This is a genomic window from Mycobacterium paraffinicum (assembly GCF_001907675.1).
GTDB classification, from domain to species: Bacteria; Actinomycetota; Actinomycetes; order Mycobacteriales; family Mycobacteriaceae; genus Mycobacterium; species Mycobacterium paraffinicum_A.
In genome coordinates this window covers 1-57,107 of sequence record NZ_MPNT01000013.1, presented here as the reverse complement: position 1 = coordinate 57,107, position 57,107 = coordinate 1, and the positions used below count along the sequence as shown (strand labels likewise).

The window sequence follows — 57,107 nt, the reverse complement described above, 5'->3', positions numbered from 1 at the left end:
TCGACGCGGTCAACGGCGTCCCGGTGGCCGACGTCGACCAGTTCACCGGGCTGTTGAAGAACACCAAACCCGGCCAGACGGTGACCATCGATTACCGGCGCAAGAACGAGCCGGCCGGTGTGGCCCAAATTACGCTGGGCGCGAACAAGGATCGCGACTACGGGTTCCTCGGCGTCGCCGTGCTCACCGCGCCCTGGGCGCCGTTCGTCGTCGACTTCAACCTGGCCAACGTCGGGGGGCCGTCGGCGGGCCTGATGTTCAGCCTGGCGGTGGTCGACAAGCTGACCACGGGTGACCTCGCCGGGTCGAAGTTCGTCGCGGGGACCGGCACCATATCCGCCGATGGGAAGGTCGGCCAGATCGGCGGCATCACCCACAAGATGGTCGCCGCCCAGGCGGCGGGCGCCACGGTCTTCTTGGTGCCGGCCAAGAACTGCTACGAGGCGAACTCGGACAATCCGTCCGGCCTGCGGCTGGTGAAGGTGGAGACCCTCAGCCAGGCGGTCGACGCCCTGCATGCGATCAGTTCGGGGGGTCAGGCGCCGAGCTGCTGAAGCGCAGCGGGCCGGATCGCGGGTCGCGCGATGCGTAGAGTTGTCACCGTCGATCAATCGAGCAGGGAGCGTAGCCAGTGGGGATGCGGCCCACCGCACGGATGCCGAAGCTGACCCGGCGTAGCCGGATTCTGATCCTGATCGCCCTGGGCGTGATCGCTTTGCTGCTGGCCGGTCCGCGGCTGATCGACGCGTACGTGGATTGGTTGTGGTTCGGCGAGCTCGGCTACCGCTCGGTGTTCAGCACCGTCCTCGTCACCCGATTCGTGGTCTTCCTGGTGGCCGGTCTGCTGGTCGGGGGCATCGTGTTCGCCGGCCTCGCGGTGGCCTACCGCACCCGCCCGGTGTTCGTGCCGAGCAACGACAACGATCCGGTCGCGCGGTACCGCGCCGTCGTCGTGTCCCGGTTGCGGTTGGTGGGCATCGGCGTCCCGGTCGCGATCGGCCTGCTGGCCGGCATCATCGCGCAGAGCTACTGGGTGCGCATCCAGCTGTTCATGCACGGCGGAGACTTCGGCATCCGGGACCCGCAGTTCGGCAAGGACCTCGGCTTCTACGCGTTCGACCTGCCGTTCTACCGGCTGCTGCTGAGCTACCTGTTCGTGGCCGTCTTCCTGGCCTTCGTGGCGAACCTGCTGGCGCACTACATCTTTGGCGGGATCCGGCTGTCCGGGCGCACCGGCGCGCTGAGCCGATCGGCGCGCATCCAGCTGGTCACCGTGGTCGGGTTGCTGGTGCTGCTCAAGGCGGCCGCGTACTGGCTGGACCGCTACGAGTTGCTGTCGCACACCCGCGGCGGCAAGCCCTTCACCGGCGCCGGGTACACCGACATCAACGCGGTGCTGCCGGCCAAGCTGATCCTGATGGCGATCGCGCTGATCTGCGCCGCCGCCGTGTTCTCCGCGATCGTCCTGAAAGACTTGCGGATTCCCGCCATCGGCCTGGTGTTGCTGCTGCTGTCGTCGCTGATCGTGGGCGCCGGATGGCCGTTGATCGTCGAGCAGATCAGCGTCAAACCCAATGCCGCGCAGAAGGAAAGCGAATACATCAGCCGCAGCATCGCGGCGACCCGGCAGGCGTACGGACTGACGTCGGACGTCGTCACCTATCGCACCTACGCCGGCGACACCCAGGCCACCGCCCAGCAGGTCGCCGACGACCGCGCGACCACCTCCAACATCCGACTGCTCGACCCGACCATCGTGAGCCCGGCGTTCACCCAGTTCCAGCAGGGCAAGAACTTCTATTACTTCCCCGACCAGCTGTCCATCGACCGCTACCTGGACCGCAACGGTTCGCTGCGCGACTATGTCGTCGCGGCCCGCGAGCTCAACCCGGACCGGCTCATCGAGAACCAGCGCGACTGGATCAACCGGCACAGCGTCTACACCCACGGCAACGGGTTCATCGCCTCCCCGGCGAACACGGTGCGCGGCGTCGCCAACGACCCCAACCAGAACGGCGGCTATCCCGAGTTCTTGGTGAACGTCGTCGGCGCCAACGGCAACGTGGTGTCCGACGGCCCCGCGCCGCTCGACCAGCCGCGCATCTACTACGGGCCCGTCATCGCCAACACGTCAGCCGACTACGCGATCGTCGGGCGCAACGGCGCCGACCGCGAGTACGACTACGAGACCAGCAGTGACACCAAGAACTACACCTACACCGGCCTCGGGGGAGTGCCGGTCGGGGACTGGCTGTCCCGCAGCGTGTTCGCCGCGAAGTTCGCGGAGCGAAACTTCTTGTTCTCCAACGTGATCGGCGCCAACAGCCGGATCCTGTTCAACCGCGACCCGGCCCGACGGGTGGAGGCGGTGGCGCCCTGGCTGACCACCGACAGCTCGGTGTATCCGGCGATCGTCAACAAGCGTCTGGTGTGGATCATCGACGGCTACACCACATTGGACAACTACCCGTACTCCGAGCTCACCTCCCTGGAATCGGCCACCGCCGACTCGAACGAGGTGGCGTTCAACAAGCTGGCCCCGGACAAGCAGGTCTCCTACATCCGCAACTCGGTGAAGGCCACGGTGGACGCCTACGACGGCACGGTGACGCTCTACCAGCAGGACGAGCAGGACCCGGTGCTCAAAGCGTGGATGCAGGTGTTCCCCGGCACCGTGAAGCCGAAGAGCGACATCACCCCCGAGCTGGCCGAGCACCTGCGCTATCCCGAGGACCTGTTCAAGGTGCAGCGGATGCTGCTGGCCAAGTATCACGTCAACGACCCGGTGACGTTCTTCTCCACGTCGGACTTCTGGGACGTGCCGCTGGACCCGAATCCGACCGCCAGCAGCTATCAGCCGCCCTACTACATCGTCGCGAAAAACATTGCCAAGAATGATAATTCGTCGTCGTATCAGCTGACGAGCGCGATGAACCGGTTCAAGCGCGACTACCTGGCCGCCTACATCAGCGCCAGCTCGGACCCGGCGACCTACGGCCGGATCACCGTGCTGACCATCCCGGGTCAGGTGAACGGGCCCAAGCTGGCCAACAACGCCATCACCACCGACCCGGCGGTGTCCCAGGACCTCGGCGTGATCGGGCGCGACAACCAGAACCGGATCCGGTGGGGGAACCTGCTCACGCTGCCGGTGGGTCAGGGCGGCCTGCTGTATGTCGAGCCCGTCTACGCCTCCCCCGGGGCCAGCGACGCCGCGTCGTCGTACCCGCGGCTGATCCGGGTGGCGATGATGTACAACGACAAGATCGGGTACGGCCCCACGGTGCGCGACGCCTTGACCGGGCTGTTCGGTCCCGGCGCGGGCGCGGCGGCGACGGGCATTCAGCCGACCGACGCCGGCAATCCGCAAGCGGCCCCACCGGCCACCCCGCCCCCGGCGGCCGGACCGCCGGGAGTGCCTCCGCCGACGGCGGTTCCGCCGGTGCCGGACGGCTCGGTGACGCTGTCCCCGGCGAAATCGGCTGCCCTGCAAGAGATTCAGGCGGCGCTCGGCGCGGCCAAGGACGCCCAGAAGAAGGGTGATTTCGCCGGCTACGGCGCCGCGCTGCAGCGGTTGGACGACGCGATCACCAAGTACAACAACACCAAGTAGCTCGGTTGCGGGCCGGCAAAGCGCGTCTGGCGGGGCTGCGCGCCGGTGAACGAGAGTTCTTGTCTGTCGGCGTCCGGCATAAATCGGTAACGTTCGCACGTTAAACGAGGCGGCATCGTGATGTCGGTGTCGGGCGAGAGCGAACGCGTAGGGATCAATGGTGGGCCAGTTTGAGGTGAATCGCTTGACCAGCGGTGGGCAGGCGGGCGCGACGGGCGGCTCGTTCCACCAAGGCGGCCGCGGGGTCATCGAGAGCGCATTTGAACTGCTAGATCACGTGAGCGCGTTGGAACCTGTGCGGTTGCTTGACTTGGCGAATGTCAGCGGGATCCCGCGCGAGACCGTCCGTCGACTGCTGCAGCAGTTGATCGTAGCCGGGGCGGTCAGTCGCGACGGTAACCGCTATCGGCTAGGTGCGAGCCTGTTGGGGTTGGGTTCGCGGGTGAGCCCCGAGCGCCGATTGCGGGTTGCCGCCCGTCGACCGATCGCAGAACTCGCAACCGCCACCGGGGCTGCGGTTCAGTTGTCTGCTGTGATCGGCGCCCAGGCAGTATTCCTAGACGTGGTGGACGCTCGGACTCCGGTGGGTTTCATCGCCGAACCCGGAGCTCCGGTACCGCCGGGCACGGCGGCAGCGCGTGCCTATGCCGAATTGGGCCGTGCCGCACCGATAGTGGATGCCGGCGAGGTACTAGCCCATCTCAGCTGTGTTGCCATTGCGATTCCCCTCGGCGACAACGCGGCCGCGGCGGTGTCGACTCTCATCGCGCAGCGGCGCCCTCCGCTCGGACTGCTGGCTGCCACCAGGGCCACCAGCACCCGGATCGTCAGCCTTCTTCGCACACCGTGATCGGCGAGTAAAACCCACTCAGTGGGCGCAGGCTCGCCTGCGGCCCCGCCGCTTCCTAACGTCACGAGTGTGACGGGAGCAACTGCGGACACGAATGGCGCGGAAGTATTGCTGAGGCAATTGGAATCTCATGGCGTGGACTGCATTTTCGCCTCTCCTATCGCCGTGATGGCACCGGTATGGGAGGCGCTCGCTCGGCGCGGCAATGACATGAAGCCGCGGTACTTCCGCTGTCGCCATGAGCTGTTGGCGGTGAGCCTGGCATCGGGCTATTACAAGGCCACCGGCCGAAGCCAGGTTGTCTTCTTACCGACATCGCTGGGAGTTCAAAACTCATCGATGGCGCTGAGCACCGCACTGCAGGAGCGCACGCCGATGACGGTACTGTCGCCCGACACGCTCAGCTATGGCGATGATCCCGACGGCGATCCTGGTGCCGAATGGCCGGCACTGCTCACCGACCTTGCCGGCCCGGCGCGCAACGGTGAAGCGGTCGTCAAGTGGGCTAAGCGAGCACGGACGCCTTCCGATCTGCTTCACGAGCTCCGGCGCGCCTGCTTTATCGCCGAATCCGTCCCGCAGGGTCCCACGTTGCTGGAAATACCGTTCCAGCTGTTGATTGGCGAGGGCCACCCTGGAATCCCCGTGTGGGTTCCCCCTGCACCCGTTGTCGCGACACGCGGACAGATCGACCAGGTGGCCCGGGTCCTGGCTAGCGCCGCGAACCCAATCATCATCACCGAGCACGGCGGGCGAACTGACGATGAACGCAAGGTTCTGACAAGCATTGCCGAGACCCTCTCGGCGCCCGTCTTCGAATTCTGGAATCCCGCCTATCACAATTTCCCGCGGTCGCACCGGCTGTACGGGGCCGGGCCAGTGGAAGCGGTGCTCGGCGATGCGGACGCGATCCTGCTCGCCGGCTGCAACGGACCGTGGCATCCCCCACATATGGCGCTACGCCCAGGATGCGCCGTCATCCACCTAGAGCAAGACCCCCTGCGTCCGCGCGCTGCCTACTGGGGCTACCCCACCACGCACACAATTCCGGGGAATCTGTCGATCAACCTGGTTGCGCTCGCTGCCAATCTACAAGCCAGGTCGGCTCCACGGCCCGAGGCCGAAGAGCGGTGGGCTCGCTATACACATGGCGTGCGCGCAAGGGGGATCGAGGAAGCCTGTCAACGAGCCTCGCAGGCAACCGATTTCATGCCCGCAGCCGACTTGTTCGGAGCGTTGCACGACATCCTGCCCGATGACGCGATCTGCGTCGATGAGATCATCGCCCAAGTTCCGCAGATGATTCAATTCCTATACGAGCGCAAACCCTTCACGCAGTATCGCGGTTGGGCAGGCGCACTGGGAACCGGCCTGGGCACCGCACTCGGCGTCAAAGTCGCGCGCCCGGATCGGCCGGTCGTCTGCATTCTCGGCGATGGTGCTTGGCACTACAACCCGATACCCGCCGCCCTCGGGTTCGCGCAGGAATACGCCGCCCCGCTCCTCATCGTGGTGTGCAACAACCGGCAGTACGCATCCCAAACCAGGAACCTCGTCAAGTATTTCCCCGATAGCACGGCCGTCCGCGAGCAGAATTTCATCGGCGACGTCATCGCGCCCATGCCCGACTACGTGAAGCAGGCCGAGGCCTACGGCGGCACGGGTGAACGCGTGCAGAAATCCGATGAGCTGAGCGCGGCACTGCAGCGCGCGCTCGACGCGGTCGCGTCGGGGCAGACGTTCTTGCTCGATGCCGTCGTCAGCCCGTGAGAGACAATGAGTACAAGCGATTTGGTAACCGCAGCCGCCCGTGATCTGGCGAGCCGCATGGATGCGGCGCAAGTCCAGGTGCCCGACGGTGCGCAGTTGATCTGGAACGCGGCGGTGCGACACCGTCCGGCACTGCTCGTACGGCCCCGGTCAGCGCGCGACGTGCAAGCAGCCATCCGTGTTGCGCGTGACCGCGGGGTGCGGCTCTCAGTGCTCGGCGGCGGGCACGACTGGGCGGGTCGGGCCGTTTGTGACGGCGGTTTGGTGATCGACATGTCCGGAATGCAAAGTGTCACAGTCGATCCCATGACAAGGATCGCCACGGTGGGGGGCGGTGTGATTGCGACCGGCTTGATCGACGCGGTAGCGCCGTACGGGCTGGTTGCCGCCACCGGCAACTGCGGGGGCGTTGGTATGGCCGGCCTGACACTTGGCGGGGGCTACGGGCCGCTCAACGGGCGGTTCGGTCTTGCGGTGGACAATCTGCTCGGCGCCGAGGTTGTCCTGGCGGATGGTCGAATCGTCACAGCCAGCGCGGCTCAAGAGCCAGAGCTGTTCTGGGCACTGCGCGGTGGTGGCGGCAACTTCGGCGCGGTCACTTCCATGCGGGTTCGGCTGCATCCGCTCGATCGGTTAATCGGCGGGATGATCATGTTTCCGTTGTCGCAGGCCGCGACGGTGTGGCGCGGGCTGCAGGGGGTTTTAGCGACGGCGCCTGACGTGATGACCGTGCAAAGCGGGCTGATGTCCGGCCCGGACGGCAATCCGGCGGTTTATCTCCAGCCGGCCTGGAGCGGCGATCTTCGTAGCGGTCTAGCGGCCGTCGACCTACTCGCAACGCTCGGAACGCCACTGACCACACAAGTCGCGCCCGTGGCCTACCATGACGTACTGCGTCTGTTCGACGTGGGGTGTGTCCGAGGACTTTGTTGGGCGGTTCGGACCCGTACCGTAGCGGGGTATACGCCCGAAGTCATCGATGCGCTGGTCGAGGCCGCGCGGGCACTGACCTCGCCGCGCAGCCTCATCTCCATCCACCACTGTCACGGCGCATCAACTCGCGTCGCCCCGGAAGAGACCGCGTTCGCGAACCGCCGCCCACATTTCGTCATCGAGATTGTTGCGTGCTGGGAGACCGGGGACGGCGCCCATCATCGCGCCTGGGCCGACGCGGTGTCGGACGCGCTTGCCCCCCATGCGATTTCCGGCGGATACGCCAACCTGCTCGGGCCGGGCGACAAAGCGCAGATCGAAAAAGCCCACGGCGACAACGCCGCACGACTCATCGCCGCCAAAAAGCGCTACGACCCCGACGCGGTGTTCACCGCCATCCCACTTCCCAGCGTTAGTTAGAAGGACAGATCGAATGTCGTACATCGTCGATAGCCACCACGTCACCTTGTCGGTGAACGGGGCACAGGAGGACGTTGACGTCCACGTCAAGGTGCTCGGGCTGCGGTTGATCAAACGGACGGTGCTGTTCGACGGGGCGATCTCGGTCTATCACCTCTATTACAGCAACGCCGACGGCGACCCGAGCGCGGTGCCGCAGGAGCTAGGCAAGCGATTTCAGCTGCCGGAGCAGTTCGAGGCACGCCGCGAGGAGATCCTCGGCCGACTCGAGTCGATCGCAACCCACGAATGAGGAATTCAAGTGAACGCACCCACAATGCATGACGCCACCAAAGTTCTGGCTGACCCGTCGGCATACGCCGACGACGAGCGGCTGCACGCAGGGCTACGGCAGCTGCGGGCAAACAATCCGGTTGCGTGGGTGGACCATCCGCCGTATCGGCCGTTCTGGGCGATCACCAAGCACGCTGACATCATGGCGATCGAGCGCGATAGTGACCTATTCATCGCCGGGCCCCGCCCACTACTCACCCCCGCCGATGCCGACGATCTGCGCAAGGCACAGCAAGATGCGGGGACCCACCCTGAGGAAGTGGCCAATGGATACTCGCGGTTTGAGCGAGCGGGAACGACAATCGATGTCTGAGCGGGCAGTTGTGATTATCGGTGCTGGCCCCGCAGGGATTTCGGCTGCGCTTAGCTTGAAGGACAAGGGGATTCGGCCCTTGCTCGTCGACCAGTCCGATGCGGTGGCCGCTTCGTGGCGCGGCCGATATGACCGGCTCAGGCTCAATACCGGCCGGCAATTCTCCCACCTGCCGGGTCGGCCGTACCCGAAAGGAACTCCGGTCTTTCCGACTCGTGACCAAGTCGTGGCACACTGTGACCGGCATGCTCGCGAGGATGGCATCGAGCTACGGCTCAAGACCACGGTTGAACGGATCGACCGACGTTCGGCGCGATGGCGGTTGACAACATCTAAGGGAGACCTCGACGCTCGACACGTCGTGGTTGCCACGGGCTACCACCACACGCCCGTGATTCCAAACTGGCCGGGCCGCTTTGCCGGTGAGTTATTGCACTCATCGAGTTATCGAGACCCGATGTCTTACGCACACAAGCGTGTGCTGGTTGTCGGGTCGGGATCGTCGGGCTTGGAAATCGCCCACGACCTGACCACAGGCGAAGCGGCCAGCGTGTGGCTCTCGGTACGAACCCCGCCAAACATTCTGCCGCGCAGGGGGCCCGCCGGACTGCCCAACGACGTGCTGTCAATTCCGTTGTTCCATCTGCCCTCGCGGATTGCGGATCGGATCGCTGCGGCCGCGCGCCGTCGCGCGTTCGGCGATCTCAGAGAATTCGGTCTGCCCGTTCCAGAGGAGGGTCCCTTCGCGAGAGCCCACCGGCTGCATGTCGCACCGACAGTCATTGACCCCGAGGTGATTGACGCGGTACGCGACGGATCAATCGAAGTGGTTGGGGCGGTCAGCGTGCTCGAGGGTACGCAGGTGGCGCTCGCAGACGGGGCACGTATTCAGCCCGATGTGATGATCTGCGCGACCGGGTATGGGCCGGGTCTGGATCCGTTGGTCGGACACTTGGGTGTGCTCACACCTGAGGGCTTACCGGTCGTGCTGGCACCTGCACCTGCCGCCGATGGCTTGTACTTCCATGGCATGCTGACTCGCCCCGCGTTGATTGGCTACCTGGCCAAGCAGTCGCGAACGCTGGCCAAGCGCATATCGCAAGACTGCCAACCTAGCTCTCAGGCGTAGGCCGTGCGGAATCTGTCCCGATAGGCCTTCGGGCTGATGCCCAGGTGGTTGACGAACACGCGCCGCAAAGTTTCGATGCTGCCGAAGCCGGCCATGCCGGCGGTCTCGCTAACCGACCGGCCGGATTCCAGTGCGCCGCGTGCGAAATCGATTCGCACCAGTTCGACGTAGCGCGCGGGGGTCATCCCGAGCTCGGATTGGAAGAGCCGGGTCAGCTGGCGGGTGCTCAGTGATGCCCGGGCCGCAAGGGATTTCACGCTGTGGTTGGCAGCCGGGTTGGCCGCGACCGCGTCGATGACCGCGCGCAGCGGCGACTGCGGTGGGGGATCGGCCTCCACCAGCACCGAGAATTGTGATTGGCCCCCGGCGCGTTTGAGGTAGACCACCAGCCACCGGGCGACGTTGCGGACCAGTTCGGTCCCGTAATCCATTTCGACCAGCGCCAGTGCCAGATCGATGCCCGACGAGATCCCGGCCGAGGTGAAGACGTCGCCGTCGCGGACGAAGATCGCGTCGGGATCGACGGTGACATCGCGAAAGGCCCGGGCCAACACCCGCGTCTCGTTCCAGTGGGTGGTGGCGCGCCGGCCGCTGAGCAGGCCGGCCTGGGCGAGGATGAACGACCCCGTGCAGATGGACGCCGTTCGCCGGGACCGCGCCGACACCGACCTGACGGCCTCGACGAGCGCGGGATCGACCGGCCGCCGGGGCAGGTGGTCGCTGCCGGCGACCAGTATGGTGTCGGCCGACTCGATCGAAGCGATGGCGTCGGTGACGCCCAACCGCGTGCCGATCGACGTCGTCACATCCCGCCCGTCCAGCGACGCGACCTTGAGCCGGTAGTCGGCGCCGAACCGGTTGGCTTCGACGAACACCTCACCGGCCCCCGCCACGTCCAGCATCGTCACGTCGTCGAAGACGACGATCACCACCACCCGCGAATGCGCTCCGGTCTCGGCCACGTAAGACATTGTGTCGCTTTCTGTGGACAGGACGGCCCGAACGCCCACGGTCGCCTTGGCCGTGCGGCCGCAGACTGACGGCATGAATACTCAATCAATGGAAAGCATCGCCGGCATCCGCATCCCTGACTCGGCGTTGGTGCGCGAGGCCACCGATTTCATTCGCGACGCCGAGGACGACCTGCTGTTCAACCACTCGCGGCGGGTGTTCCTGTTCGGCGCGCTGCAGGGTCTGCGCCGGGGGCTGCAACCCGACCTGGAGCTGCTTTACGTCGCCGCCATGTTCCACGACCTCGGGCTCACCGAGCGGTACCGCACCTCGGCGCTGCGCTTCGAGGTCGACGGCGCCGACGCGGCCCGCGAGTTTCTGACCGCCCGCGGCGTCGACCAATCCGACGCCGAGAAGGTGTGGCTCGGCATCGCTTTGCACACCACCCCGGGGGTGCCCGAGTTCCTCGCCCCGGAGGTCGCTCTGCTGCAAGCCGGTGTCGAGGTGGACGTGGTCGGCATCGGCCGCGACGACCTGGCCCCCGACGCGCTCGCCGCGGTGACCGCTGCTCACCCGCGCCCGCAGTTCAAGCAGCGCATCCTGGCGGCGTTCAACGACGGCATGAAGCACCGCCCGCTCACCACCGCCGGCACGATGAACGCCGACGTGCTGGCGCACTTCGATCCCGCCTTCGAGCGGGTCGACTTCGTCGAGAAGATCCTTAACAACAGCTGGCCGGAATGAAGGGAGCGGACAGATGGAGATTCACGAGGCGCTCTACACCACCCGGATGATGCGCCGGCTGCGGCCGGACCCGGTCCCGTTGGACGTGCAGGCCCGCATCCTCGATGCGGCCGTCCGGGCGCCCAACGGTGGCAACACCCAACGCTGGCACTTTGTCGCAGTCGACGATCCACAACTCATCCACGAGTTCGGCGAACTGTTCCGGGAGGCCCGCGGCCTCGAATACGAGAAGTTCAGGACGGGGCAGGGACCGATGGTCGTGCCGGGGCCCGGCGCGGACCTCACCGCTCACGCCGAGACGATGCGTCGGATCAAAGGCTCCGGCAATTACCTGGCCGACCACTTCGACGAGGTTCCCCTGTTGCTCTTCGTGTTCTCGATCGACGACCTCGGCGGCGCCAACATCTACCCCGCGATCTGGAGCGCGTTGCTCGCCGCACGCGCCGAGGGCGTCGGCGGCGTGATGACGATGGTGCTCAACAATTTTCGGGACAAGGTGAACGAGATGTTGGGCGTGCCCGTTGAGGAAGGCTGGAAGATGTCGGCCATGCTGACCCTCGGCTACCCCCTGGGTAAGTGGGGCGTTGCAGCCAATCGCCGCCCGGTGCACGAGGTTTCGTCGCGCAACGGCTGGGGCAAGCCGTTCGGTGTCGAGGTGCCGCAGCCGCTGTGGCCGACGCCCGAACCGGCCGACCTCGCCGCGGCGGGATGACGGGCCCGGGAAGGTGAGTCGAATGACCAAGACGAATGGCATCGGGGTCACCGTGGTCCAGCCGGGGGAGGGCGAGTACGTGGCCCTCCCCGGATTCGGGGCGGTGTTCAAGCTGACCAGCAAGACCAACGGGGGTGAGGTGTCGATCGTCGAGCACCCGTTCGCGGTCGGCGTGCTGACGGCCGCGCACATGCACACCCGCGAGGACGAGCACTCGATCGTGTTGGCCGGTGAGATCGGCTTCCGCTCCGACGATAGCGAAGTGGTTCTGGGTCCCGGGGGCTACATCACCAAGCCCCGCGGGCAGATGCACGCGATGTGGAACGCCGGCAGCGAGCCCGGCCGCATCATCGAGGTCATCACGCCCGGCGGCTTCGAGAATTACTTCCGCGAGCTCGGGGAGCTGCTCGTCGACCACGCCGACGACCCGGTCGGCAAGGCCCTGCATGAGCTGCCCGAGTTCGGCGAGCTGGCCGACAAGTACGGGCTGACGTACGGGTCGCCGGACTGGATGGACGACATCGCCCGGCGCTATGGGCTCAACCCGCCCTCGCACTGAGCGGGCGCTCGCCGAGATTGCCGTGACGGCTGTGGTCGTCGCACGACCCACGACCATGGCGGCAATCTCGCCGCCGAAAGGCCGATGACCGCGCGATTTGGTCGCCGTGACGCCGGTTCGGTAACCTGGCATTCACCAACGCGGGGTGGAGCAGCTCGGTAGCTCGCTGGGCTCATAACCCAGAGGTCGCAGGTTCGAATCCTGTCCCCGCTACCAGGTGATGTCGCAAGACATCGGAATAGCCGCGGACCTACTTTAGGTCTGCGGTTTTTTCCGTTTGGGGCCTTTGGGGCGCCGGTGGGCTGGTAGTCCCTGGTGGGGTCGAGGGTGAAGTCGCGCAGGACTTCTCCGGTGGTGGCGTTGATGTCGGTGACGTGGTGGTCCTGGGCAAGGATGAGGACGCGGGTTCGGTAGTGGTGGCGGCCGATGCCGATGTGGTGCAGGGGGCCGATTGCGTGCAAGGTGATGGATCCGGCTTGGTCGACGCGGTCAGCGCGTACGCGGTTGTGGTGTCGATGCGTGTTGTTGGGTCGGCTGGTGTAGATGACTGCTGGGGTAGCTCGGTGAGGTAGCGAGCGGTGGGGTCGGCGGTGGTTGTATTCGTCGGTGAACGCGTCGAGTTGGGTCTGCAGCTCGGCGATGGTGGTTGGGCGTGGTTGGCCGGTGAGCCATTTCTTGAGGGTTTGGTGGAAGCGTTCTACTTTTTCGCAGGTGGCCTATTGAGGTGGCAGGCGTCGTTGGGCTTGTGCAGTGCGGGTTGGCCACTGTGTGTCATCGCCGGAGTTTTTGCGCTGAGTCCCAGGTCAACTGGGTGGGGTCGTTAACCGTGTTGTTGAATGTGGTGAAGCGCCCTGATTGCTGGGGCACGTTCGGGTCCTGGGGGTTGATGAGCTGCTGAGTGAAGGTCGCCGTGGCGGTGTTGAAGATCAGAGTGTGAAGGACACTGATGCCTGACCAATCCTGCGATGGCAGCGAGATAAATTTCACTGTGTAGGTCGGGTCGGTGAAGGCCCCTTGCATCACGTAGGTCCCGTAATGGTGTTCGCCTTCAGACAAGATGGCATACATTCCGTTGTCGTAATACAGCAGCACCGCGTCGGGAAACGGTTTCTTCTCGTAGAGCTTTGTGTACTCGAGCCGTTGGTATTTGGTGGGCTTACCGAACCGGACCGTCACCGTCCCCACGGTGTCAGCTTTCCCCGACGTGGACCGGGTGGCGATCACCGCGGTGATTACCGCGGCGCACGATCTCGTCCAACGGCGACCCGTCGGCACACGCACAGTCCGCATCGGGTTCGGCGACGTCGTGAACTACTTTGAGCACGAGTACCTTCCCGCCAGCGTTCGCACCGCTGGACTTGATCAAAACCTGCTTACCGATCACCCGCGAAGGTACTCCCTCCCCGGCCATCCACAGGTTCCGATCATTGGTCAGTGTCACATCCTCTGGGGGGCGAGGAAGTGGTGCTGTGGTGCTGCGGGGTTAGCCGCATAATCCATATACCGATCAACCGGCCGTAGGCTTCGTATTCGCGCCGGGCCCGAGTGCTGCGACCGACGGACCGACAATAATTCCCTGTCGAAAATCGGCGCCGTCGCCAGCCGCCCGCAGCATCGAATGCCAGAGGCCCTGCCGCGTAGCGATGAACGTTTCCAGCTCGTCTTCGTTGAGGTGTGATCACGTGCCGGCTTGGTCGTTGGTCATGTGGTGCCATGTGCCGGACGCCACGGTCGCCGAGGATCCGTCAGCGCATGATGCCGGGAAGGTCGAACTGGCCCTCTATCGCGGCAGCACGGACTCGATGGCGCTGATGACCTCGGGGGCGTCGGGCGCGGTGCGGGGCCGGAATCGGCGCACCACCTCACCGTCGGGCGCGATCAGGAACTTCTCGAAGTTCCACTGGATGTCGCCGGCCTCGCCGGCCGAATCGGCGGCCTTGGTCAGCTCGGCGTAGAGCGGATGGCGGTCGTCGCCGTTGACATCGGTCTTGGCCAGCAGCGGGAACGTCACGCCGTACGTCGTCGAACAGAACTCCTGGATCTCCTCGGCCGTGCCCGGCTCCTGGCCCATGAACTGGTTGCAGGGGACGCCGACGACGGTCAAGCCGCGCCCGCGGTAGTCCTCGGCCAGCTTCTCCAACGCCGTGTGTTGCGGAGTCAGCCCGCACTTCGAGGCGACGTTGACGACCAGCGTCGCGCCGTCGGCCATGTCGGCCAGCGTGGTCGGGCGTCCGTCGAGGGTGGTCAGGGGGATGTCTTTGAGGGTCACGCCGACGACGCTAACGGAAGGCGGCGAAACCAGCCAGACTCGAGGCGCAACTAGTGCAACAGCTGTCGTCGCCTTGCCTCGGAGACCGATTCGCCGCGCCTCGTGGCGCCCAGCTTGATGTAGATGCCCTTGAGGTACCACTTGACGGTGTTGATGGTCACCCCCAGGTTCCGCGCGATCTGCTTGTTCGACATTCCGCGGTCCAGGAGCCGCAGCACCTCGATCTCCCGAGGGGTGAGCGGTTCTTCCGGCGTGGGCGCGCGCTCGGAGTCGCGGGTGACGACCGGGATGGCCGCGTGTTTCGCGTCGGCGTAGGCAGTGGCCAGCAACCGCGAGAGGTAGTCGGACGGAACCTGGGCCAGCCCGGGCGGCCAGCGGCGGGTCCGGCTGGCGTCGCGAAGATTGGCGATCGCTTTGAGGATCTCCGGCCCGGCGTCGACGATGGTGCGCAGCAGCCCGGCTCGCGCGCCGTCGAGCAGCGCGGGCACGAGGATTTCGGCCGAGGCGTCAGTGTCGCCGGTGAGGGTAACCACCCTGGCGAGTTCGATGTTGCTGACGACTGCGCCGTAAAGCCATCCGGCGGCGGTGCTTTCGTCACACATCAGGGACAGCAAGTCGTGAGCTGTGTCGAATTTGTTTTCAGCGCATGCGATTTGGGCCAGCATGCCCAGTTGGTAATGCCGGGTGGCCATGGCGATGCCGTCCATACCGCTCATTACATCGTGGCCGCGGCATCCGATAATCTGTTGTGCCCGGCCGGTGTCGCCCAGTGCGAGGTGCAGGCGAACGCGCTCGTTGTCGAGCGCGGCCGACAACCTCGGCAACGAAAGCTGTTGCGCCGCAGCATGTCCTTCGTCCAGCAGGCAGATCGCCTCGTCAATGTCGCCACGAAGAACCTTGATGCGGGCCAGCGTGCTGTAGGTCGCGATCATGAAGTCGACCACACCGCTCTCGGCGCCGAGCTCGTGACATTGTTCCAGCAGCCCTTCGGCCGTATCGATCTCACCGCGTTCGTAGTGCAGCCTGCCAAGCAGGGCGCCCGCCAGTCGGGCCGCATGTGAATACGGGCCGGCTTCGTTCTGGGCCAGGACGAGCGCTTCGGTGTAACGGTTCTCCGCGGTGGGAAGGTCGAGTTGGGCGAATGCGGCCAGGCCCGCGAAGCATCGCCCGTACACCCCGGCGAAGGGGCCGCCCGCGGTTTCGTGGAACGCGTTGGCCCATCGCTGACGCGACTGTGCGCTTTCGTAGGCGAAGGTATGGATGTCGACGAAGGTGCGGATGTTGGCGGAGACCGCCACGAGAAATGGCCGGTACGGCGGGTTGTCGACGATATAGGGCGCGACGAGACCGCAGGCGCGGTCGATGCGATCGCCGTAGACGTCGGTACAGGCCTGCACCACATCGGCCTCGCCGAGCACGCCTGCGCCGAAACCGTCGGTGGTCGAGGGCGACGCGGCGCGAACGTGGTCGAGAGCCACGCGCACGTCCGGGGCCTGGTGCAGCAGGCAATGGGCCCAGGCGATGGCGATCTGCAAGTTCGGCCTGCCGACCAGCAACGTCTTCGGCAGCTTGTTGACCAGCCCGAGCAGCGTTGCCATCCGGCTGTGCTCCACCAGGGGCATCGCGTGGCGTTCCACCAGATCCACCGCCCCCTCGGCATCGCCGGCGGCGATTGCGTGCGTCACCGCCTCGCCGAGCAGCCCGTGGTCGGCAAACCAGCTCGACGCGGTGCGGTGCAAGTCGACCACCCGCTCCGGATGGTCACATTCCAGCCGGCGACGCAGGTGATCGGCGAACAGGTGGTGGTACCGGAACCACTCGCGGTCGTCGTCGAGGGGCCGCAGGAACATGTTGCGGCGCTCGAGTTCTTCGAGGATCGACTGGCCGCGCGGCCGACCGCTGAGGGCGGAAGCGAGCTCTCCACAGAGGCGATCGCAAATGGAGGTGGTCAGCAGGACGTCGAGCAAGTCCGGCGGTAGGGCGTTGAGGACGTTCTCGGCCAGATAGTCGCCGATGGCGCGGTGACGACCGGAGAAGGCGCGAACCAGCTCCGACGGATCTTCGCAGCTGCGCAACGACAGCGTGGCCAGTTGCAAGGCGGCGACCCAGCCGTCGGTGCTCGACCAAAGTCGCCGCACGTCGTCGTCGCTGAGCCCCAAGGCATTCCGGCCGAAGAACGCCGCGGACTCGTCGGCGTCGAAGCGCAGCTGCGCGGTGTCGACTTCGGTGACCTGGTTGCGCACCTTCAGCTTCGCGACAGCCGGCGTCTGAGTTCGGCTCGTGATGATCAAGTGCAAATTGTCCGGGCCGGCGTCGAAGAGGAACTCCAATGCCGCTGCGGTATCAACACTCTCGATGAGATGCCAGTCGTCCAACACGATCGCCAGTGGTCCGTGGCGTTCGGCGATCCGGTTGACCAGTTCGGTCAGCACATAACGCCGGGCATGGTCGGTGTGCTGTTCGAGGAGATCGCTGAGATTGGCGGCCAACGATGGTTCGACCCGTCGAACCGCCTCGATGAGGTGCGCCAGGAAGGGCACCACGTCGTTGTCGTCGCGGTCCAGGCTGAGCCACGCCACCGGCACCGCCTCGGCGAGGAGGACCCGCTGCCACTGCAGGGCCAGGGTCGTCTTCCCGAAGCCGGCCGGGGCGTGGATCAGCGCCACTCGCTTGGCGCGGCCGGATCGCAACAATTCGATGAGCCGCGCGCGGGGGACGAACCCGTCGTCATAGGTCGGAGCTTGCACCCTGGTCGCCACGACCTGCGTCGGTTGCGCTCCCGCCTGCATCCCCATCGCCTCGCCTCAAGCCCGGGCTCTCCGTAGCGCTCAGTGTAATGAGCCGCGCTGCTCTGGCGTTTGCTCAAACCCCACCACCCATTCGGGTAGCGAAATCAGAAGTCCGGGTGGACGCGACGTCGAGCTGTGGGTTTAGCGGTTACCTTTGAATCGCTTGGCTTTTTACCTGCTGGGGGAGGCGACTTGTCGGTAATTCAGCCGGTCGGCGCCTATAAAGCCCGAACACCTTAGCCGTGGCGAGCCCCTCCGCCGATGCCACTCGGCGACAGATTATGAAGGCCGCCTCGCATCAGTTTGCGCGCCGGCCTTATCACGAGGTTGGTCTCGACGACATTCTCGCCGAGGCCCGTCTGACCAAAGGCGCGTTGTATTTCCACTTCACGTCGAAGCAGGCGTTGGCGATCGCCATCATCGACGAGCAGACCGCCGACATGACGATCGCCGTGCAGGACCTGATGTCCCGGGGCCTTTCCGGCTTGGAGACCGTCATCGACTTCTCGTTTCTGGTAGCCGTGCAGGACATCAAGTCGGCCCTGTTCAGGGCCGCGTTGAACCTTGTCGAGACCGTGGGGCAATCGGAAGGACGGCATCAGAACCTGTTCGGCCAATGGATCAAGACCTTGGCGGCAATCGCCGAGCAAGCCATCGGTGAGGGCGACATCGATGACCGCTGCGGCCCCGAGGACCTGGCACGGATGATGTTGTCCGCGCATATGGGACTGAGGAAAACGAGCAGTCTGGATGAACCCGAACGATTCCTGCACGACCTGCAGAAGTGTTGGACCCTGCTGTTGAGTGGAATTCTGCGGCCTGGTCGTAACGAGTACTTCGATCAATTTCTCCGGCGGCGGACGGTGCTTGCGGCAAAAGACGCCTACTTTTCCTAACGACGGCGCAGCGGTCAGAGGCCGGATCGAGGGGCGGCGGCTGACCGCGGACGGCCTGCGAGCAGCCGTGCAATGGGATTGACGTGCGGTTCCCACGAGCGGCCGGTGGCCGGCGCATCCGGCCGCCGATTCTGCGAACGGCGGTTCGCATAACGACCGCCCCCAAGGTACATTCCAATGGACTTCGTTATTGAATACGTGTGCAGGGCCAGGAACGGGACGCGGAGGGTGGGGCACTGGTGACAACGTCTTCGCCGGTGCAGATCAACTCCCAGCGGCTCCCGCCGTACCGGTGGATCGCGGTCGGCGTGCTGGTGATCCTGGCCATCGTTTTCACCCTGGTGTATGTGCAGTTCCGCGGCGGCTTCACCGCCAAGACGAAGCTGACGATGCTGGCGTCGCGCGCGGGGCTGGTGATGGATCCCGGCTCGAAAGTCACCTACAACGGGGTGGAGATCGGCCGCGTCGGCGCCATCTCCGAAACGGTGCGTGACGGCAAGCCGGCCGCCAAGTTCACGCTCGAGGTGTATCCGCGCTATCTGTCGCTCATCCCGGCCAACGTGAACGCCGACATCAAGGCGACCACGGTGTTCGGCGGCAAGTACGTGTCGTTGACCGCCCCGGAAAACCCGTCGCCGCAACGGATCAACCCGCACACCGTGATCGACGCGCGGTCGGTGACCACCGAGATCAACACGCTGTTCCAGACGATCGTTTCGATCAACGAGAAGGTCGATCCGGTCAAACTCAACCTGACGCTGAGCGCCGCCGCCCAGGCGCTGACCGGTCTCGGCGACAAATTCGGCCAGTCGGTGGTCAACGCCAACGCCGTCCTCGATGACGTCAATCCGCAGATGCCGCAGGCGCGCCGCGACATTCAGCTACTGGCCGGGCTGGGCGACACCTACGCCGACGCCGCACCCGACCTGTTCGATTTCCTGAACAACGCGGTGATCACGTCCCGCACCATCAACCGGCAGCAGAAGGACTTGGACCAGGCGTTGCTCTCGGCGGCCGGGTTCGGCAACACCGGCGCCGACATCTTCAACAAGGGCGGCCCGTACCTGGCGCGCGGCGCCCGGGACCTGGTGCCGTCGGCCCAGCTGCTGGACACCTACAGCCCGGCGATCTATTGCACGCTGCGCAACTACCACGACGTGGCGCCCATCACCGGTGCCTCCGAGGGCGGTTTCAACGGCTACTCGCTGAACATGAACACCGAGGCGCTGTCCGGGCTCGGGCTGCTCGCCAACCCCGTGTCGGCGGTGGCCACGATCGCCAGCCTGGTCGGCGGCCTCGCCGGGGTGGTCGGCGGCGCGCCGAATCCGTACACCTACCCGGAGAATCTGCCGCGGGTGAACGCGCGCGGCGGGCCGGGCGGCGCCCCGGGGTGCTGGCAGCCCATCACCCGTCACCTCTGGCCGGCGCCGGAATTGGTGATGGACACCGGCAACAGCATCGCGCCGTACAACCATCTCGACACCGGCTCGCCGTATGCGATCGAGTACGTGTGGGGCCGCCAGGTGGGGGACAACACGATCAATCCCTAGGACTGCGGCGCGAAGAATGCAGAATAACTTCGTGCTGGCGGGCAGGGACTGTTGACGTGGCCGGGTTTGGCTTTCACACCCTGGCGCTGCTGACCGCCATCGGGCTGGCCGGCCCGCTGCTGGCCGCGCTGCCGCGCCTGCGGATCCCGGTGATCATCGGTGAGCTGATCGCCGGCTTGGTCGTCGGGCGAACCGGCCTGGGCCTCGTCGACGTCGCCAACCCGACGTTCCAGTTGCTGGCCAACATCGGCTTCGCGCTGGTCATGTTCGTCGTCGGCACGCACGTCCCGGTGCGGGCCGGCGCGCTGCGCTCGTCGCTATCGCGGGCGCTGGGGCGGGCGGCGCTGGCCGGCGCCCTCGCGACGGCGCTCGGTGTCGGCCTGGCGGCGGCCTTCGGGACCGGGCACGCGGCGATGTACGCGGTCCTGATGGCCTCGTCGTCGGCGGCCCTGGCGCTGCCGGTGATCGACTCGCTGAAACTGCAAGGGCCGCAGGTGATCGCCGTGACCGCACAGATAGCGGTCGCGGACACCGCGTGTATCATGTTGCTGCCGTTGGTGATTGACCTGCGCCACGCGCCAACGGCCGCGCTGGGCGCGCTGGCGGTCGCGGCTTGCGCGGTGGCGCTGTTCGTCGTGCTGCGCCGATCCGACGGCTGGCGCCGCCGCCTGCACGTCTACTCCGAGAAGCGCCGGTTCGCACTCGAGTTGCGGACCAACCTCATCGTGCTGTTCGCGCTGGCGGCGCTCGCCGTGAGCGCCCGCGTGTCCGTCATGCTGGCGGGCTTCGCGGTGGGCCTGGTGGTCGGCATGGTCGGCGAACCGCGACGGTTGGCGCGTCAGCTGTTCGGCATCACCGAGGGGTTTTTCAGCCCCCTGTTCTTCGTCTGGCTCGGCGCTTCGCTGCAGGTGCGCGAGCTGGGTTCGCACCCGAAACTCATCCTGCTCGGCGCGGGGCTCGGCCTCGGCGCCGTCCTGGCGCACTGCGCCGGCCGGCTGCTCGGCCAGCCGCTGACCCTGGCGGTGCTCTCGGCCGCGCAACTCGGCGTGCCGGTGGCCGCGGCGACCATCGGCACCGAGGAACACCTCCTGGTCGCGGGCGAGGCGTCGGCGCTGATGTTCGGCGCCCTGCTGACAATCGCCGCCACCTCGATCGCGGGCGCGCTCGCGTCGCGCGGCCAGGTGACCAACGGCCCTACGGCCGCGGGACCTCCGCATCCTCGAAAGCACGACTGAAGCACCTGTCGCCCGATTGCGTTCGGCCCTGACGAAGCGTGCCGGGGAAGTGGTCGGATGTATTCCAAGCTCGATCGAGGAGGCCGTGATGAGGTTCGCAACACGACGGCACCACCTGCGGGCCGTGCCGACGGTGACGGTCTACCGCGTCACCGATCGGCTCCACGCCGGGCGCACGGTCCGGGTGCCGGGCCACGAGATCGCACCCATTGTCGCGGCCTGGCTGGCGGAGTTGGGCGCCCGCAGCCCCCTGGTCGACGAGCTGGCACTGGCGGCGCGCGTCGGCGACTGGTCGGCGGCCCACGCCATCGGCGATCAGCTATCGATCGACGTGGCCATCGCGGCGGCCGCCTAGCTGCGCGATTGGCCCAAAGTCCTTTGCGCTAGAGCCGTCGTGCCCTCGTCTGACGGGCGGCGACCCGCAATCGTAGATAAGAAGACGCGATACCGAAGGGGAACGACCCATGAACACCCGCTTTCCGGATGCCGGCACGGTCCGAACGGTCCTGAGCCTGGCATCTCGGGCGCCCTCGGTGCACAACTCCCAGCCCTGGCGGTGGCGGGTGGACGCGGCGAGCCTGCACCTCTACTCCGATGACAGCCGGCAACTGCCCAACATCGACCCGGACGGCCGGGACCTGATGTTGAGTTGCGGTGCGGCGCTGCATCACTGCGTCGTCGCGCTGGCGGCCGTCGGGTGGCTTTCCAAGGTGACCCGCTTCCCGAATCCCGCCGACCCGACTCACCTTGCCGCGATTGAACTTTCGCCGCATCGCGCCGACTCCGTCGACATCGCGCTGGCCGCGGCCATCCCGCGGCGGCGAACCGACCGGCGCAACTACAGCTCGTGGCCGGTGCCGGTAGGTGACGTCGCCCTGATGGCGGCGCGGGCGGCGCGCAACGGGGTGACGCTGTGCCAGGTCGAAGGCCTCGACAATCTGCGGAAGATCGTCGCTCAGTCCGTCCAGGATCATCTGAACCAGGACTATCTGGCCGAGTTGACGGCGTGGAGTGGCCGCTACGCGTCGGTGGCCGGCGTGCCGGCCCGCAACACGCCCGTGCCGGATCCAGCCGCCAAGATTCCGGGTCGCTTCTTCGCCGGCCCGGTGTTGCCGATGCCGCCGGACGCCTCCCCGGCCGACGACAACGCCGTGGTGCTGGCGCTGGGCACCCGCAACGACGACCGGCTGGCACAGCTGCGCGCCGGTGAGGCGACCAGCGTCGTGCTGCTGACCGCGACGTCACTGGGGTTGGTGAGTTGCCCGGTCACCGAACCGTTGGAGACCCCCGGAACGCGTGCGTCGGTCCAATCCGACATCTTCGGCGACGGCGACTATCCCCAGATGCTGCTACGCGTGGGCTGGGCGCCGATCAACGCGGACCCGTTGCCGGCGACGCCGCGCCGCGAGCTGGGCGACTTCGTCGAGTGGGTGGCCGATCACGAGCATCGGGTCGCTCTCTGAATCGGCAAAACCGTTGCGGCGCAGAGGACACCATGGACACGTTCACCTTCAATCCACGCCGCTGGCGGATGGCCCGCGTTTTCGGCCGTAACCCGTTGCTCCGCCGCTCGGACCGCATCGAGGCGTTGGTCGTCCTGGTCGCGTTCGCGGTGTCCCTGCTCGCCGTCCCCCTCGCCGGCGTGGCCGGCGCGGTGACCTATGGCGCGCGGGATCGGGCGTACACCCAGGAGGCCCACGACCGGCACCACGTGCCGGCAACCGTGACCGACGCCCTGGTTGAGGATCTGGGTGTGACTGTGGTGCAGGCGAAGTGGGCGGGGCCGAACGGGGAGCGCGCCGGACCGCTGGCGGTCAACGAGCAGGCCAAGGTGGACGGGACCGTGGAAATCTGGGTGGACTCCGATGGCAATCCGGTGATGCCGCCCACGCCCACCTGGCTCGCCGCGGCCGAGGCGGTCGGCGTCACGGCGGTGACCGCACTGGCGGTGGCCGTCGCGATGGCGGTGCTTGTCGCCGTCGTCCGCGCCCGGCTGGATCGGGCCCGTGACGCACTGTGGGAACGCGAGATCAAGCTCCTCGCCGAGGCCTCGTAGCCGGTGCCTCCATTGTCAAACCCCTATACAGCACAGTCGAACTGGAAGAAGATGGGCCGATGAGCGGACACGGCGAGGCTTCCGGCGCCGCTTCGTTCGGCACCGCCGGGCTGCACCGCCTCGTCGAGATCCTGATCGAGCGCGGATACCGCGTGATCGGTCCGACGTTGCGCGACAACGCGATCGTCCTCGATCAACTGCAGTCGGCCGCGGACCTACCGCGGGGGTGGGGCGTGGAGGTGGATCCCGGGCACTATCGGGTGCGCCGCCGCGACGACGACGCCGCATTCGGGCACTCGGCCGGGCCGCAGTCCTGGAAGCAGTTTCTGCACCCGGCACGGCGCCGGCTGTGGGGCGGCACCCGGGACGGTTTCAACGATGGCGAAGCGGAAGAGGAGATTCCGCGATATGCGTTCCTCGGCGTGCGCGGGTGTGACCTGGCGGCGATCGCGACGCTCGATCGGGTTCTGGGCCGGGGGGAGTTTCCCGACGGGTCCTTCGTGCGCCGGCATCGGCAGATCTTCGTGATCGCGGTCAACTGCACCGAGCCCGGGGGCCTGTGCTTTTGCGCCTCGATGGGCACCGGCCCCGCGGCCGGTCCGGGTTACGACCTGGCGCTGACCGAGCGACTCGACGGTGACGACGTGACCTACGTCGTCGAGGTGGGCACCCCGGAGGGTGCCGCCATCCTCGCGGCCCTGCCGCATCGGACCGCCGACGACGCGGAGGTCGATTCCGCGCGCGCCGCGGTGCAGGCCGCGTCGCAGCGCATGGGCCGCCAGATGCCCGAGGTGAATCTGCGTGATCTGCTGGTCCGTTCGCGCGAATCGCCGCAGTGGGACGAGGTCGCGAGCCGCTGCCTGACGTGTGGCAACTGCACCATGGTGTGCCCGACCTGCTTTTGCACCAGCACCGAGGACGTCAGCGATCTGACCGGTGAGCACGCGGAGCGCTGGCTGCACTGGGCCTCGTGCTTCGAGCCCGATTTCACCTACATCCACGGCGGCGGCAGCGTCCGCCAGTCCGGGGCCTCGCGGTACCGGCATTGGCTCACGCACAAACTCGGCACCTGGCACGACCAGTTCGACATGTCCGGGTGCGTCGGCTGCGGGCGGTGTATCGCCTGGTGCCCCACCGGCATTGACATCACCGAGGAGATGAACAAGATGGCCCGCGATGACTGACGCGGCGGCCGTCGCCGCGCCCTCATCGGTGATGGCGCCGAACCCGTATCGGGTGCGCAGCCGCGTCGTGGAAAGCCCGGACTCGGCCACCCTGTGCCTGGAACCGCTCGGCGAGGTGTTGCGCGCACCGCAACCGGGCGAGTTCATGATGCTCTACGCTTTCGGCGTCGGCGAGGCCGCGATTTCGATCAGCGGCGATCCGACCGTCACCGACGGATCCATCACGCACACGATCCGCGCGGTCGGCGCGGTCAGTCGCGCCCTGCACGACGCGCAGCCGGGAACCGTCATCGGTGTGCGGGGCCCGTTCGGCACCACGTGGGGGCTCTCCGAGGCCGTCGGCCGCGATTTGGTGCTGGTCGCCGGCGGCGTCGGTCTGTGCCCGTTGCGCCCGGCGATACTCGGGGCGCTGGCCGAGCGGTCACGCTACGGCAAGGTGACGCTCGTCGTGGGCGCCCGGTCGCAGGCCGACTTCGTCTTCGCCGCTCAGCTCGAAAAGTGGGCGCAGGATCCCCAAATCGAACTGCATTTGATCGTCGACGCCAAGACCCCGGGCTGGGACGGCGAGGTCGGCCTGGTCACCGAGCCGCTGGCGCGGCTCGCCCTGGAACCCGATCGGACCACCGCCTTCCTGTGTGGACCCGAGCCGATGCTGCGGTTCGGGGCGGAGGCCCTGCTCGCGAAAGGCGTTGCGGCCAAAGATATCCGAGTCTCGCTGGAGCGCAACATGCAGTGCGGTGCGGGATTGTGCGGGCACTGTCAGCTCGGGCCGCTGCTGCTGTGCCGCGACGGCCCGGTCGTCGGCTACGACGTCGCGGGTCCCCTGCTAAGGGTGAAGGAGCTGTGATGGGCCGACCCACTCTGGCCGTGTGGAAGTTCGCCTCCTGCGACGGATGTCAACTGACACTGCTCGATTGCGAGGACGAACTGCTCACCCTCGCCGACCAGGTGCAGATCGCCAACTTCGCCGAGGCCTCCAGTGCGACGGTCGACGGCCCCTACGACGTGTCGCTGGTCGAGGGCTCGATCACCACCCGGCACGACGAGCAGCGCATCGGCGAAATCCGGCAGCAATCGAAGGTGCTCGTCACCATCGGGGCGTGCGCCACGGCCGGGGGCGTGCAGGCGCTGCGTAACTTCGCCGACGTCACCGAGTTCACCTCCGTCGTCTACGCCCATCCGGAATACATCGACACGCTGGCGACGTCCACGCCGGCGTCGGCACATGTCGAGGTCGACTACCAGTTGCCGGGCTGCCCGATCGACCGGGGCCAATTGCTCGACACCCTGGCGGCCCTGCTGATCGGGCGCAAGCCGCGACTGCCGGCCAAGACGGTGTGCACCGAGTGCAAACTCCGCGGGGTGACGTGTGTCGTTGTGTCCGAGGGGATTCCCTGCCTGGGACCGGTCACCCACGCCGGCTGTGGGGCGTTGTGCCCGAGCCATCATCGCGGTTGCTACGGCTGCTTCGGGCCGTCCGCGGCGCCGCGAACCGCGACGCTGATCCCGCTGCTGCGCCGCGACGGCATGTCCGAGGGCGGCGTCGACAGGGTGTTCTCGACGTTCAACGTCGCCACGTTCGCCGCCGAACGGAGCAAGCCGTGAACCCGTCCGAGCGCACGCTGAGCGTCGGAGCGCTGACCCGCGTGGAAGGCGAAGGCGCGCTGCACGTCACGCTGCGAGACGGTGTGCTGCACAGCGTGCAGCTCAACATCTACGAGCCGCCCCGGTTCTTCGAGGCGTTCCTGCGCGGGCGCGCCCACACGGAGCCGCCCGACCTGACGGCCCGCGTCTGCGGCATCTGCCCGGTCGCCTATCAGGTCAGCGCCTGCAACGCGATCGAGGATGCCTGTGGGGTTCGGGTGGACGAGGAGCTCGTCGCGTTGCGGCGGCTGCTGTACTGCGGCGAGTGGATCAACAGCCACGCGCTGCACATCTACCTGCTGCACGCGCCGGACTTCCTCGGCTACGACGACATCGTCGGCATGGCCCGCGACCATCGGGAGATCGTCGAGCGGGGGCTCTCGCTGAAGAAGGCGGGCAACCGGCTGATGGAATTCGTTGGGGGCCGGGCGATACATCCGGTGAACGTGCGCCTCGGCGGATTCTATTCGGTTCCAACGCGATCGGACTTCCGTCCGGTCGAAGAACAGTTGCGTCGCGCGCTGGACGACGCGGTGGCGACGGTCGAGTGGGTGTCGGGATTCGAGTTCCCCGACCTCGAGCTGGACCACGAGTTCCTGGCCCTCACCGCGCCGGACGCCTACCCGATCGAGGACGGCGTCATCGCGCGCAGCGCCGGTCCGGCCTTCGCGGTGGCCGACTTCACCGACCACGTCGCCGAATCGCAGCTGCCGCACTCCACCGCCCTGCATGCGACCCTCGACGGCCGCGGTTACCTGACCGGCCCGCTGGCCCGGTACTCGCTGAACGCGGCGGCGCTGTCGCCGGTCGCCGCGCAAGCGGCCGCGAAGGCCGGCTTGTCGGGCGAATGCCGGAACCCGTTCCGCAGCATCGTCGTCCGCGCCGTCGAAGTGGTCTACGCGATCGAGGAGGCGCTGCGCATCATCGCCGAATACCGGCGCCCGTCGCGGCCGTTCGTTGACGTCCCGGCGCGGGCCGGTGTCGGCCACGGGGTCAGCGAGGCGCCCCGCGGCCTGCTGTACCACCGCTACCGGATCGAGGAGGACGGGCTGGTGTCGGCGGCGACGATGATCCCGCCGACGTCGCAGAACCAGGGGGCCATCGAAGCCGACCTGGCCCGCCTGGTCGCGGGTAACCTCACGCTCGACGACGCCGCGCTGACCGAGCTGTGCGAGCAGCTGATCCGCAGCTACGACCCCTGCATCTCGTGCTCGGCGCACTTCTTGAAGCTGACGATGGAGCGATCATGATCGGGGATGACGGTCGGGTTGCCGTAATCGGGCTCGGCAACGGATATCGGCGCGACGACGGTGTCGGTGTCGCCGTGGCCGACGCATTGCGCGAGCTCGCGTGGCCGAAGGTCGTTGTGCGAACGGGGATCGCCGAGCCGATGGGGCTCATCGAGGCGTGGACGGGGGCGGGGTTGGCGGTCGTCGTCGACGCGGCGATCGCCGACCCGGCGGACCCGGGCCGCATCCACCGCTATGACGTGGACGGCGTGCCCACCCAGCCCGAGGGCTTGAGCTCGCACCGAATCGACATAGGCCGCACCCATGCCCTGGCTGGAGCGCTGGAACGGGTACCCGGGGCGACCGTGGTCCTCGCCGTCGAGGCGGCGGACACCGGCCCGGGCGCCGGGCTGACCCCTCGCGTCGCCCGGGCGGTGCCGGTGCTGGTCGGTATGGTGGCCGCCGAGATCAATCGCTTTCGGTCAACGACGCGATCGCAGCACGCAGGTTGTCGGTGACCTCGGCGGCGATCGTGATGAGGGCCGGCTCCCCGGTCACGTCGACCAGGATGCCGGGATCCATCGCCTCGACGAGGACGCCGCCCGCGTCACCCGGGTCGGCGCGCACCAGCAGGTTGCACGGCAGCAGCAGCCCGATCTCCCGATCCACGTTGATCGCCCGGTATGCCAGCGCCGGATTGCACGCACCCAGGATGAGGTAATCCTCCAGCTCCACGCCGAGCTGCGCTTGCAGCCTCGCTCTCAAGTCGATTTCGGTCAGGACGCTGAAGCCTTGCCGCGCAAAGGCTTCCCGGGTGCGGGCCACCGCGTCGTCGAACCGGGCCACCAATTTGGTTGACAGTCCCGCGTTCATCGCCCCATCGGTCAAGACATGAGTCCGGTTCCGCGCGTCGCCGCGGGAAGATCGATGTGCTTGCCGCAGTTGGGGCAGAACCGTTCGGTCGGATGATGCTCGGCCCCGCAATGCGCGCAGAAGTGCGGTTCGTCGGCCTCCTCGTGCCGGGGCATCAGGCGCAGCGGTTGCACGTCGGGGGTCGGCGGTCGGCGTCTCCTACGGCCGAGCACGGCCACTGCGGCGGCCACGCCGATGACCGACGCAACGCTGATGACGATGTACCACAACAGATTCTGCCCGCTCAGCGACGAGGAGTCGCCATACTGCTGGCGCAGGTTGACCGCGGTTGTCTTGAGGTCTTCGAGACCCGGGTAGCCGGGTGACATGGCCAGGGTCTGGTCGAACTCGCCGATCGCGTCGGTGTAGTGACCGGCGTAAAAGGCGTTCAGCCCCTTGCGATAGAACTGGTCGGCGGGTCCGAGCGTCGGCTTGACGCCCTTTCCGGCCAGGATGGCGGCCAGACCGTCGGCCGGGCCGATGAAGTTGAAGGGCTGCGTCTCGCCGGCGGGCGCGAAGCTGTTCACGCCGATCACCTTGCCGTTCAATCCGATTGTCGGGCCGCCGCTCATTCCTTCGGTCATCGCGGCGTCGATCTCGTACGCGGGATTCGTCCCCGAGACGGACTTCTTGCTGACCTTGCCGCTCTTGTAGGTGGGGTCGAGCGAGGCGCCGGTGATGCTTTGGGTGCTCTCGGCGAAGCCGACCGCCAGGACGGGCGTACCGATGGTGACCTCGGCGTCGGAGGCGAGCTCGGACGACGGAAGGTTGTGCTTGGCCACCTTGAGAAGGGCGGCGTCGCCCTTTCCGAGGGGCCGGAATTCGACGACGTTGGCGACGACCTTGTCCGCGAGTTTGGTTCCCGTGCCGGACATCAGCGCGATACCGACGTGGGGGCCCTGGCCGACGGCGTCCCCTTCCACCCGCGCGTTCTTCTGCAGCCACTCCAAAGTAGTTGCGGGATCTTTGGACTCGGGGGCGTCCGGAAAATCGGTGCGATACTCCTCGACGGCCCGCTTGAGGATCAGTTCGGTGGCGCTCGCCGGGTCTACGCAGTGACCTGCCGTCGCCACCCAGCCGTCGGGGTTGACGACGAAGGCCGTGCAGTTCCACGTCGCCAGGAACGGCATGCTGGATCCCCGCCCGAATTGCGACAGGATCTCACCGCTGGGCAACCGGACCAAACCGTAACCCTCGCCGGCGAGATACATGATGGACGGCCGGATCAGGGCCGCCGCACGTTCCTCCGGCTTGGCCTGTGGCCGCCCGGTTTCGGCGGTCGCCACGCCCGGCGCACCGGCCAGCAGGAGCGCGGCCGCCAACAACGCCGCCATCCCGCGGGCCTGCGCCATCAGCCAGGTCACGGCCGGGCCATCGACGACGGATGGCGACGCATCGACTCGAGCAGCTCAGCGTCGTATCGCCGCGCCGAAATCCACGCCGGGTGCGACTCAAGGATGATGACCTCCGCCCCGACAACAGATGGCACCATATTGCGCTTCGTCCTCGGAACTGTCACAGTCACAACACTTATTTGACCGGTTCGCCGGACACGCCGGTAGGGACTGAAGTCCCGACCGCGAAGGACCTCCGTTCGGAAAGTGACCAAGGCCCCCAGCCGCGGTGCCTTTGCACCCTTTCCCCGTCACCCGTCGCCACCCAGCATGGAATCGTCTTCAGCCACATTCGCACAAAGGAGTGGGCCATGAGGTCGCTGATCGTCTGCGCTTCCCGATCGCACGGCAACACGCGCCTGGTCGCGGATCGGATGGCGGAGGTGCTGGATGCCGAGGTCGTCACCCCCGAGTCGGTCGGACCCGAGATCGTCCACGACTACGACCTCGTCGGATTCGGCTCCGGCATCTACTACATGATGGCCGATGCGCGGCTGCGGAGATTGATCCGTCAACTCCCGGCCACCGACCACCACACCGCGGCCTTCACGTTCTTGACCAGCGGCGCGCGCGAGATTCCACTGTTGGGCTACCACAGGCCGATTCGGGACAAGCTCGAGCAGAAGGGCTTCAAGGTGATCGGATCGTTCTCGTGCCGGGGGTTCGACACGGTGGGACCGTTCGGCTTCATCGGCGGGATCAACCGGGGGCGGCCCAATGAGCACGACCTCGACCGGGCCGCGGCGTTCGCCGCCAGGATGCGCAAACGAGCCGGCGGCTCGCGGGCCGCGTCATGACGGCCGCCGATCCGGTGACCTTCGGCCCTGTCCCGCAACGGGTTCCGTGACATAGCACTGACCTATGCACGACAGAACCCAATCTCCAGAGCAGATCGACGTCCAGGTCACCGCTCGCGACGAACCTCCTGACGTGGCCGAATACTCGCGCCGCAAGATCGGTGAGCTCACCCGGTATGCGAGCCGGCCGGTGCTGCACGCCCGGGTGCGGCTGACCCGGCACCGCGATCCGGCCGTGCAGCGACCCGTCGTCGCGCAGGCCAACCTCGATGTCGATGGCCGGCCGGTCCGCGCCCAGGTCCAGGCCGACACCGCACGGGAGGCGGTCGACCTGCTCGCGGCGCGGCTGCGTGGCCGCCTGCAACGCGCCGCCGACCGCTGGGGGACGCACCGCGGTGAGCCACCGGCGGGAACCGAGGACTGGCGGCACGAGGTTGAGCCGGCGCACCAGCCCAACCGCCTTCCCCGCCAGGCGAACCGGCGCCGCGTCATCCGCCGCAAGTCGTTCACGTTGGCACCCTGCACCCTCGACGAGGCGGCGCGCGAAATGGAGCTGCTCGACTACGACTTTCACCTGTTCACGGAGAAGGGCACCGGCACCGCCGGCGTGCTGTATCGCGGCGGCCCGACGGGTTACCGCCTCGCGCTGGCCGCGCCGGGGATGGCCGAGCGGGTGAGTCGGCACACGCTGCCCGTGACCATCAGCCAGCAGCCCCTGCCCTGCCTCACGGAGGAGGGAGCCGAAGACCGGCTTGCCATGCTCGGCCTGCCGTTCCTGTTCTTCATCCACGCTGCCTACGGCTGCGCGAGCGTGTTGTACCACCGCTACGACGGGCATTACGGCCTGATCACCCCCGCCGGCTGAGGCGGCGCTCCCCGTGGGCGCGCAGGGCATATTGGCGGCGCACCAAGGACCTAGGACCCTCGCAGGGATCGGCGCGCTCCGCGCACACTGGCGCCATGGCCCATAGGAGAAAGCGCTTCGCCCAGACCGCTGCGCTGCTGACCGTGCTGTACTGCGCGCGCAGGTACTACCGCAATTGGGGCGCAACCAAGGCGGAGTCGCAGTTGCGAGTTCCGGGGGACGCCGTGGTGAGCGATCCGGCCGTGCAGACGACCGAGGCGGTCGACATCGACGCGACCGCGGCCGCGGTGTGGTCCTGGCTGATGCAAATGGGCCGGAACAGGGCTGCGGGCGGCATCGGCGGGTCGAAAACCGTTGCCGGGCAGAGCGATAACGCGGCGCTCCGGGTGGGGGACGTGATCCGCCTGGCTCCCGAAGGCTGGCTGGGGTTGCCCGACGGGGTGACATTACAGGTCGCGGAGATCGCGCCCGAAAAGTATGTCGTGCTCAATGCCATGCGATCCGAACCGCGCTGGACTGCGGTCCTGTCGTTTCACCTGCAGCCGCACTGGGAAGACCGCGTCCGGCTCCTCGCGCGCGCCCGAATCGGCCTGCGCTACCCCGGGGAAGTGTTCGTCCTGGAACTGGCCAGGCCGATGATCTCGCTCGGGACACGTGCGGTGTTGCTTGCCGTCAAGCGGCGGGCGGAGCGGCTCGCCCCGGCAGTCCCGATCCGCTCGTCCGTGCAAACGCGTTGACACACTTTCGACGGCGGAAGGGGCCCGACGATGAAACCAATCCTGGTGGGAATCGACGGTTCGTCGGCGGCGATCGCGGCCGCGCTGTGGGGCGTTGACGAGGCCATCACCCGAGGCGTTCCACTTCGTCTGGTGTCCGTCATCAAACCGGCGCACGAGTCGCCGGAAGACTACGAGCGCGACCTCGCGCATGCCGAGAAGTCGCTCGAGCAGGCGCGGTTGGCGGTTGAGGCCACGAGGAAGGCCGCATCGGTCGAAACCGAGGTGTCGCGGGGTCCCGCGGGTTCGGTGCTGCTGGAGGCGTCCTCGGATGCCGGGATGGTCTGCGTGGGCTGCGTCGGGATCGGGCGCTACGCGCGCTCGATCGTGGGTTCGACGGCGACCGAGCTCGCCGAGAAGGCGCAATGCCCGGTCGCGGTCTTGCGGACCGGCTCCGACCGGCCGCCACCGGACATCAACTGGATCGTGGTCCGGATGACGGACGCGCCCGGCAATGACGCCGTCGTGAGTTTAGCTGCGGCGGAAGCGAAGCTGCGCCGGGCTCCCATGCTCGTCCTCGGTGGCCGGCCCGAGGAACTCGCCGAGTACGCCGACGGCGCGTTCGAACGCCGGGTGGCGGAGTGGCGGCGGCAATACCCCGATGTGCGGGTCTACCCGATCGCCACCAGGCAGGCCATCGCCGGCTACCTGAGCGCCAACGACGAGCGTGTTCAGCTCGCGGTGATCGGCGGTGACGAGGCCCGGCAGCTGGCGCAACTGGTCGGCCCCCAAGGGCATCCCCTCTTCCGCCACCCCGAATGCTCCGTGCTGGTCGTGCGCTAGCGGGCCCGGTGAAGATCAATCCCAAGAGCCGCGGCGCCAACATGGCGCGGGGCGGGGAACGGATCTTGGTGGGCGCCGACGTACCGGCGGCGCGCCGCGCCAGCGTCCTGATGCTGATGTGCGTCCTGCTCTGGTTGGTGGCGCTGGTCGCGCGCGAAAATCTAGGCTACGATCGCGTCGCCCCGGGTCGGTTCGGCTGGTCGGTGGCGCTGCTGGGGGCGGCCGCGCTGATCGCGCGCGGCGTCTTTCTGGGCCGTCCGGTCACCACCGCACATGCGGTGTACGCCGCCGCCGCGGTGGCGGCCGGCCTTGGGGCGCATGTCGTGTCCTGGACGGTGCTGGGCAATGTGCTGATCGCCGCCAGCGGGCTCGCTCTCATGCTGCCCACCACGGCGCGGGCGCAGCCGGAGTTGCTGGGCCGGGTGTGGGGCCTGGTCAACGCCACGCGCGGGGATCCGTTGGCGCCGTTCGCGATGCACTCGAGCAAGAGCTATCACTTCAACGCCGACGGCACCGCGGCGATCGCCTACCGCACGCGGATGGGTTTCGCCGTGGTCAGCGGCGATCCGATCGGTGATGTGGCCCGATTCGACGAGCTGGCAGCCGATTTCGTCGGCATGTGCCGTGGTAGGGGCTGGCAGATCATCGTGTTGGCCGCCGCCGAACGCCACCTTCGGTTGTGGCGCCGGGAAACGGTCGGCCAGCCGATGCTGTCGGTGCCGATCGGCCGCGATGTCGTTGTCGACATCCGCCACTTCACCCTGAGGGGACGCCGATTTCGTAACCTGCGCCAGGCGGTGCAGCGCACCCGCAACTGCGGCGTGACAACCGAGATCGTCGACGAGCAACGCCTCAGCGGCGCGATGCGCGCCGAGCTGACCGAGGTGCTGTACGCCGCGCACCGGGCCGCGCGCACCGACCGCGGCTTCTGCATGAACCTCGACGGCGCGCTGCAGGGCCGCTTCCCCGGCGTCACGCTCGCAATCGCGCGGGACAACGACGGGCGGGCGGTGGCGTTTCACCGATACCTCACCGCCGGAGGGGGATCCGAGGTCAGCCTCGACGTGCCGTTCCGCCGCCCGGACGCCCCCAACGGCGTCGACGAGCGGCTCAGCATCGACATGCTCGCTCATGCGGAAAAGGCTGGGGGAGAGCGCCTTTCCCTCGCGTTTGCGGCCTTTCCGGAAATCTTCGAAGCCGCGCGGCCTGGCCTACTGCAGCGGACCGCGCTGTGGCTGATCCACCTGTTGGACCCGCTGATCCGGCTGGAGTCCCTCTACCGCTACCTGCGCAAGTTCCACGCGCTGTCGCAGCGGCGCTACGTGGTGCTGTGCGCCCACCACATTCCGGCGGCGCTGCTGGTGCTGTTGTCGCTGGAGTTCGTGCCGCGCCCGCGCCGGATGCGGTCCGGCTAACCGCGGGTCACTCCGGGGCGCCGAAACGGAACCGCCGGCCCGTGACGATCTCGGGAATGATCCGCACGAAATGCGACTTGTCCGTGGCCGTCCAGGGCAGCACCTGAGCGCGTTCGGCCTCCTCGATGTCCTCGTTGCTGCGCAGGGAACGCGCCGTACCCTTGATGATCACGCTCCACCCCTCGGCGACGTTGTGGTCGTCGACCTCGAACAGCACCCGGTTGTTGATCGCGGTGCTGACCAACTTGGTTCCCTCGGCGGTGCGAAACAGCACCGTGTGGCGCTGGACGGCGTAGTTGACCGGGAAAATCTCGGGCTGACCGCCGACGCTGGTGACCAGGCGGCCCAGCGTCACGCCCGCGATCAGATCCCAGCATTCGTTCACCGGCAGGATGGAAACCCCATCATCGATCAGTGACATCGGTCGTCCCCTTCATCGAAAAGCGCTATCCATCCAATGGTATTGCGCGGGCCGACCTCGGGCGTCGGCCGAAAGTCCCGTGGGCCGAGGACCAATGATCGTTTACCGGATCTGTAGCACATCGTCCAACCGGCGCCGCGGGGTTGCCGGCGAGAGTTGTTCCATCGGCGGCGCGATCCCCACGCGGATCAGCACCTGTGGCTCGCCGTACCGACCGACCAGTTCGCGCACGATCTCCCGGCTCTCCTCCAGCTCGATCAGGTGGGTGAGCGGGCAGGTCGCCATCCCGGCCACCGTGCATTCCAGCAACACCGTCGACAGCACCTCGCCGCACCGCAACACGTCCGACCTGCTGTCCCCGGGCGTCGACAGCACAAGGATTTTCGCCCAATCGACTTTGACGTCGCCGCGCCGGTCCGCGTGGCTCCTCACCGGGAAGCTGCGGGCCACGTCCACCCGCCAGCTCTCCTTGTCGGAAGCCAGCGCGCTGGGCGGCATCCCCTCGGACAGCGCGAACGACGGAGTCCACCAATCCAATTCGGCGTGATAGTACGCGTCGTCGCGGCGCAGCTCCTCGGTGAGTCGCGACGCCTCCCCCAGCAGCGGGCGCACCTCGTCGGCCAGCACGTCGAGGCTGACCGCGGTCTCGTCGAAGGTGCCGCGCAGCGCGGGCTCGAACAGCTCCCAATAGGTGGGTCTCCCCAACGGAAGCCGGTCGGTACGACGCTGCAGGATCGCCTCCGCGCGCCGGCGCTGGGCTTCGGTGACGCGCTCGAGAGGGCTGAACGTGATCGCGGCCAGCTGGTCGGGGTCGTCGGGGTCGGGACGGCGCGCGACATTCGGTTCCCACCCCGCCGCGGTCATGGCGACGCAGAGATGGTCCAGCACGGCGCCACAACTCAGGATCACCTCCCGGCCCGAATAGTCGGTCGCGGGCATGGCCCGGTGACGGTCGACGTACAGGCGCAGGGCACCGTCCTGGGTCACCCAGCGCCAGGGTTGACTGTTGTGCACCGAGGGGGCACGGCACGCGAGCAGCACCGCCCTCTCGAGCACCTCGATCTCCGGCGTCTTGCCCATGATGCCAACCCCCTGTCCGTTGCCCGCCAAAGTCGCCGCGCCCGTTCGCAGTTGGCGGCTCACACCGTGGACGCGTTCTTCTCCACGTAGGCCACCACGTCGGCCAGTGTGCGCAGCGTCGCGTAATCCGACTCGGGGATGTCGACGTGAAGTCGCTTGTGGATCCCGCGCAGAAAGCTCAGCCAGTCCATGGAATCGAGGTCCACCTGGTCGCGCAGCAGCACGTCGTCGGCGATGTCTTCGGGGTCGACTTCCGGGGCGATGCTCGTGAGCACCGACAGCACCACGGCACGAGTGTCGTCATTGGTCATAGCGCCTCACTTCTCTAGGAGGTCGGGCTGCTGGAGCAGCTCGTTGATGGCGGCGAGGAAGAGCGCGCCCCGGTGCCCGTCGCTGGCGCGGTGGTCGGCGGCGAGCGTGGCCTGCACGGTGGTGACGACCCGGATCCCGCCGTCGATGACGCAGACCCGCTCGGCGGGCTGGCCGAATCCGACGATCGCGACCTGCGGCGGGTAGATGACGCCGAAGACCGCATCGACGCCCTGGTCGCCGAGGTTGGTGACGGTGATGGTCGGGTCCGACATCTCCGAACTGCGCAGCGAGAACGACCGGGCGCGCCCGACCAGGTCGGTCAGGTCGTCCATCAGTTCGTCCAGCTTCTTCTCCGGCACGTCGTGAATCGCGGGCGCGACCAGGCCGCCGCCGCGCAGTGATATCCCGACCCCGACGTGAACGCCGTTCGCGGGCTCGAACCCGTCTTCCCGCCAGAATCCGTTGAACTCACCGAACCGCTGCGCGGCGACGCCGACGGCCTTCAACAGCAGGACGGCCGGCAGCACCCGTTCGTCGATGGATCGCTGCGCGTTTCGCGTCGTCAACCATGACAACGCCTTCTCCAGCATGATTTCTTCGGCCAGGTAGTAGTGCGGGATCTCCCGCTTGGACCGGCTCATCGCCGCCGCGATCGACTTCCGCATCTGGGTCGCACGGTCGGCGGCCGTCGGCTTGGTCCCGGGCTGCGCGACGGGCTTGGGCGCCACCGGTTTAGCCGCCGCAGCGTGCTCGACGTCGTTGATGGTGACCGCGCCCTGCGGGCCGGTGCCCGTGACCGCGTCGATGTCGACGGCAAGCGACGTCGCCAACCGCCGTGCGGCGGGGGAGACCCAGCGGCGCCGCCCCGGGGCGGCGGGGGGAGTCCGGGGTGTGGACGGCGCCGCCGGTGGCGCGGTCGCCGGCTTGGCGGCCGCCTTGGGTGCCGGCCGCGACTTGGGTCGCTTCTCGGCCGGCTCGCCGGGGGCCGTCAGGGTAGCCAAAGTCGTTCCCACCTGGACGGTTTCGCCCACGGGCACGACCAGCTCGTCGACGATGCCCTCCTGCCAGCATTCGACTTCGACCGCCGCCTTGGTGGTCTCGACGATCGCCACTACCTGGCCGCGGGTGACCTTGTCCCCGGGCTTGACCAGCCACTCGTTCAGGGTGCCTTCGTCCATGTCGGAGCCGAGCGAGGGCATCTTGAACTCGATCACGACTGCTCCCCGAACAGGCCCTGCACGGCGGCGACGATCTTGGCGGCCTGCGGTAGAGCGGCCTCTTCCAGATGCTTGGCGTAGGGCATGGGCACTTCGACGCTGCACACCCGGGCCACCGGCGCGTCCAGGTCGTAGAAGGCGCCCTCCATCACGCGCGCGGTGACTTCCGCGGCGAGGCTACCGGTGCGCCAGGCCTCGTCGATCACCACCGCGCGATGCGTCTTGCGGACGGATTCGAGGATGGTGGTCTCGTCGAGCGGGCGCAGGACGCGCAAATCGATGACCTCGCAGTCGATTCCGGTCAGGGACAACTCGTTGGCGGCGTCGAGCGCCTTCGGCAGGCAGCCGCCGTAGGTGATCAGCGTGACGTCGGAGCCGCTGCGCCGAACGGCCGCGCCCGAGATGTCGGTGCGGGTGAGGACGTCGACGTCGGTCGAGGTGTTGTAGAGCTGAACGTGCTCGAAGATCACCACCGGGTCGGGGTCCTCCAACGCGGGGCCCAGCATGCCGTACGCGTCCTCGACGGTGGCCGGGGCCAGCACCTTGATGCCCGGGATGTGGGCATACCAGGGCTCGAGGCTGTGCGAATGCTGCGCGGCGAGTTGGCGGCCGGCGCCCGTGGCCATGCGCACGACGATCGGCACGGAGAACTGCCCGCCGGACATATGGCGAAGGGCCGCAGCGGTATTGACGATCTGGTCGAGCGCCAGCAGGCTGAAGTTCACGGTCATGACTTCCACGATCGGCCGTAACCCGCCCAGCGCCGCGCCGATTCCGATTCCGACGAAGCCGAGCTCCGACAGCGGCGTGTCGCGCACCCGGTCCGGGCCGAATTCGTCCAGCAGACCCTTGGAGGCCGCGTACGTTCCCCCGTAACGCCCGACGTCTTCCCCCATCACCACGACGCGCGGGTCGTCGCGCAGGGCATCGCGCAGGCCGTCGTGCACGGCGGTTCGATAGCTGGTCTTCATCGCGTCGCCCCTTCGGTCAGCACGTCGCGCTCGAGATCCGCCACGTCCTCCCATGTTCCGGCCTCGGCGTAGGCCACCGCGGCCTCGATCTCGGCGACGGCCGCGTCCTCGATCTCACGCACGTCGGCATCGGAAAGCGTGCCGTCACCCACGCACTTGTCGGTGAACGCCTGGATCGGGTCGCGCTCGCGCCATCGCTCGACTTCGGCCTTGTCCCGGTACAGTTCGGGGTCGAACATCGAGTGCGCGCGGAACCGGTAGGTGCGGAATTCGATGAAGAACGGGCCACCGGTGTCGCGCACGTGGTCGACGCCCTGCTGCGCGGCCGCGTGGCACGCCTCGACGTCCATCCCGTCGACGGCCAGCGTGGGGACCCGGTAGGCGGCCGCCTTGACGGTCAGGTCGGTCTGCGACTGGGCGCGGTCCAACGCGGTGCCCATCGCGTAAAGGTTGTTCTCGCAACAGAACAGCACGGGCAGGTTCCACAGCACCGCCATGTTCAGCGACTCGTGGAACGCGCCCTCGGCCACCGCGCCGTCGCCGAAGTAGCAGGCGGTCACCCGCTTCTGCTGCAGCATGGCGTCGGCCAGCGCGATGCCGACCGCGAGCGGCAGGCCGCCGGCGACGATCGCGTTGCCCCCGTAGAACCGTTTGGCCGCGTCGAACAGGTGCATCGAACCGCCGCGCCCGCGCGAGCAGCCCTCCTGCTTGCCGAACATTTCGGCCATGATCGAGGTCATCGGGATGCCGCGCAGCAGCGCGTGCGCGTGCTCGCGATACGTCGCGACGACCGCGTCGTCGTCGGCCAGCGCCCGCAGTGACCCGGCGGCCACCGCCTCCTCACCGACGTAGAGGTGCAGGAATCCGCGAATCTTGGCCGCGCTGTACAGTTCCGCGCACTTTTCCTCCATGCGCCGCACCCGGATCATGTCGGACAGCAGCTCGTGGGCCAGCTTCACGGTGGTCATCGGCGCCACTCCTCCTCATCACTTCGTCCCCCTCGCCGCTGCGCGGCTGGGGGTACCCCCACTGCATCGTCGCCGGCGCGGGTCATGATGGCACCCCTTCGGCGTGCTGGACGGGGCGCTGCTCGATGGTGGAGGTGTCACCTTCGGGCAGGCCGAGTTCGCGGGCCTTCAGCAGGCGCCGCATGATCTTGCCGCTGCTCGTGTGTGGCAACGAATCGACGAACTCGATCTCTTTGGGCGCCACCGTGGCCCCGAGCCGTTTGCGGGCGTGGCCCATCAGTTGCAGCCGCAGGTCCTCGTCGGCAACCACGCCGTTCTTCAGGGTGACGAAGGCCTTGACCATCTCGCCGACCGTCGGATCGGGTATGCCGATGACGGCCGCCTCGGCGACGGCGGGGTGATCGGTCAGCGCGCTTTCCACTTCGAAGGGACCGATCAGGTGTCCGGCGGACTTGATCACGTCATCCTTGCGGCCGACGAACCAGAAGTAGCCGTCGGCGTCCCTCTTCGCCAGATCCCCGGATAGGTAGAGGCCGTCGGCGAAGGCGTTGCGGTAGCGCTCTTCCGCGTTCAGGTAACCGCGGAACATCGACGGCCAGCCCGGCCGCAGCGCCAGCTCGCCCTCGACGCCGGGTTCGTCGACGACCTCGACGGGCCCGTCGTCGTCGCGGTGCACGATGAAGGCGTCCACCCCCGGCAGCGGGCGGCCCATCGACCCGGGCTTGATGTCGAAGGCGGGGGTGTTGGCGATCATGATGCCGCCCGTCTCGGTCTGCCACCAGTTGTCGTGAATCGGCAGGCCCAGCACCCGCTTCCCCCACCAGACCGCTTCGGGGTTGAGCGGCTCGCCCACGCTGGCGATGAACCGCAGGCGCGGAAAGCGGTAGCGCGCGGGCAGTTCGGGTCCGGCCTTGATCAGCATCCGGATGGCGGTCGGTGCGGTGTACCACACCGAGACGCCCTGGCTCTGCAGGATGTGGTACCACCGTTCGGCGTCGAACTCCGCCTCGTCGACGATGGAGGTGACCCCATGCAGCAGCGGGCTGATGATGCCGTAGGACGTGCCGGTCACCCAACCGGGATCGGCTGTGCACCAATAGGTGTCGTCGGGATGCAGGTCGAGCGCGTACAAACCGGTGACGTAGTGCATGACGACGGCGCCGTGCACGTGGATGGCGCCTTTGGGGGTGCCCGTGGTGCCGCTGGTGAAGTGCAGCAGTGCCGGGTCGCCGGCGGTGGTCGGCTCGATCGCCGCGTTCTCGTCGGCCGCGTCCACCCATTGCCAGAAGTCCAGCGTCCCCGGCGGCGCGCCGCCGGCGTGGCCGTCGTCGACGACGAAGACCTGCCGCAGCGACGGCAGCCGATCGCGGATCTTGGCGACCTTGCGCTGATAGATCGCCCGCGTCGTCACCAGGACGTCGGCCTGCCCGATGTTGACCCGGGTGCTGATCGGCTCCGGCCCGAAGGCCGAGAACAGCGGGGAGACGACGCTGCCGTTGCGCAGCGCGCCCATCATCGCGATGTAGAGCTCCGGGGTGCGGCCCATCAGCGTGAAGACGCGGTTGCCCTTGTTGATGCCCAACGAGCGCAGCGCGCTGGAGAACCGCCGGGACAGCCGGCCGAGCTCGGCGTAACTGAGGTCGTGGGTGGCGATCATGCCGTCCCAGGGCCGATCCGGGACGAACCGCAGGGCGGTGCGGGTCGCGGCCGGACCCGTGGTGTGGCGGTCGACCGCGGCGTAGGCGATGTTGCACAGGCCGGGCCCCATGCCTTCGCACGGATCCGGCACATCGGACCATTCGAACCGGGCGCGCTCGCCCTCGTAGTCCGTGAGGTTGGGCCGAACGGAAAGGTCGGTGGCCGTTTTGCGGATGACGTCCATAACAGGATCCTCGGGTTGCGCTGTCGCCTTCATCGTTTGCCCCGGCGCATCGCCGCAATAGGGAAAAAGGTCATCAGTCGACCCGCGGGTCCAATGACCCGACGCTGGGGACCAAGGACCCTGGCGCGCGGTGCCCGCATGCCCGAGGGTCCAGGTAGGAAAGGAGGGGCGACGAGTGATGACCCCGACGATGGTCGACACCAAGGTGCTCACCAGGGCGGTGGAGCTGGCCTGCCGCGCCCCCTCGTTGCACAACAGTCAGCCGTGGCGGTGGGTTGTGGGCGGCCCGGCCGTCGACCTGTTTGCCGACCCGGACCGCACTGTGCCCTCGGCCGACGGCTCCGGCCGCGAGTCGATCATCAGCTGCGGCGCGGTGCTCGACCATTTCCGGGTCGCGATGGCGGCCGACGGGTGGGGGACGAGCGTCGACGAGTTTCCCAACCCCAACAACCTCGACCACCTCGCCGCTATCGATTTCGTCCCGACCGACTACGTCGCCGCGGCCCGGCGCGATCGCGCCGCGGCGATCCTGCGGCGCAGGACCGACCGGCGGCCGTTCGGCGCACCCCGGGACTGGGCGTCGTTCGAGCCGGTGCTGCGGAGCGCCTTCGACCCCGGCCTGGTCACGCTCGACGTGCTTTCCGACGACGCGCGGCCGCGGCTGGTGGAGGCGGCGCGTCTCACCGAGGCGCTGCGCCGCTACGACGACGTTTATCACCACGAATTGCGTTGGTGGACAGCGCCGGGGCGGCACGACGACGGCATCCCCACGGCGGCGCTGGCGAGCGACGCGCAGCGCCGCGCCGTCGACGTGAACCGCAGATTTCCCGCCGACGCGAACGCCCGGCCGGGTTCGGCGGAGCTCCACGACCAGGCGGAGGTGCTTGTCCTGTCCACCCCGGGGGATACTCGCGCGGACGCGTTCCTGTGCGGCCAGGTGCTGTCGGCGATCCTGCTGGAATGCACCATCGCCGGCCTGGCGACGTGCACCGTGACCCACGTGACGGAGTTGCCGGCGAGCCGCGACATGGTCCGCGCGCTGATAGCCGACGCCGAGGCGATGCCCCAGGTCTTGATCCGGGTGGGCACCGCCTTCGCGGGCAAGGGCGGCCCGGAACCGACGCCGCGCCGGCCGCTCGGTGACGTGTTGGAGATACGCCGCTAGGGCGGCTCGGATTGTGGCCCAAGGGATTTCGAAGGGAGTCGACGATGATTGCCGATGCCGGGGACTGGCTCGTCATCAAGAGCGGCACAATCGGGCGCCCGGACCTGCGCGGGCTGATCACCTCCGTGCGTTCCCCCGGCGGTGAACCGCCCTACCGGGTGCGGTGGCTGGCCACCGGGGAAGAGGCGACCGTCTTCCCGGGCCCGGACGCCATTGTCGTCACCGCCGCCGAGCAGCGGGCCGCCGACGAGCGGGCGCGGTCACGATTCGCCGCGGTGCAGGCCGCCATCCGGGATCACCCTCGAGTCGGGTAAGCAGCCAAATGCCTTCCACCACTGACGGATGCCCCTCCATCACCGACGCCGACGTCGACGAGCTCGCGTTCGAATTCCTGCACTCGCCTTACGCCGGCGACACCTACGTCGACTGGTGCCTGGACCAGCGCCTCGACGGTTTCCTCCGCCACCGCGGGCTGGTGCGGCTCACCCAAGACGGCGACGCCTACGGCCTCCTCCTCAACCGGGTGATGGCCTACATGGGCGAGCTGCGCCGGAAACGGTGACCCGACGAACGACCCGCAAGCCCGGGACTTCGGTCCCTACCGCCGATTACGGCGGACTGGTCGGATGAAAGTCGTCAATGGTGAAAGGGATCGAGGAGATGACCGTGACGACCCTTCCCCGTCCGGCCGCCGAGCGGAGCGGTGCGTGATGACCAGAGCGGCCGACGCCACGCGGCGCTCGCCGCGCCGCGTGTTCCGCGACCGCAGCGAGGCCGGCCGGGTGCTGGCCAACCTCCTCGGGGCCTACCGCGACCGGCCTGACGTGATCGTGCTGGGCCTGGCGCGGGGCGGCATACCCGTCGCATGGGAGGTGGCGGCGGCGCTGCACGCGCCGCTCGACGCCTTCATCGTGCGCAAGCTGGGCGCGCCCGGCCACGAGGAGTTCGCGGTGGGCGCATTGGCGAGCGGGGGCCGGGTCGTGGTCAACGACGACGTCGTGCGGGGACTGCGCATCACACCGCAGGAGTTGCGCGCGGTCGCCGAGCGGGAGGGTCGCGAACTGATCCGGCGCGAGGCCGCCTACCGCGACGGGCGCCCACCCGTCGAAGTGGCCGGAAAGACGGTCATCCTGGTCGACGACGGATTGGCCACCGGCGCAAGCATGTCCGCGGCGGTGCAGGCGCTACGCGAAGCCGAGCCCGCGCACATCGTCATCGCCGTACCGGCGGCACCGGAATCGACGTGCCGGGAATTCGCCGGCCAGGTCGACGATGTGGTGTGCGCGAGCATGCCGACCCCGTTCCTCGCGGTCGGCGAGTCGTTCTGGGACTTCCGCCAGGTCACCGACGACGAGGTCCGCCGGCTGCTCGCCACGCCGACGACCGAGGCGCCGCGGAGTCCCGGGGCGCGCACGCCGGCCGAGGTGATCAGTCGGGTCGCCATCGACGCGCCGGCGGGCGTCCCGCCGCGCGCGGCCCTGGAAGCCCTCATCGGTGACGCGCGCATCGTGCTGATCGGCGAAAGTTCGCACGGCACACACGAGTTCTACGAAGCGCGGGCCGAGATCACCAAGTGGCTGATCGAGGAGAAGGGCTTCTGCGCCGTCGCGGCGGAGGCGGACTGGCCCGACGCGTACCGGGTGAACCGCTACGTTCGCGGCACCGGCGACGACGCCGGGGCCGACGAGGCGTTGAGCGGCTTCGAGCGCTTTCCCGCCTGGATGTGGCGCAACACCGTCGTCCGTGACTTCGTCGAGTGGCTGCGCGCCCGAAATCGGCTGCACGAGAACAACGGCCAGCGGCAGGCCGGCTTCTACGGCCTGGATCTCTACAGCCTGCACCGGTCGCTGCAGGAGGTGATCGGCTACCTCGACAAGATCGACCCCAATGCGGCGGCGCGGGCGCGGGAACGTTACGCGTGCTTCGACCACGCCTCCGCGGATGACGGTCAGGCGTACGGCTTCTCGGCGGCCTTCGGCGCCGGCCCGTCGTGCGAGAAGGAAGCGATCGATCAACTCGTCGAGATCCAGCGCAACGCGCTGGCCTACGCGCGCAGGGACGGTCTGCTCGCCGAGGACGAACTGTTCTACGCCCACCAGAACGCGCAGACGGTGCACAACGCGGAGGTTTACTACCGGGCGATGTTCAGCGGGCGGGTCACCTCGTGGAACCTGCGCGACAAACACATGGCGCAGACGCTCGAGGCGCTGCTGAAGCATCTCGACCGCCACCAGGACGTGCCGTCCGCGCGAATCGTGGTGTGGGCCCACAACTCCCACGTCGGCGACGCGCGCGCCACCGAGGTGTGGGCCGATGGCCAGCTCACGCTCGGACAACTGGTCCGGCAACGGCACGGCGACGAGGCACGCCTGCTGGGCTTCAGCACCTACGCGGGCACCGTCACCGCCGCCAGCGACTGGGGCGGCATCGCCGAGCGCAAGGTCGTCCGCCCGGCGCTCAACGGGAGCGTCGAAGAACTCCTGCACGAAACGGGCAGGGCGGCGTTCCTGGTGTCGCCGCACATCAATCCGGGGGCCGCGGAACCGCTGAGCGCGGTCCGGCTGGGGCGCGCCATCGGGGTGATCTACCGGCCCGAGACCGAACGGCAGAGCCACTACTTCCATGTCCGGCCCGCCGACCAGTTCGACGCGATGATTCACATCGACCGGACGCGGGCGCTGGAACCTTTGGAGGTCACCAGCCTGTGGGTCGCCGGCGAGACGCCGGAAACGTACCCGAGCGGGCTCTAGGCGCGGGGGACGTGAAGATGCCGGCCGACCGGGCGCTGAGCCGAAGAATCGTCACGTTGACCATGAATCCCGCGCTCGACATCACCACGAGCGTGGGCGTCGTGCGGCCGACCGACAAGTTGCGCTGCTCGGCGACGCGTTACGACCCGGGCGGCGGCGGCATCAACGTGGCGCGGATCGCGAAGGTCCTCGGCAGCCCGGTGTTGGCGGTGTTTCCGGCGGGCGGGTCGCACGGTGGTCTCGTCACCACGCTGCTCGGCGAGGCGGAGGTGCCGTTTCTGCAGATCCCGATCGCCGCCCAGACCCGCGAGAGCTTCACCGTCAACGAGACCAGCACCGGCCAGCAATACCGGTTCGTCCTGCCGGGGCCGGAGCTCAACACGTTCGAGCAGGAGCAGTGCCTCGAGGAATTGCGGGCCGCCGCCCAAGCGGCCGAAGTCGTTGTGGCAAGCGGCAGCCTGCCGCCGGGTGTCCCGGCCGACTACTACCAGCGGGTCGCCGACATCTGCCGGGAGTTAGGCGTGAAGCTGATTCTGGACACCTCCGGCGGCGGCCTGCAGCACATCTCCTCAGGCGTGTACCTGCTCAAGGCGAGCGTGCGCGAGCTGAGGGAATGCGTCGGCCGCCGGCTCGCCACCGAGTCCGAGCAGTTGGCCGCCGCCCATCAGCTGATCGACAGCGGCCACGCGCAGGTCGTCGTGGTGTCCCTGGGGTCCTACGGCGCGCTGCTCGCGACACGCCATGCGAGCCAGCGCTTTCCGGCGGTCCCGATGCGAAGCGGCAGCGGTGTCGGGGCCGGCGACGCGATGGTCGCCGCGATCACGGTGGGTATCACGCGCGGGTGGCCGCTCACCAAGTCCGTTCGTTACGGGATCGCGGCGGGCGCGGCGATGCTGATGACGCCCGGTACGGCGGTCTTCGAGCGCGTCGACGTCGAGCGGTTGTTCGAGCTTGTCACCGAACCGGCGGAGGTGGGGCCGAACGACTTCGCGGCTAAGGCCTAACGGCCCCTCCGTCGCGGCCGGCGGCGCAATAGCCTGAAGGCGAATGGAACCATCGGGAGCCGACATGAACCAGCTGGACGCCAAGGCCGTGGTCGTGGGCGTCAACGGCTCGAAAGCCGCGGTCAACGCCGCGAAGTGGGCGATCGACGAGGCGATCGGCCGCCAACTGCCGCTGCGCCTGATCTACGTCATCCCCCCGCGTGCGGGGCGCGCCGGATCGGGCTTCACCACCGAATGGGAAGTCGAACGCGGGGAAATCGCGCTGTCCGAAGCGGAGTGCGCCATCCAGGGCGAGCGCAAGGCGGTCGAGATCGAGACGGCGATCGTCTCCGGGGATCCCGCGCAGGCGTTGATCGACCAATCGCAAGAGGCGGCCCTGGTCTGCGTGGGCACCGCCAGGCGGGGATGGGCTTCCGACGGGCTGTTGGGCCCGACCGCGGCCGGCTTGGTGGCGCGCGCGCACTGTCCGGTCGCGATCATCCGCACCAATCCCGACGGGTCGCCGACGGAGCTCGGGGTGATCGCCGTCGTGCTCAACGACGAGCCCGACAACGACGAGGTGGTACACCAGGCCATGGAGGAGGGGCGACGCCGGCACGCCACCGTCCGGCAGATCGACCGCCGGCTGAACAGCTGGGTCCGTCGTTATCCGGACGTCCGCGTCCAGACCGTCGCCGCGGGCACCGGCACCAAGCCCAGCGAAAAGCCAGGCGGCACAATCGAACTCGCGGTGGTCGGCAGTGCCGATGCCGACGAGATCGCGGGGCTGGTCACCCCGAACTGCCATCCGATCGTCGGCTACCCGGACTGCTCGGTGCTCGTGGTCCGCCACTGAGATGACAGCGCCCGCCCCCACCAAGTCGGTCGTCGCCGGCGTCGATGGTTCCAAGGCGGCGATCCGTGCGGCCCTGTGGGGGGTCGACGAGGCGGTGAGTCGTGACGTTCCGTTGCGCCTGCTCTGTGCGACCGAGCCCGGGGGCGGCGAACAAACGGCGGAACTCGCCCTCGCCCATGCGGTGAGCGCGATCCGGGCCGCGGGCCGGCCGGTGGCCATCGAGACGGAGATCGTCCACGGACCCGCGGTAGGGTCGCTGATCCGCTCCTCGGCGTCGGCGGCCATGGTCTGCGTGGGAGCCGTCGGGCTGCGCCACTTTCAACCCGGCCGGGTCGGCTCCACCGCCGCGGCGCTGGCCGTCTCGGCGCACTGCCCGGTGGCGATCGTCCGCGGCCGCGACGATCGCCGCCGGCAATCCGGCGCAAAGGCGGTCGTCGAAATCGACGGGTCCCCGGACTCGGAGTTGCTGGGCGCCGCGGTCGACGAGGCCCTGCTGCGCGGCGCCGCCCTCCAGGCAGTCGTCTCGCGGCGAACCGCGCCGAGCGAACACGGCGTGTGGGGCAGCGAGGCCGATCGCCGGGCGCTCGCCGACCTGGATCGCCGGCTGGCGCACTGGAAGCGATGCCATCCGCAGCTCCGGGTCGAAGCCTTGGCGATCCACGCGGGCCTGCTCGAGTACCTCGCCGCCCCAGCCGGGCCGGTGGGATTGGTGATCGTCGGCGCCCACGATCGTCTGCATGTGGCCGAACTCGTCGGACCGGTCGGCAGCTCGGTGATGCAGGAAGTCCGTTGTTCGCTGTTGGTCGTGAATCGGCAACATTTGTGAGCTCGGGCGATGATGGATGTGTGATATTGAGGTCGTACGCCCATCGGAAGGGTTCTTAATGGTCAAGGTTTTCCTGGTCGACGACCACGAGGTCGTCCGGCGCGGTCTCGCCGACCTGCTGGCATCGGACCCCGACCTCGAAATCGTCGGCGAGGCGGGCTCCGTCTCCGAGGCGAAGGCGCGGATCCCGGCGCTGCAGCCCGACGTCGCCGTCCTCGACGTGCGGCTACCCGACGGCAACGGCATCGAGCTGTGCCGGGACCTGGTCTCCGATCACCCCGACCTGCGCTGCCTGATGTTGACGTCATTCACCTCCGACGAGGCGATGTTGGAGGCCATCCTGGCCGGCGCCAGCGGCTACGTGGTCAAGGACATCAAGGGCATGGAGCTTGCCCACGCCATCAAGGAGGTCGGCGCGGGCAAGTCGCTGCTGGACAACAGGGCCGCGGCCGCGCTGATGGCGAAGCTTCGCGGCGCGGCCGAACGCGAAGACCCGCTGTCCGGCCTCACCGAGCAGGAGCGAACGCTGCTTGGCCTGCTCAGCGAGGGCCTGACCAACAGGCAGATCGCCGCCCGAATGTTCCTCGCCGAGAAGACGGTGAAGAATTACGTGTCGCGGTTGCTCGCCAAACTCGGCATGGAGCGCCGCACCCAGGCGGCGGTGTTCGCGTCGAAGCTGGACCAACGGCCCGGGCATGCCCAGCCGCCGACGGACGCGCCGGCCGACTAGCCGCCAAGCGCACCGGGCCCCCTCATGGAACGAACTCTTTGCTTGGGCGCTTGACAAATTGCGTCTACGCTGATCTTGCCATCTGACATTGAGCAAAAGTGTCGTGGAGGTTTGACGGGGTGACGAGCGACGACAGCGGCTCGGCATTCGCCGGACTCGGCCAGCGCGGGTTGGTCGGGCGAATGCACGAGCAGCTCGACGAGTTGCTGGCCGCCCGCGACCAGATGGAGCTCTTGCTCCGTGTCATCGTCGAGATCGGCGCGGGCCTCGACCTCGACGCCACGCTGCACCGGATCATCGGCGCGGCGCGGAAGCTGACCTCGGCGCCCTACGGCGCCCTGGCCATCCGTGATCCCGAGGGCAACCTCGTCAGGTTCGTCCACGAGGGCATGGACGCCGACACGGTGTCCCGCATCGGGCACCTGCCGTTCGGCAAGGGGTTGCTGAGCCTGTCGCTGCTGGACACGCCGGCCCTGCGCATGGCGGATCTGACCGCGCATCCGGCCGCCGTCGGGTTCCCCGAACACCACCCCCCGATGCGCGCCTTCCTCGCGGTGCCGATCACCATCCGCGGCACCGTGTTCGGAAACCTCTACCTCACCCACGTCGATCCGCAGCGGGTGTTCTCCGATTCCGACGAGGTGGCCGCCCGCGCCCTGGCGTTCGCCGCCGCGGTCGCCATCGACAACGCGCAGGTCTTCCAACGCGAGCGGACGGCCGTCAAGTGGATGGAGGCCAGCCGCGAGATCACCACCGCGCTGCTGTCCAGCGCCGCCCCGCACCGGCGCCCGCTGCAGCTGATCGCCGAGCAGGCCCGCATCCTGACCGACGCCGAGCAGGCGATCGTCCTGGTGCCCGGCGACCCCGACCTGCCCGACGACGAGGTCGACACGCTCGTGGTCTCCGCGGCGGTCGGGCTGCATGCCGACGACGTGGTCGGCCAACGGATCCCGGTGGACGCCTCCACCAGCGGCACCGTGTTCCGCTCCGGCAAACCGATGATCACCGAGACGTTGCGGTACCCGATCCAGGCCTTCACCGACGTGGGACAGCGCCCGGCGATCCTGATGCCGCTGCGCGCGCGCGACGAGGTCGTCGGCGTCATCGCCATCGCCCGCGGCGCCGACCAGCCGCCGTTCGACGACAGTTACCTCGACCTGGTCAACGATTTCGCTACGCACGCGGCGATGGCGCTGGTGCTCGCGTCGGCCCGCGACGACGCGCGGCAGCTGACCATCCTGGCCGAGCGGGAACGCATCGCGCACGACCTGCACGACCACGTCATCCAGCGGCTTTTCGCCGCCGGCATGGACCTGCAGGGAACCCTGGCGCGGTCGCGCTCCCCGGAGGTCGCCGACCGGCTCAACCGCACCCTCGACGACCTGCAGACCATCATCGAGGAGATCCGCACGACGATCTTCCAGCTGAAATCCCCGCTGGGCAAGAACGGCGACTTCCGCCGCCGCATCCAACAGGTGGTCGCGGACCTGACCGAGAGTCGCGACGTCGTGACCACCGTGCGCATGCACGGGCCGATGACCGCCGTCGGCGGTGAGCTTGCCGACCACGCCGAAGCGGTGACGGCGGAAGCCGTCAGCAACGCCCTGCGGCATTCCGGCGGATCGCGGCTGACCGTCGAGATCAGCGTCGCCGACATGTTCGTGCTGGACATCATCGACAACGGCTCCGGAATCCCCGACGGCAATACGCGCAGCAGCGGCCTGGCCAACATGAGGCGCCGCGCCGAACAACTCGGCGGTGCCTGCGAGATCACCGGCCCACCCGAGGGCGGCACTCGCGTGCACTGGGTCGCCCCGCTCATCGATCAGTAGGGGCGCCCCGGCGGGACCAAAGGGGGCGGCCCTTGGGTCTAACGGCCCTGCCCGAGGGCGCCGCCCGGGATTACGGTCGGTGTCGTGAGTGATCGGTCGGTGGACGCCACGGAAACTGCTCGGCTGCTCGACGGACGCCTGGTGTCGTTGCGTGCTTTGACCGTCGCCGACGCCGAGGCCGTTTTGGCGCTTCATGAGCGCCTGTCCGACCATGACCGGTACTTTCGCTTCTTCACGCTGCAGCTGTTGCCGCTGCACGAGCTCGTCGCGAAGCTGACCGAGCCCCCGGACGGGGTGTACGCCCTCGGCGCCTTCGACGCCGACCGGCTGATCGGCGTGGCGCACTGCGTCGTCGTCGACGATCCGCAGGTGGCCGAGGTGGCGATCGTGGTGGCGCACCAGGATCATTCGGTGGGCGTGGGAACGGCCCTGCTCAAGCACCTGGCCCCGGTCGCTCGATCCAACGGCGTCGAAAGGTTCATCGCCGACGTCCTCGGGGAGAATCACCTGATGCTCACGGTCTTCTTCGATCTCGGCTGGCCTTGCCGGCCAATCGATTACGGATCGGTTCGCCATCTCGAGATCGAGCTTCCCGAATTCGACGACGTGTAGAGGAGCGGAAAAATGACGCAAGGCGCGAAGAAATACGGCGTCCTGGTCTGTGTCGACGGGTCGGCGGCATCCGACGCCGCCGTGGCCTGGGGTACTCGGGAGGCCCTCCTGCGTGATCTGCCCATCACGCTGGTGCACGCGGTTCCCCCGGTCGTGGTCGGCTGGCCGGTGGGGCAGCTGTACGCGGACATGCCCGAGTGGCAGCAGGACAGCGCTAAGCACGTCATCGACCAGGCCCGCAAGACGCTCAACGCCAGCGTGGGCAGCTCCGCGCCGCCGGAAATCCACACCGAGACGGTGTATTCGGCGATTGTCCCGGCGCTGGTCGAGGCCTCCAACGATGCCCGGATGATCGTCGCCGGAAGCCAGGGGCTCGGCGCGGTGGGGCGCCTGCTGTTGGGCTCGGTGACCGCGGGTCTCGTGCACTACGCCCACTGCCCGGTCGCGGTCATTCACTCCGCCGAAGGCGCTGCGCCGGATCCCGGCGCGCCCGTGGTCCTCGGCGTCGACGGGTCCCCCGCGTCGGAGGACGCGACCGCTCTGGCCTTCGACGAGGCCTCGCGCAGGGGGGTAGGGCTGGTTGCGGTGCACGTCTGGAGCGACGTGGGGGTGTTCCCCATCCTGGGCATGGACTGGCACGACCGCGAGATCCAGGCGGCCGAAACCCTGGCCGAACGCCTGGCCGGCTGGCAGGACCGCTACCCGGACGTGCGCATCGAACGGAAACTGTTCTGCGACAAGCCGTCCGAGTGGCTGCTGAAGGAGTCCGAACGCGCTCAGCTGGTGGTGGTCGGTAGCCGCGGCCGCGGGGGATTCCCCGGAATGTTGCTCGGCTCGGTGAGTTCTGCCGTGGCGCAGTCGGCGCGCGTGCCCGTGTTGGTTGTCCGTTGACAAGAAACCATGACCGAGGAGGCTGAGAAATGATCGAACTGCTGCCGGACATGCCGGAGAAGGTCATCGGCATCCGGGTGTCGGGCCGGCTGCGCGGCGACGAGCTGCGTGACGTCAAACCCGAGATCGAGCGGGTGCTACAGACGGGTGAGGTCCGGATCGTCGAGGTGATCGCGCCCGATTACGAGGGATTCGGGCCGGGTGGCTTCCTCGAGGACGTCAAGCTGGGCTTGGGCACCGTGCTGCCGCACCATTCGGCGTTCAAGCGGATCGCGGTGGTCTCGGACAAGGATTGGGTCGCCCACGTCCTGCACGCCGTGGCGTGGCTGGTCCCCGGCGAGTTCGCCATCTTCTCACTGGACGAGCTGGACAAGGCCGCCCAATGGGCGGCCGGGTAGTCGCCGTCAGTCACGCACGACCAGCACCGAACACCCCCCGTTTCCGAGCGCGGTGATCGGTCCCACGATGCGGGCGACCTTGTCCGCGTCGTCGCCGCCCACCACCGCGAGCTGAACGGGATCGCTTGTGTGCGCGAGGAATTCGGCCGCGCCCCGCCTGGCCGCGGCGGGCTGGACGTGCACCTCGCGGTGCCGCGCCACCCAGGGGCCGAGGCGCTGTTGCAGCTGGCTGTAGGGAATCTCGCCGAGGCCCCACCGCCAGACGCCCATCGCCAGGATCGGCGCCTCACGCAGGCGCGCCTCGCGAAAGCCGTGCTCGAGCACGGCGTCGTTGCCGGCCGATTCGCCGACGGCGACCGCGACGAATCCGTCATCCGGCTCGGCGCCGCGGCGGCTGCGGATCACGGCCACCGGGCAGTGCGCCCGGTGTGCCAGGGTGTCCGCGGTCGAGCCCAGGACCTTGCGCGCCACCCAGCCCGTGCCGACCGAGCCCACGCAAACCATTGCCGCACCGCGTGATTCGTCGATCAGCGCGTCCTCAGACGAACCGCGCACGATGTCGCATTCGACCTTGACCGGCTGACCCGTGGCCTGAAGCGCAGCATCGGCGGCGCGCAGCGCGGTTTGGGCGTATTGGATGTCCAGGCTGTCGTCACCGGCGTTCCGCCGGGGGACGGCGTGAATCAGCCGAAGCGGGACGTTACGGCTGAGGGCCTCGGCGGCGGCCCACTTGGCCGCATTGATCGCGGCGTCCGAGCCGTCGATACCCACTACGATCCGCTGCTGCGGATTGTTCATCGCGTCCTCCTGGCTGGCGGGGGCCCCCCGAAGGCCCGGCACTGGTCACGTTATGAGCACGCGGCCCGGTTCAGCAGGGCCGTTCGGCCCCCGTTCGCGGGCATAGGTCACCGGCCTCAGGCGACCTCGACGGTGCGCCCGGGGAGCAGCCCGTGCACGCGGCCTCGGCATTCCACCATGACCGATGCGCTGTTGCCGGCCTCGGACGTCAGCTCGGCCGCCCGCCCGCTGACCCGAAGGTGCAGCCGTTGGCCGCGATAGACGAAGGGAAACTCGATCGGTTCCAGCGCCTTCGGCCATTGCGGGCTCAGGATCAGCCGGTCGTCGCGGGTCTCCAGTCCGGTGAAACACCGTTGCAGCAGGTCGATGCTGCCGGCCATCGCGGCCAGGTGTATCCCCTCCGCCGTGGTGCCGCCCTGGATGTCGACGATGTCGGACGCGAGCACCTGCACGAAGTACTTCATCGCGTGGTGCCGATTGGCGCGGGTGAGCACCCACGAATGGACCAGGGCGGAAAGCGTCGATCCCTCCGAGGTGCGCGCGAGGTAGTAGTCCACCGTCTCCGGGATCCGCTCGGGCGTGAAGCGGTAGCCCAGCCGGCCGAACAGAGCCAGCAACTCGTCCGACGACAGCAGGTAGAACAGCATCAACACGTCGGCCTGCTTGGAGGCCTTGTAGTTGTTCACGCTGTCGTTCTCGGCCTCCAGGATGCGGTCGAGCCGCTGGATGTTGCCGTACCGCTGCCGGTATTGGCCCCAATCCAGCTCAGCCAGTTGCGAATAGCCCTCGAACTGGCTGATCACGTTGTCGTGGAAGGGGACGAACATGCGCCGCGTCACGTGCTCCCACCGGCCGAGCTCGTCGCTGGTCAGGTCGATCTTCCCGACGAGGTCCAGGCGGTCCCGCAGCGGCAGCAGGTCCAAGGCGTCCATCGCCCGCAGGATGGCCCAGACCGCCATGACATTGGTGTACGCGTTGTTGTCGATCCCGTCGTATTCCTTTCCCGGATAACCCGAATGGAACTCGTCGGGGCCGACGATGCCCTTGATCGTGTAGCGGCCGCGAGTCTCGTCGAAGCTGGCCAGGCCCACCCAGAAGCGCGCGATCTCGACCAGCATCTCGGCGCCGTAGTCGACGAGGAACTGCCGGTCGCCGGTCACCTGGTAGTGCTGCCAGGTGTTGTAGGCGATGGCGAGACCCACGTGATGCGCCCGGGCGCTGGCATCCGGATTCCAGCGGCCGGACTCCGGGTTGAGGTGCACTTCCTGGCTCACCTCGCGCCCGTCGCTGCCCGACTGCCAGGGGTACATCGCGCCAAGATAACCGGCCCGGCGCGCCGCCCGGCGGGCCTCGGGCAGGCGCCGATATCGGTAAATCAGCAGGGAGCGTGCCACATTGGGCATGCGCACGCTCAGCACCGGGGAAACGAACAGCGAGTCCCAGAAGACGTGTCCGCGGTAGGCCTCGCCGTGCAGGCCCCTGGCCGGCACCCCGGCGTCGAGTTCGGCGGTGTGCGGTGAGAGGGTCTGCAGCAGGTGCACCAGGTGCAACCGCAGGATCCGCAGCGCGTCGGCTCCGTCGGTCAGGCCGATGGCGCATTGTTCCCACAACAGGTCCCAGGCCCGGGCGTGCTGACGATGCAGCTCGGCGTACCGGCCGGCGGCATCGAGGTCTAGCTGCGCGGTGCTCGCCGGCTCGGATATCGCGTTGTCCCGGCCCGTGAAGACGGCCGCGATTTTCTCGCAGGTGACGGATAGGCCTGCGGCCAGCGCCACCTGGATGTCGTGCCCGCCACGGTCGGGTTCGGCCACGATCTTGTACTGCGCGTCGGCGCGGACGTCATCGCACCACACGGTGGTGCGGGCGGCCACCGCGATGGCGATGCGCGACTGCGAGGTCTCGGTCCGCAAAATCACCGACTCGTCGGCGAATTCGTCGATCGTCGACGACGTGAGATGCCTGCTCGACAGCGAGCGGTAGCGCTCGACCATGGTATTGCCCACGCCGCCGTCCAGCAGGGAGCGGAACTCGACGGTGCCCGACCAGTTCTCCGCGACGACCGTGGTCTGCATGGCGAGCAGGTGCGGCTCGTGCATGGATGCGAACCGCTGTTGGGTCATTCTCGTGATCCGGCCCTCACCATCGGAGAATCGCAGCGTGCGCGTCAGCGTCGCGTGCCGCAGGTCGAATGTCTGCCGGTAGAACAACAACTCGGCGTCGTCGATGTGAAACCAGGGCCCGCCGTTGATCCGGAAGGTCAGCGGCAACCAGTTGGGCAGGTTGACCAGGCTTTCGTTCTCGATCGTCCGGCCCGCGACGCGATCGGCCAGCGTGTTGTAGACGCCCGCAGCGTACGTCCCCGGGTAGTGTGCCTCGGTCGCGGTCGCCTCCGGGGCGCAGCCGCGGCTGGCCAGGTATCCGTTGCCCACGGTGCACAGCGTTTCGCGCAGGCGCTCGTAGGTGGGGTCATAACCCTCATAGACCAGTTCCCACGCATCGTTGGGCGCGGCCGACGCCTCGTGCAGGTCGTCGGCCAGCCGCCGGACGAACTCGCACACCGCGAACGGATCCGCCAGGCTGACGAACGCGGCGGACGGGCGATCGCCATCCTCGTTGTGCCGCACCGCAATTCCTACCCCGTCGAATTGCACCGCATCGAAGGCGTCTTCGTCGGTGATGTCGTCGCCGACGTAGATCGGCAACACCGCGTCGCCGCCCGTGCCCTGGATGTGTTCGAGGATCCAGTTGAGCGTCGTGCCCTTGTCCCAGTCGAGGCTGGGGCGTAGCTCGATGACCCTGCGGCCCATCGTGATCCGCAGGCATTCCGATCGCGCGAGTCTGCGCACCGTCGCGATCACTCCGTCGACTTGTTCCGGGTCGACGTGGCGGTAGTGGACCGCGACCGCAAACCTCTTGGGCTCCAAGTGGATCCCCGGGACGTCGGCGAGCTCCTCCGCCAATCGGTCGGCCGCACGCGCCAGCGCGTCGATGGCGCCGAGGGCGTCGGCGTTCTCGTGGTGGGTTCCGTCCGGTGCGACGAGCTCGAAGCCGTGGCTGCCCGCGTACCAGATTCCGTCGACCCGCACGCGTTCGCGAAGATCGTCCAGGTCGCGGCCGCTGATCACCGCGACGGGGCACTGCGCCGCCAGTTCGCGCAGCGCTTCGGGCGCGCCCTCGACCGGCGTTGCGGACGCGGGGTGGGCCACGATCTCGGACAGCGTGCCGTCGAAGTCGAGAAACACCGCCGGTCGGCGGCTGGCCACCAGTTCCTTCAGCTGGCTGTAGACGCCCATCGCGTCGGGGATGGTCGACAACGGGGCGCCCCCGCGCCGCACCGTGATCCCGGCGAAGTCGGCGACGACGGTGTCCGCCCCGAGGGACAGCAACCCGTCCCCGCCCCCGTTGCGCTCGAGGCCGATCACGAGGCCGAAGCCGTGGTCCCGGCCCGCCGCGATTCCCCCCTCGTCGCAGTCGACCAGGACGCACCGGACCGGGCGCACCCCGAGGCGCGCCAGCGTCACGGTCAGCGCCGCGTCGCCCTGCGCGGCGGACTCTGCCGGGCAGACGGCCACGTCCACCAATTCCTCAATTCCCGCGGCGCGCAACAGGGGCGCGCAGTCGCGGCCCGAGGAATAGACGGCGGCGGCGATGCCGGCCTCGCGCAGCCGCCGCAGCAACACCGCGGTCGAATCGCGGGCCCCGACGACGTCCGGCGCGGTCTGTTCGATTACACAGTCAAGTCCGAGGATCACCGCGTCGTGGTAACGCCCATCCACGGTGACAGGCCATTCAGTCACGTCTCTGACGATGTGCCGGCGCCCGATGCCCGTCAAGGTTCGGCGGCGCAGGGGGGCCTCATGGCCATGTGGTTGGTGACTAAAGCCTCATGATCGAGGGTCGGTCCCGCCATAGCGTTTTGGGCGAGGAGAGGGAGAACATCATGTCCACACTCGCAAACCGCCACGGCATCGTCGTCGGAATCGATGGATCGCCGGCTTCGAACGCCGCAGTATGTTGGGCGGCCCGTGACGCGGCGCTGCGACACGTCCCGCTGACCGTCGTCCACATGGTGAACGCGATGGTGCCGATGTATCCGGCCCTTCCGCTGTCGACCGGCGTGGCCGTCTGGCAGGAAGAGCAAGGTCGCGAGGTCCTCGAGCACGCGGTCAAGATCGCCGAGGAGGCCGTCACCACGGACCGCAAGATCGACGTCCGCAGCGAGCTGCGGTGTGCACCCCCGGTTCCCACGCTGGTCGAGATGTCCAAAGAGGCCGAGATGATCGTGGTCGGCAGC

General features: G+C 68.0%; 54 protein-coding genes, 1 tRNA gene and 3 pseudogenes (1 of these 58 running past the window's edge). 41 read left to right on the top strand and 17 right to left on the bottom strand.

Translation table 11 applies throughout. From position 1 onward, the window contains the following. The 8 genes and pseudogenes from BRW65_RS15635 to BRW65_RS15600 all read left to right on the top strand — a co-directional run. Positions 1-554, top strand: partial view of a YlbL family protein gene (locus BRW65_RS15635; protein WP_073876026.1) — the 3' portion only. It extends 469 nt beyond the left edge of the window; 554 of the gene's 1,023 nt are visible here — the last part of the coding sequence; its start codon lies off the left edge, out of view; the stop codon is at positions 552-554. A 77-nt stretch (positions 555-631) separates the two neighbouring features. Further along, the gene (locus BRW65_RS15630; protein ID WP_073876024.1) at positions 632-3,613 is read left to right on the top strand and encodes a UPF0182 family protein; all 2,982 of its coding nucleotides are present in this window, start codon (positions 632-634) and stop codon (positions 3,611-3,613) included. A 184-nt stretch (positions 3,614-3,797) separates the two neighbouring features. Beyond that, positions 3,798-4,463, top strand: coding sequence for a helix-turn-helix domain-containing protein (locus BRW65_RS15625; RefSeq protein ID WP_167374046.1), 666 nt, complete (start codon positions 3,798-3,800; stop codon positions 4,461-4,463). A 21-nt stretch (positions 4,464-4,484) separates the two neighbouring features. Further along, positions 4,485-6,233 (top strand): thiamine pyrophosphate-dependent enzyme, encoded by a 1,749-nt coding sequence (locus tag BRW65_RS15620; protein ID WP_084187836.1) that lies wholly within the window; start codon positions 4,485-4,487, stop codon positions 6,231-6,233. Between the two features lie 21 nt (positions 6,234-6,254). Continuing rightward, positions 6,255-7,586: an FAD-binding oxidoreductase gene (locus tag BRW65_RS15615; RefSeq protein ID WP_208611816.1), complete on the top strand. Its 1,332-nt coding sequence runs from the start codon at positions 6,255-6,257 to the stop codon at positions 7,584-7,586. Positions 7,587-7,599: 13 nt separating this feature from the next. After that, complete coding sequence (locus tag BRW65_RS32020) at positions 7,600-7,878, top strand: hypothetical protein (RefSeq protein ID WP_208611815.1); 279 nt, start codon at positions 7,600-7,602, stop codon at positions 7,876-7,878. 24 nt (positions 7,879-7,902) lie between these two features. After that, positions 7,903-8,163, top strand: a pseudogene (locus BRW65_RS15605) (cytochrome P450); the annotation flags it as partial. A gap of 61 nt (positions 8,164-8,224) precedes the next feature. Beyond that, on the top strand, positions 8,225-9,361 hold the full coding sequence (locus tag BRW65_RS15600) for a flavin-containing monooxygenase (RefSeq protein WP_073876016.1): 1,137 nt from the start codon (positions 8,225-8,227) through the stop codon (positions 9,359-9,361). Here BRW65_RS15600 and BRW65_RS15595 read toward each other — a convergent pair. Beyond that, entirely contained in the window at positions 9,352-10,332 is a 981-nt protein-coding gene (locus BRW65_RS15595) for a GlxA family transcriptional regulator (RefSeq protein ID WP_208611814.1), read from the bottom strand. The genes BRW65_RS15600 and BRW65_RS15595 overlap by 10 nt on opposite strands. A gap of 73 nt (positions 10,333-10,405) precedes the next feature. On the opposite strand from BRW65_RS15595, the gene BRW65_RS15590 reads away from it, so the two are divergent. The 4 genes from BRW65_RS15590 (at position 10,406) to BRW65_RS15575 (ending at position 12,543) form a co-directional block, all read left to right on the top strand. Next, a complete protein-coding gene (locus BRW65_RS15590; RefSeq protein ID WP_073876014.1) occupies positions 10,406-11,056 on the top strand; it encodes an HD domain-containing protein in 651 nt (216 codons plus the stop codon). A 13-nt stretch (positions 11,057-11,069) separates the two neighbouring features. Beyond that, positions 11,070-11,768 (top strand): nitroreductase family protein, encoded by a 699-nt coding sequence (locus tag BRW65_RS15585; RefSeq protein ID WP_073876012.1) that lies wholly within the window; start codon positions 11,070-11,072, stop codon positions 11,766-11,768. A gap of 22 nt (positions 11,769-11,790) precedes the next feature. Continuing rightward, positions 11,791-12,327, top strand: coding sequence for a cupin domain-containing protein (locus BRW65_RS15580; protein WP_073876010.1), 537 nt, complete (start codon positions 11,791-11,793; stop codon positions 12,325-12,327). Between the two features lie 139 nt (positions 12,328-12,466). Then, positions 12,467-12,543: transfer RNA gene (locus tag BRW65_RS15575), tRNA-Met, on the top strand. A gap of 359 nt (positions 12,544-12,902) precedes the next feature. On the opposite strand, the pseudogene BRW65_RS32925 reads toward BRW65_RS15575, so the two are convergent. The 4 genes and pseudogenes from BRW65_RS32925 to BRW65_RS15550 all read right to left on the bottom strand — a co-directional run. Beyond that, positions 12,903-13,019, bottom strand: a pseudogene (locus tag BRW65_RS32925) (integrase core domain-containing protein); the annotation flags it as partial. A gap of 79 nt (positions 13,020-13,098) precedes the next feature. Then, positions 13,099-13,512 carry a hypothetical protein gene (locus BRW65_RS15560; protein ID WP_208611813.1) on the bottom strand — a complete coding sequence of 138 codons (414 nt, stop codon included), beginning with the start codon at positions 13,510-13,512 and terminating at the stop codon, positions 13,099-13,101. Positions 13,513-14,107: 595 nt separating this feature from the next. Beyond that, complete coding sequence (locus tag BRW65_RS15555; protein ID WP_073876006.1) at positions 14,108-14,596, bottom strand: glutathione peroxidase; 489 nt, start codon at positions 14,594-14,596, stop codon at positions 14,108-14,110. Positions 14,597-14,646: 50 nt separating this feature from the next. Next, entirely contained in the window at positions 14,647-17,391 is a 2,745-nt protein-coding gene (locus tag BRW65_RS15550) for a LuxR C-terminal-related transcriptional regulator (RefSeq protein ID WP_244168105.1), read from the bottom strand. Positions 17,392-17,666: 275 nt separating this feature from the next. Here BRW65_RS15550 and BRW65_RS15545 point away from each other — a divergent pair, with 275 nt between their 5' ends. The 11 genes from BRW65_RS15545 to BRW65_RS15495 all read left to right on the top strand — a co-directional run bounded on the left by BRW65_RS15545 (position 17,667) and on the right by BRW65_RS15495 (position 27,697). Next, positions 17,667-18,281: a TetR/AcrR family transcriptional regulator gene (locus BRW65_RS15545; protein ID WP_073876004.1), complete on the top strand. Its 615-nt coding sequence runs from the start codon at positions 17,667-17,669 to the stop codon at positions 18,279-18,281. Between the two features lie 257 nt (positions 18,282-18,538). Beyond that, positions 18,539-19,831, top strand: coding sequence for an MCE family protein (locus tag BRW65_RS15540; protein ID WP_073876228.1), 1,293 nt, complete (start codon positions 18,539-18,541; stop codon positions 19,829-19,831). Positions 19,832-19,887: 56 nt separating this feature from the next. Then, positions 19,888-21,066, top strand: a complete 1,179-nt coding sequence (locus tag BRW65_RS15535; protein ID WP_073876002.1) for a cation:proton antiporter — start codon at positions 19,888-19,890, stop codon at positions 21,064-21,066. Positions 21,067-21,154: 88 nt separating this feature from the next. Continuing rightward, positions 21,155-21,421 (top strand): hypothetical protein, encoded by a 267-nt coding sequence (locus BRW65_RS15530; protein WP_073876226.1) that lies wholly within the window; start codon positions 21,155-21,157, stop codon positions 21,419-21,421. Positions 21,422-21,530: 109 nt separating this feature from the next. Beyond that, the gene (locus BRW65_RS15525) at positions 21,531-22,529 is read left to right on the top strand and encodes an Acg family FMN-binding oxidoreductase (protein ID WP_073876000.1); all 999 of its coding nucleotides are present in this window, start codon (positions 21,531-21,533) and stop codon (positions 22,527-22,529) included. Positions 22,530-22,561: 32 nt separating this feature from the next. Then, positions 22,562-23,122 (top strand): Rv1733c family protein, encoded by a 561-nt coding sequence (locus BRW65_RS15520; protein WP_073875998.1) that lies wholly within the window; start codon positions 22,562-22,564, stop codon positions 23,120-23,122. A 59-nt stretch (positions 23,123-23,181) separates the two neighbouring features. Continuing rightward, positions 23,182-24,306: a 4Fe-4S dicluster domain-containing protein gene (locus BRW65_RS15515; protein WP_073875996.1), complete on the top strand. Its 1,125-nt coding sequence runs from the start codon at positions 23,182-23,184 to the stop codon at positions 24,304-24,306. After that, positions 24,299-25,153 (top strand): FAD/NAD(P)-binding protein, encoded by an 855-nt coding sequence (locus BRW65_RS15510; protein ID WP_073875995.1) that lies wholly within the window; start codon positions 24,299-24,301, stop codon positions 25,151-25,153. Before BRW65_RS15515 ends, BRW65_RS15510 begins: the two co-directional genes overlap by 8 nt. Further along, positions 25,153-25,911 carry an oxidoreductase gene (locus tag BRW65_RS15505; protein WP_073875993.1) on the top strand — a complete coding sequence of 253 codons (759 nt, stop codon included), beginning with the start codon at positions 25,153-25,155 and terminating at the stop codon, positions 25,909-25,911. The genes BRW65_RS15510 and BRW65_RS15505 overlap by 1 nt, the downstream gene beginning before the upstream one ends. After that, positions 25,908-27,200 carry a Ni/Fe hydrogenase subunit alpha gene (locus BRW65_RS15500; RefSeq protein ID WP_073875991.1) on the top strand — a complete coding sequence of 431 codons (1,293 nt, stop codon included), beginning with the start codon at positions 25,908-25,910 and terminating at the stop codon, positions 27,198-27,200. The genes BRW65_RS15505 and BRW65_RS15500 overlap by 4 nt, the downstream gene beginning before the upstream one ends. Then, positions 27,197-27,697, top strand: coding sequence for a hydrogenase maturation protease (locus tag BRW65_RS15495; RefSeq protein ID WP_073875988.1), 501 nt, complete (start codon positions 27,197-27,199; stop codon positions 27,695-27,697). The genes BRW65_RS15500 and BRW65_RS15495 overlap by 4 nt, the downstream gene beginning before the upstream one ends. On the opposite strand, the gene BRW65_RS15490 is transcribed toward BRW65_RS15495, so the two are convergent. Together BRW65_RS15490 and BRW65_RS15485 are read right to left on the bottom strand one after the other, a co-directional pair. Then, complete coding sequence (locus tag BRW65_RS15490; RefSeq protein ID WP_073875986.1) at positions 27,648-28,052, bottom strand: DUF302 domain-containing protein; 405 nt, start codon at positions 28,050-28,052, stop codon at positions 27,648-27,650. The genes BRW65_RS15495 and BRW65_RS15490 overlap by 50 nt on opposite strands. A gap of 11 nt (positions 28,053-28,063) precedes the next feature. After that, positions 28,064-29,455, bottom strand: coding sequence for a trypsin-like peptidase domain-containing protein (locus tag BRW65_RS15485; RefSeq protein WP_244168104.1), 1,392 nt, complete (start codon positions 29,453-29,455; stop codon positions 28,064-28,066). A gap of 341 nt (positions 29,456-29,796) precedes the next feature. Between BRW65_RS15485 and BRW65_RS15480 the strand changes: the two genes are divergently transcribed. The 5 genes from BRW65_RS15480 (at position 29,797) to BRW65_RS15460 (ending at position 34,121) form a co-directional block, all read left to right on the top strand. Beyond that, positions 29,797-30,282, top strand: coding sequence for a flavodoxin family protein (locus BRW65_RS15480; protein WP_073875984.1), 486 nt, complete (start codon positions 29,797-29,799; stop codon positions 30,280-30,282). A 64-nt stretch (positions 30,283-30,346) separates the two neighbouring features. Next, positions 30,347-31,147 (top strand): ribosome hibernation promotion factor, encoded by an 801-nt coding sequence (locus BRW65_RS15475; RefSeq protein ID WP_073875982.1) that lies wholly within the window; start codon positions 30,347-30,349, stop codon positions 31,145-31,147. Positions 31,148-31,242: 95 nt separating this feature from the next. After that, on the top strand, positions 31,243-31,884 hold the full coding sequence (locus BRW65_RS15470) for a hypothetical protein (protein WP_073875980.1): 642 nt from the start codon (positions 31,243-31,245) through the stop codon (positions 31,882-31,884). A gap of 30 nt (positions 31,885-31,914) precedes the next feature. Next, complete coding sequence (locus tag BRW65_RS15465; RefSeq protein WP_073875978.1) at positions 31,915-32,706, top strand: universal stress protein; 792 nt, start codon at positions 31,915-31,917, stop codon at positions 32,704-32,706. 41 nt (positions 32,707-32,747) lie between these two features. Beyond that, positions 32,748-34,121: a bifunctional lysylphosphatidylglycerol flippase/synthetase MprF gene (locus tag BRW65_RS15460; RefSeq protein WP_073876222.1), complete on the top strand. Its 1,374-nt coding sequence runs from the start codon at positions 32,748-32,750 to the stop codon at positions 34,119-34,121. Positions 34,122-34,128: 7 nt separating this feature from the next. Here BRW65_RS15460 and BRW65_RS15455 read toward each other — a convergent pair whose 3' ends face one another. The 8 genes and pseudogenes from BRW65_RS15455 to acsA all read right to left on the bottom strand — a co-directional run bounded on the left by BRW65_RS15455 (position 34,129) and on the right by acsA (position 40,972). Beyond that, positions 34,129-34,542 carry a pyridoxamine 5'-phosphate oxidase family protein gene (locus BRW65_RS15455; protein WP_073875976.1) on the bottom strand — a complete coding sequence of 138 codons (414 nt, stop codon included), beginning with the start codon at positions 34,540-34,542 and terminating at the stop codon, positions 34,129-34,131. 102 nt (positions 34,543-34,644) lie between these two features. Continuing rightward, the gene (locus tag BRW65_RS15450; RefSeq protein WP_167374052.1) at positions 34,645-35,622 is read right to left on the bottom strand and encodes an Acg family FMN-binding oxidoreductase; all 978 of its coding nucleotides are present in this window, start codon (positions 35,620-35,622) and stop codon (positions 34,645-34,647) included. Positions 35,623-35,681: 59 nt separating this feature from the next. Then, positions 35,682-35,933: an acyl carrier protein gene (locus BRW65_RS15445; protein ID WP_067277764.1), complete on the bottom strand. Its 252-nt coding sequence runs from the start codon at positions 35,931-35,933 to the stop codon at positions 35,682-35,684. 6 nt (positions 35,934-35,939) lie between these two features. Continuing rightward, positions 35,940-37,148, bottom strand: coding sequence for a dihydrolipoamide acetyltransferase family protein (locus tag BRW65_RS15440; protein ID WP_073875974.1), 1,209 nt, complete (start codon positions 37,146-37,148; stop codon positions 35,940-35,942). After that, positions 37,145-38,122 carry an alpha-ketoacid dehydrogenase subunit beta gene (locus tag BRW65_RS15435; protein ID WP_073875973.1) on the bottom strand — a complete coding sequence of 326 codons (978 nt, stop codon included), beginning with the start codon at positions 38,120-38,122 and terminating at the stop codon, positions 37,145-37,147. The genes BRW65_RS15440 and BRW65_RS15435 overlap by 4 nt, the downstream gene beginning before the upstream one ends. Then, complete coding sequence (gene pdhA / locus BRW65_RS15430; RefSeq protein ID WP_073875971.1) at positions 38,119-39,090, bottom strand: pyruvate dehydrogenase (acetyl-transferring) E1 component subunit alpha; 972 nt, start codon at positions 39,088-39,090, stop codon at positions 38,119-38,121. Before pdhA ends, BRW65_RS15435 begins: the two co-directional genes overlap by 4 nt. Further along, positions 39,087-39,170, bottom strand: a pseudogene (locus BRW65_RS32920) (hypothetical protein); the annotation flags it as partial. The gene pdhA and the pseudogene BRW65_RS32920, both read right to left, overlap by 4 nt. A gap of 2 nt (positions 39,171-39,172) precedes the next feature. Next, entirely contained in the window at positions 39,173-40,972 is a 1,800-nt protein-coding gene (acsA, locus tag BRW65_RS15425) for an acetate--CoA ligase (RefSeq protein ID WP_073875969.1), read from the bottom strand. Between the two features lie 178 nt (positions 40,973-41,150). Here acsA and BRW65_RS15420 point away from each other — a divergent pair, with 178 nt between their 5' ends. From BRW65_RS15420 to BRW65_RS15365, 12 genes are all read left to right on the top strand, one after another. After that, positions 41,151-42,137: an Acg family FMN-binding oxidoreductase gene (locus tag BRW65_RS15420; RefSeq protein WP_073875967.1), complete on the top strand. Its 987-nt coding sequence runs from the start codon at positions 41,151-41,153 to the stop codon at positions 42,135-42,137. Positions 42,138-42,181: 44 nt separating this feature from the next. Further along, the gene (locus BRW65_RS15415) at positions 42,182-42,451 is read left to right on the top strand and encodes a DUF1918 domain-containing protein (protein WP_073875965.1); all 270 of its coding nucleotides are present in this window, start codon (positions 42,182-42,184) and stop codon (positions 42,449-42,451) included. Positions 42,452-42,459: 8 nt separating this feature from the next. After that, positions 42,460-42,699 carry a hypothetical protein gene (locus BRW65_RS15410; protein ID WP_073875963.1) on the top strand — a complete coding sequence of 80 codons (240 nt, stop codon included), beginning with the start codon at positions 42,460-42,462 and terminating at the stop codon, positions 42,697-42,699. 148 nt (positions 42,700-42,847) lie between these two features. After that, positions 42,848-44,887, top strand: a complete 2,040-nt coding sequence (locus BRW65_RS15405) for an erythromycin esterase family protein (RefSeq protein ID WP_139273129.1) — start codon at positions 42,848-42,850, stop codon at positions 44,885-44,887. A 17-nt stretch (positions 44,888-44,904) separates the two neighbouring features. Then, entirely contained in the window at positions 44,905-45,891 is a 987-nt protein-coding gene (locus BRW65_RS15400) for a 1-phosphofructokinase family hexose kinase (protein WP_073876216.1), read from the top strand. 43 nt (positions 45,892-45,934) lie between these two features. Continuing rightward, the gene (locus tag BRW65_RS15395) at positions 45,935-46,726 is read left to right on the top strand and encodes a universal stress protein (protein ID WP_244168103.1); all 792 of its coding nucleotides are present in this window, start codon (positions 45,935-45,937) and stop codon (positions 46,724-46,726) included. A gap of 1 nt (position 46,727) precedes the next feature. Continuing rightward, complete coding sequence (locus BRW65_RS15390) at positions 46,728-47,552, top strand: universal stress protein (RefSeq protein ID WP_073875961.1); 825 nt, start codon at positions 46,728-46,730, stop codon at positions 47,550-47,552. Positions 47,553-47,610: 58 nt separating this feature from the next. Further along, the gene (dosR, locus tag BRW65_RS15385) at positions 47,611-48,282 is read left to right on the top strand and encodes a hypoxia response regulator transcription factor DosR/DevR (protein WP_073875959.1); all 672 of its coding nucleotides are present in this window, start codon (positions 47,611-47,613) and stop codon (positions 48,280-48,282) included. Positions 48,283-48,464: 182 nt separating this feature from the next. Further along, complete coding sequence (locus BRW65_RS15380) at positions 48,465-50,114, top strand: GAF domain-containing sensor histidine kinase (protein ID WP_208611823.1); 1,650 nt, start codon at positions 48,465-48,467, stop codon at positions 50,112-50,114. An 84-nt stretch (positions 50,115-50,198) separates the two neighbouring features. Next, on the top strand, positions 50,199-50,726 hold the full coding sequence (locus tag BRW65_RS15375; RefSeq protein WP_167374044.1) for a GNAT family N-acetyltransferase: 528 nt from the start codon (positions 50,199-50,201) through the stop codon (positions 50,724-50,726). Positions 50,727-50,738: 12 nt separating this feature from the next. Beyond that, a complete protein-coding gene (locus tag BRW65_RS15370; protein WP_073875953.1) occupies positions 50,739-51,617 on the top strand; it encodes a universal stress protein in 879 nt (292 codons plus the stop codon). A 29-nt stretch (positions 51,618-51,646) separates the two neighbouring features. Beyond that, entirely contained in the window at positions 51,647-52,015 is a 369-nt protein-coding gene (locus BRW65_RS15365) for an STAS/SEC14 domain-containing protein (RefSeq protein WP_073875951.1), read from the top strand. Between the two features lie 6 nt (positions 52,016-52,021). Here BRW65_RS15365 and BRW65_RS15360 read toward each other — a convergent pair whose 3' ends face one another. Both BRW65_RS15360 and otsB read right to left on the bottom strand, forming a co-directional pair. Next, a complete protein-coding gene (locus BRW65_RS15360; protein ID WP_073875950.1) occupies positions 52,022-52,813 on the bottom strand; it encodes a universal stress protein in 792 nt (263 codons plus the stop codon). Positions 52,814-52,929: 116 nt separating this feature from the next. Next, positions 52,930-56,562: a trehalose-phosphatase gene (otsB, locus tag BRW65_RS15355; RefSeq protein WP_432206428.1), complete on the bottom strand. Its 3,633-nt coding sequence runs from the start codon at positions 56,560-56,562 to the stop codon at positions 52,930-52,932. A gap of 191 nt (positions 56,563-56,753) precedes the next feature. On the opposite strand from otsB, the gene BRW65_RS15350 reads away from it, so the two are divergent. Then, positions 56,754-57,107, top strand: a 354-nt coding sequence (locus BRW65_RS15350) for a universal stress protein (protein ID WP_208611812.1), incomplete at its 3' end; no start/stop codon positions are given.

Coding starts and splice junctions, on each gene's coding strand:
- BRW65_RS15475 (WP_073875982.1), top strand. CDS start 30,347: ATGCACGACAGAACCCAATCTCCAGAGCAGATCGACGTCCAGGTCACC.
- BRW65_RS15545 (WP_073876004.1), top strand. CDS start 17,667: ATGAAGGCCGCCTCGCATCAGTTTGCGCGCCGGCCTTATCACGAGGTT.
- BRW65_RS15380 (WP_208611823.1), top strand. CDS start 48,465: ATGCACGAGCAGCTCGACGAGTTGCTGGCCGCCCGCGACCAGATGGAG.
- acsA (WP_073875969.1), bottom strand. CDS start 40,972: ATGGACGTCATCCGCAAAACGGCCACCGACCTTTCCGTTCGGCCCAAC.
- BRW65_RS15450 (WP_167374052.1), bottom strand. CDS start 35,622: ATGGGCAAGACGCCGGAGATCGAGGTGCTCGAGAGGGCGGTGCTGCTC.
- dosR (WP_073875959.1), top strand. CDS start 47,611: ATGGTCAAGGTTTTCCTGGTCGACGACCACGAGGTCGTCCGGCGCGGT.
- BRW65_RS15410 (WP_073875963.1), top strand. CDS start 42,460: ATGCCTTCCACCACTGACGGATGCCCCTCCATCACCGACGCCGACGTC.
- BRW65_RS15395 (WP_244168103.1), top strand. CDS start 45,935: ATGGAACCATCGGGAGCCGACATGAACCAGCTGGACGCCAAGGCCGTG.
- BRW65_RS15405 (WP_139273129.1), top strand. CDS start 42,848: ATGACCAGAGCGGCCGACGCCACGCGGCGCTCGCCGCGCCGCGTGTTC.
- BRW65_RS15515 (WP_073875996.1), top strand. CDS start 23,182: ATGAGCGGACACGGCGAGGCTTCCGGCGCCGCTTCGTTCGGCACCGCC.
- BRW65_RS15530 (WP_073876226.1), top strand. CDS start 21,155: ATGAGGTTCGCAACACGACGGCACCACCTGCGGGCCGTGCCGACGGTG.
- BRW65_RS15490 (WP_073875986.1), bottom strand. CDS start 28,052: ATGAACGCGGGACTGTCAACCAAATTGGTGGCCCGGTTCGACGACGCG.
- BRW65_RS15495 (WP_073875988.1), top strand. CDS start 27,197: ATGATCGGGGATGACGGTCGGGTTGCCGTAATCGGGCTCGGCAACGGA.
- BRW65_RS15595 (WP_208611814.1), bottom strand. CDS start 10,332: ATGTCTTACGTGGCCGAGACCGGAGCGCATTCGCGGGTGGTGGTGATC.
- BRW65_RS32020 (WP_208611815.1), top strand. CDS start 7,600: ATGTCGTACATCGTCGATAGCCACCACGTCACCTTGTCGGTGAACGGG.
- BRW65_RS15360 (WP_073875950.1), bottom strand. CDS start 52,813: ATGAACAATCCGCAGCAGCGGATCGTAGTGGGTATCGACGGCTCGGAC.
- BRW65_RS15445 (WP_067277764.1), bottom strand. CDS start 35,933: ATGACCAATGACGACACTCGTGCCGTGGTGCTGTCGGTGCTCACGAGC.
- BRW65_RS15520 (WP_073875998.1), top strand. CDS start 22,562: ATGGACACGTTCACCTTCAATCCACGCCGCTGGCGGATGGCCCGCGTT.
- BRW65_RS15510 (WP_073875995.1), top strand. CDS start 24,299: ATGACTGACGCGGCGGCCGTCGCCGCGCCCTCATCGGTGATGGCGCCG.
- BRW65_RS15590 (WP_073876014.1), top strand. CDS start 10,406: ATGAATACTCAATCAATGGAAAGCATCGCCGGCATCCGCATCCCTGAC.
- BRW65_RS15580 (WP_073876010.1), top strand. CDS start 11,791: ATGACCAAGACGAATGGCATCGGGGTCACCGTGGTCCAGCCGGGGGAG.
- BRW65_RS15525 (WP_073876000.1), top strand. CDS start 21,531: ATGAACACCCGCTTTCCGGATGCCGGCACGGTCCGAACGGTCCTGAGC.
- BRW65_RS15465 (WP_073875978.1), top strand. CDS start 31,915: ATGAAACCAATCCTGGTGGGAATCGACGGTTCGTCGGCGGCGATCGCG.
- BRW65_RS15480 (WP_073875984.1), top strand. CDS start 29,797: ATGAGGTCGCTGATCGTCTGCGCTTCCCGATCGCACGGCAACACGCGC.
- BRW65_RS15435 (WP_073875973.1), bottom strand. CDS start 38,122: ATGAAGACCAGCTATCGAACCGCCGTGCACGACGGCCTGCGCGATGCC.
- BRW65_RS15505 (WP_073875993.1), top strand. CDS start 25,153: ATGGGCCGACCCACTCTGGCCGTGTGGAAGTTCGCCTCCTGCGACGGA.
- BRW65_RS15370 (WP_073875953.1), top strand. CDS start 50,739: ATGACGCAAGGCGCGAAGAAATACGGCGTCCTGGTCTGTGTCGACGGG.
- BRW65_RS15415 (WP_073875965.1), top strand. CDS start 42,182: ATGATTGCCGATGCCGGGGACTGGCTCGTCATCAAGAGCGGCACAATC.
- pdhA (WP_073875971.1), bottom strand. CDS start 39,090: ATGACCACCGTGAAGCTGGCCCACGAGCTGCTGTCCGACATGATCCGG.
- BRW65_RS15420 (WP_073875967.1), top strand. CDS start 41,151: ATGACCCCGACGATGGTCGACACCAAGGTGCTCACCAGGGCGGTGGAG.
- BRW65_RS15390 (WP_073875961.1), top strand. CDS start 46,728: ATGACAGCGCCCGCCCCCACCAAGTCGGTCGTCGCCGGCGTCGATGGT.
- BRW65_RS15600 (WP_073876016.1), top strand. CDS start 8,225: ATGTCTGAGCGGGCAGTTGTGATTATCGGTGCTGGCCCCGCAGGGATT.
- BRW65_RS15400 (WP_073876216.1), top strand. CDS start 44,905: ATGCCGGCCGACCGGGCGCTGAGCCGAAGAATCGTCACGTTGACCATG.
- BRW65_RS15585 (WP_073876012.1), top strand. CDS start 11,070: ATGGAGATTCACGAGGCGCTCTACACCACCCGGATGATGCGCCGGCTG.
- BRW65_RS15460 (WP_073876222.1), top strand. CDS start 32,748: ATGGCGCGGGGCGGGGAACGGATCTTGGTGGGCGCCGACGTACCGGCG.
- BRW65_RS15550 (WP_244168105.1), bottom strand. CDS start 17,391: ATGGGGATGCAGGCGGGAGCGCAACCGACGCAGGTCGTGGCGACCAGG.
- BRW65_RS15365 (WP_073875951.1), top strand. CDS start 51,647: ATGATCGAACTGCTGCCGGACATGCCGGAGAAGGTCATCGGCATCCGG.
- BRW65_RS15470 (WP_073875980.1), top strand. CDS start 31,243: ATGGCCCATAGGAGAAAGCGCTTCGCCCAGACCGCTGCGCTGCTGACC.
- BRW65_RS15455 (WP_073875976.1), bottom strand. CDS start 34,542: ATGTCACTGATCGATGATGGGGTTTCCATCCTGCCGGTGAACGAATGC.